Raw genomic sequence first — 57,671 nt, forward strand, 5'->3', positions numbered from 1 at the left:
TTTTTGTATGTACCTCAACCAAGACCGCAAAACACCAAGACCTCAACCATGAACCAAGCTATACCAACACATACCGATCACCATAAAGCGCAAGAGACAGTAAACAATATATGCTGCAACCAAATACATATAAGCCCGGTATAGTGAGTTTATGTACTCCTGATTAGTCTTTATTAATTATCTGCACACTTATATGCGCATGAGGGAAACAGATATTGTAAACACCCAAGGTTTTAAGTTCTCCATTGCACTAATGGCAACAGAGTACTCAAGAGAATGGATGTATTTTTCTGCAGATATGGTTTTTTATGGCCGATACCGCTGATCAGGACCTTGTATACTTAGTTGTAAATAAGAGATTGAAATTTGATGCCATCTGTTTATATCAGAAAGCCTACCGATGTTACTGCCTTTTGTGATTTGCAGGCGCATAAACCGATCAGTTTTCGTATTGATGATGTATAGGATAATGGATATAATCAGAAAGTGCAGGGAAAGGATCAATACTATAAATGCTTGTTTAATGCTACCTCAAAGCTGCATCCTTGCGATGGCTATCTGTTATTAAGTGTGTTTTCCGTGTATGGTTAGAAGAACGGCATAAATGGGCAATATTCTTGCGATGCCTAAGTACAATAGCAGAGTGTTGCTTTTGTGGTTAATTCTACTTCAGATCTTTCTGCAGAATAGATTTCTTCTTTATATCAGCTCATCTTGCTTGCAGTCCTCTTTTTTTATCCGGATTGAGGCAATCTGTAGGTGCTTAGCTATTTCGAACAAAATTGTGGTGTACAATAATTGCGTTGATGAAACAACATGCAAGACCATTATCCTTTTATCCTGTAAGAAAAGGATAATGGCAATATAGATTATATAAACAGCTTAATCTTCGATCCACTCTGCATAAGAGGTTCTGGTCTCGTATAAGCGCATGGACTTGATCACGATACCTTCCGGTAGAATAATTTGCAAGCGCTTACGCGTATAGATCAAAATATTTTCGGCGCTGGGCTCATGGTCCCAGACAATCAGGTTTTCATGTGCTGATATCTCCGGATGTGCCGCCAGGTAGCCTTTAGACAGGACCAGCTTATGATCAAAATAATCTACGATCTCTGCCTTCACAATCCTTTTAATGTCTTTGAAATCAATCAGAAAGCCTGGAGGTGCGATATAGTCCTCTGTTTTTTCCGTAGCCGCTACCGTTACATGCAATTCATAAGAATGCCCGTGAATATTACGGCAAGGGCCTTCATAGCCAAATACGGCATGTGCGGTTTCGAAAGGGAATATTTTGGTTAATTGTAACATATACTTAGATATAAAGCCGCAAATTTCCGATATTTTTTTTATTAAGCAGAATATTTTAGATTTGAATATTGCTAAACAGAATATTATGGAACCGATAAACGAAGACATTGCCTTATTTATCTCTGGTCAGACCTGTGCTACCATTTGTTGTATCGACGAGCAGAACAGGCCTTATTGTTTTACTTGTTTCTATGTATATGATAAAAGCAAACAATGCCTGTACTTCAAATCCTCCGCCAATACACATCATATCTCCCTGCTGCTGGCCAATGGTATTTGTGCAGGAACCATTCTGGAAGACAACTTAGATAAAATCCTCGTAAAGGGCATTCAATTGGAAGGGCACGCGGTCAAGAATACGCTATTTGATCTGGCCCCCGCGATGCAATACCATGCGACTTTTCCTATGGCCGTAGCGGTACCCGGAGATATGTGGACACTAAGCATCAATACCATTAAGTTTACCGATAATTCTAAAGGATTTGGTTCCAAATTTCATTGGGACAGGACAAGTTCATAAGAAGCAATTCATTTTGCTGCTGACCCTACAGTAGGACGTCCTTGTGTAATATGCAAACTTTGGCATTCGTAAAAATCTCATGAAAATACGCATTACCCTATAACATCTGATATAGACTTTTACTATAAGGCCTAAAGTATTTTAGATAGCATATCGGTATTATTCCTAAAAGAGAATCATTATCTTTACGAGGCTTTAGTAAATTTATGAGACAACTTATTTCAGAGAAATTAAAAGAAAAAGGGTTAAAAATTACCCCGCAGCGAATCGCCATTTTTGAGGCGGTGCTACAGCTGAAAAATCATCCCACAGCAGAGTATATCATTACATACATCAAAGAAAATTATCCTAATATCTCCGTTGCAACGGTTTATAAAGTGTTGGATACACTTACCGAACATCAGTTGCTGAAAAAAGTAAAAACGGAAAAGGATATCATGCGTTATGATGCAATCGTGGATAACCACCATCATTTGTATTGCACGGATACAGACAAGATCGAAGATTATCATGATGAAGCCATTACCCGGCTTTTGGAAGATTATTTTAAAAATCATCCGATCAAACGATTTGCCATACAAGATATTAAACTGCAGATTACAGGACAGTTCAAAAAATAAACATCATCCTTAAACGTATAAAAAAAAGAATGTAAACGATGGAAAACAACTCCAGTAACACCGGTAAATGTCCCTTTTCGGGAGCCATGCAAACGAATAATGTTGGCGGTGGCGGCACAAGCAACCAGGATTGGTGGCCTAAGCAGCTAAAAGTAAATATACTGCGCCAGCACTCCTCCTTATCCAATCCGATGGATGAAGACTTTGATTATGCAGAAGCATTTAAAAGCCTTGATCTGGAAGCGGTAAAACAAGACCTCCATGCGCTGATGACCGATTCGCAGGACTGGTGGCCGGCCGATTTCGGGCACTACGGCCCTTTGTTCATCCGTATGGCATGGCACAGTGCTGGTACCTATCGCGTAGGTGATGGTCGTGGTGGTGCGGGCGCAGGACAACAACGTTTTGCACCGCTAAACAGCTGGCCCGATAATGTGAGCCTGGATAAGGCACGCAGGTTGTTGTGGCCCATCAAACAAAAATATGGTAACAAGATATCCTGGGCCGACCTGCTCATCCTTACGGGTAATATTGCTTTGGAATCTATGGGCTTTAAAACATTTGGCTTTGCAGGCGGGCGTGCTGATGTATGGGAACCGGATACTGATGTCTATTGGGGTTCTGAAACGACCTGGCTGGGTGGAGACCTGCGTTATGCGCACGGATCTGAAGGTGTTGTAGAGCGGCATGGGGTTGTTTCTTCAGATGATAATGCTGATGGCGATATACACTCCCGCAACCTGGAGAAACCACTTGCGGCGGTACAGATGGGGCTTATTTATGTAAATCCGGAAGGTCCCGATGGGAATCCCGATCCTATGGCCGCAGCGAAAGATATCCGGGATACCTTCGGACGTATGGCCATGGATGATGAAGAAACAGTAGCCCTTATTGCAGGTGGACATAGCTTCGGTAAAACCCATGGTGCAGCACCGGCTACACATGTAGGTAAAGAACCGGAAGCCGCAGGTATGGAGCAGCAAGGCCTTGGCTGGAGCAGTGATTTTGCGAGCGGAAAGGGTGCAGATGCTATTACCAGCGGTCTGGAAGTAACCTGGACCAAAACACCGACACAATGGAGCAATAATTTCTTTGAAAACCTGTTTGGTTTTGAATGGGAACTAACGAAAAGCCCTGCAGGTGCCCATCAATGGGTGGCCAAAGATGCGGGAGATATTATTCCCCACGCATTTGATGCAACAAAAGGCCAAAAGCCTACTATGCTTACGACCGATCTTTCTTTAAGAATTGATCCGGCGTATGAGAAAATATCAAGAAAATTTTTGAACGATCCTGAGGCTTTTGCAGATGCTTTTGCCCGTGCATGGTTTAAACTGACCCATCGTGATATGGGCCCGCGCGCCCGTTATCTGGGGCCGGATGTCCCTGCAGAGGAATTGATCTGGCAAGATCCTATTCCGGAAGTAGATCATGAACTGATCGGGCAAGTCGAAATTGCTGCACTAAAAGAAACGATATTAAATTCCGGTTTATCCGTATCTCAGTTGGTGTCTACGGCCTGGGCTTCGGCTTCTACTTTCCGCGGTTCTGATAAACGTGGTGGTGCTAATGGTGCACGCATACGCCTGGCACCGCAAAAGTACTGGCAGGTGAATAACCCTGCGCAATTACAAAAAGTATTGGATACTTTGGAAGGGATTCAAAAAGATTTCAATGCTGGTGGTAAAAGGGTATCCCTGGCCGATCTGATCGTGCTGGCCGGATGTGCAGCTGTGGAGAAAGCAGCGAAGGCGGCGGGACAGGATATCTCCGTTCCCTTTACACCGGGTCGCATGGATGCATCACAGGAGCAAACAGATGTCGATTCTGTCGCTTACCTGGAGCCAAGGGCTGATGGATTCCGTAATTATCGCAAATCCAGATCCGGTGCGGCTACAGAAGCATTACTGATCGATAAAGCACAATTATTAACACTTACGGCTCCGGAAATGACCGTACTGTTGGGCGGTATGCGTGTTCTGAATACCAACTTTGACCAATCTGCTCATGGTGTATTCACCAAACGTCCGGAAGTATTAACCTCCGATTTCTTTGTCAACCTGCTGGATATGAACACTGCCTGGAAAGCGGTATCGGATGGTCAGGAGTTGTACGAAGGAAGAGACCGGGCCAGCGGCGACCTAAAATGGACGGCTACCCGCGCAGACATCGTATTCGGATCTAATGCGGAACTAAGAGCCATTGCCGAAATATATGGTAGCGCAGATGCTGATCATAAATTTGTAAAAGACTTTGTGGCAGCTTGGAACAGGGTCATGAACCTGGATCGTTTTGATCTGGTTAAAGGATAATTAATATATTGATCCCATACATAAAGATGGCCGCNNGCGGCCATCTTTATGTATGGGAAATTGCTTGTTTATAATTTTGTATTTATATCCTTACGTTGAACTTAATCTGCAGCACCTACCTGTTGTCTCCACATGGCATAATACAGCCCTTTTAACGCCAGCAGGTCATTATGGTTGCCCTGCTCAATGATCTTGCCTTTTTCCAGTACAAAAATACGGTCAGCATGCATTACCGTAGATAAACGGTGCGCGATGAGGATAGTAATCTGATTGCGTTCCTGGCTGATCTCCTCCATGGTTTCGGAAATCTCTTTTTCAGTAATCGAATCCAAAGCACTGGTGGCCTCATCAAAGATCAGCAATCTTGGCTGACGCAATAAGGCACGTGCAATTGATAAACGTTGTCTTTCCCCACCCGAAAGTTTTAATCCGCCTTCGCCGATCACCGTATCTAAGCCATTATCACTTCTGGCCAGGATACTTTTACCCGAAGCCTGGTGAATAGCAGCCATAACGGCTTCATCATCTGCATCCGGTTTTACGAACTTCAGGTTCTCGCGGATGGTGCCCGAAAAGAGCTGGGTATCTTGCGTTACAATCCCCAATTGTTTGCGGATACTGGTCAGTGATACTTTACTTTCATCCACATCATTGTAGAGAATATCGCCGGCACTGGGTTTATAAAGGCCCAATAACAGTTTTACTAAAGTTGTTTTACCACTACCGGATGGCCCTACAAAGGCAATTGTTTCGCCTTTAATGGAACTGAATGATACCTGATCTAAAGCGGGGCGGGTACTGCTTTTGTGCTTGAAGCTCACCTTGTCAAATGCAAGGGTTCTGATGTCGTCAATCATTACAGCATCTGAAGGCTCCTGCTCTACTTCTTTATTCAGCAAGGTCTGTAAATTTTGCAAAGAGGCATCGGCTTCGCGGTAGCTCAAAATAATATTACCCAATTCCTGTAAAGGCCCAAAGATGAAGAAGGAATAAAACTGCATCATCATCAGGTCACCAATCTCTAATTTATCATAAAACAGGTAATAGAACAGGGTAAACATGATACACTGTTGCAGAAAGTTCACAAAAGTACCCTGTATAAAACTGATCGAACGAATGCTCTTTACCTTCTTTAACTCCAGGTTGAGAATCTTGTTTGTATTATTATTCAAACGGTTGATCTCCTGATCGGTTAAGCCAAGGCTTTTCACCAATTCGATATTGCGTAAGGATTCTGTAGTACTACCTGCTAAGGAGGTTGTTTCCTTAACGATGTTTTTCTGAATCACTTTGATGCGCTTACTCAAGAAACTGGTGAGTAAAGACAACACAATTGCCCCTACCAGATAGATAAGTGGCAGGGTGGGGCTCAGGCGGTAAGCAATCACCGTCACGAAAATAATCCCCACAAGCGTCGCAAATAAGATGTTGATAAAGTTCGTGATGAACTTCTCACAATCGGCCCGCGCTTTAATAAGTACTGATAACGTTTCCCCGCTTCTTTGGTCTTCAAACTCCTGGAAAGGCAGTTGCAGGGAGTGCTTCAGTCCATCGGTATAAAGGCTGGCCCCGAACTTCTGGATAATCACATTCACCACATAATCCTGGAAAGCTTTAGCGATACGGGAGATCATGGCCGAGCCGATAATTAATCCCAAACCCAGCATGATGCCATTGAAGAAACCTTTGGCATTATCCGGACGGAAATTAGCAACTTTGGCTGCATAAGGGTTGATCAGGTAGTTGCCCAGGAAATAAGGGCTCAATAAAGAAAATACCTGATTGATGGCCGCGAGAATCAATGCGAAAAAAATCAGCATTTTATAGCGGCTTAAATAATTGTATAATAGTTTCATGCGTTTGTGTTGCGTTTAATATTTAATCATGGCATTCCATCATCAGTAAATCCCCATCTGTATAGGTTATTTTTACAAAGCCATCTTCTTTTACCCGGTTGGAGCTGCCTGTCCGGTAGCCCACCGTAAGTGTTTCATTATCTAAAGGATACAGCAGGTTTTGCGTGCTGATGCCATGGACGGTACCTATCGGAATCAGCGAAATGATGGTTTGTGCGGCATACCACTTCTCAAAAGTATAAGGAATGGTGTAAATCTTTGAATAATCGTCAAAGAGTACAATCTTCAGACGATCCCGAAAGCGAACAATATTACTGATATTGGTAAACGCATGGTCGGCACGTTTCCCGGTAGCCCAAACGACATTGACCGCCGTAAAATTGCGGGATAACAAGTAATGAAACGCTTTTTCTAAATCGGTCGATTCCTGATCGGCCTGATGAATGATCTCGATGGGATACTGTTTTTCCCGGTAGTAATGGGCATCAAAATCCCGGTCAAAGTCGCCGATGAGTACATCTACTTTTATACCCAGCTCCATAACCCGCTCCATGGCACTATCCAGTACTACAACCAAAGGTGACCATTCGAGGAGTTCATTCAGTAAATCCATACTGCATGCTTCCCCATTAGCAATAATGAGCGCAGGTTCCTGATTTTCACGAATAATATGATGAGAAGACATGGGTATAATTAAGGTTGCAAAAGTAGCCTTTTTGTGACTAATGATAGGTTAAATTGATATGATTGTTGTATAAACAGTATTTATAGTAGGGACGCTGCTGGAAATATACCGAAAAGCATGGCTAAGTGTGCGATTTCCGTTTCTATTATCAGCTATAAAATTCTACCTTTGCACCCATGAGTCAGCAATACAACAGAATCCTGGTTACAGCCGCCTTACCTTATGCCAACGGACCCGTTCATATCGGGCATTTGGCCGGTTGTTACCTGCCTTCCGATATATACGTGCGTTTCCAGCGTGCGAAAAAAAATGACGTTAAATTTATCTGTGGTACCGATGAGCATGGCGTGCCGATTGCCATCCGTGCGATGAAAGAAGGTGTAAGCCCACAGGAAGTAGTAGATAAATATCATAAAATAATCGGCGATAGTTTTGCGGGAATGGGCATTTCTTTTGACATATTCTCGAGAACCACAACCGATATACATCGCCAGACTTCTCAGGCCTTTTTTAGAAAACTATATGATGAGGGCTTGTTTGAAGAAAGAGAAAGCGAGCAATATTTTGATGAAGAGAAGCAAACCTTTTTGGCAGACCGGTATATTGTAGGTACCTGCCCGATCTGTAGCAATGAAAATGCCTATGGTGATCAGTGTGAGAAATGCGGTAGTACTTTGTCGCCCGAGCAACTGATCAATCCGAGAAGTGCTTTGAGTAACGCAACTCCTGTAAAGAAGGCAACCAAGCATTGGTATTTTCCGCTGAATCAATATGAGGAATTCCTGACCCAATGGATTGTAGAAGGCAAAAAAGACGAATGGAAATCGAACGTATATGGTCAGTGTAAAAGCTGGCTGGATAGTGGTTTGCAGCCGCGTGCGATGACGCGCGACAGTAATTGGGGTGTGCCGGTACCCGTAGAGGGTGCCGATGGTAAGGTCTTATATGTATGGTTTGATGCTCCGATCGGCTATATCTCTGCCACCAAAGAATTGCTGCCCCAGAGTTGGGATGACTATTGGAAAAAAGAAGATACCAAACTGGTTCATTTTATCGGAAAAGATAATATCGTGTTTCACTGTATTATCTTCCCGGCGATGCTGAAAGCACATGGTGGGTATATTTTGCCCGAAAATGTACCGGCCAATGAATTTTTAAATATTGAAGGCGATAAAGTATCCACCTCCCGTAACTGGGCGGTTTGGATTGATGAATACCTGAAGGATTTTCCGGATATGCAGGATACTTTACGCTACGTCTTGTGTGCCAATGCGCCCGAAACAAAGGATAATGACTTTACCTGGAAAGATTTTCAGACCCGCCACAACAGCGAATTGGTCGATATCTTTGGTAACTTCATCAACCGTGCCATGGTGCTGATGCACAAACTGTGCGATGGTAAAGTACCGGCGTATCACGAAGCGGAAAAAACGGACCTTGATCTGGCAATTATCCACGATATCCAGGCCGCAAAACAAAAAATAGAACATTCTATAGAGCATTATAAATTTAGAGATGCTTTGTATGAAGTGATTGATATTGCCCGTAAGGGAAATAAATATTTACAGGAGGTAGCACCCTGGACATTGTCGAAGACTCCGGAACTGAAAATGGCCAACCAGGCTAAAATAGACAACTGCCTGCACATTGCGTTACAGTTGACGGCAAACTTGGCCATTTTTGCGAATCCTTTTATACCCTTTACCGCCAAAAAAATCTGTTCTATGCTGACCGTAGTAGATAAAATACTGGATTGGGAAAATGCGGGTAAAATGGATTTATTGCGTAAGGGCTATCCTTTACGTGCACCGGAATTATTGTTCCGGAAAATAGAAGATACCGAGATCGAAGCGCAAAAAGAAAAATTACAGGCCAATGCGAAACAATCGGTGATTTTAGCGCCGGAAGCGGCGCCTGCAGCACCTGCTGCGCCGGAATTAAAACCCGTTATTGAGTTTGGTGATTTTGATAAAGTGGAACTGCGCGTGGGTACGATCCTGAGCGCAGAAAAAGTAAAAAAAGCAGATAAATTATTACAATTGGAAGTCGATCTTGGTTTCGAGACAAGAACCATTGTTTCGGGTATTGCTTTGCATTACCAACCTGAGGAGGTGATCGGACAACAAGTTGTGGTTGTGGTGAACCTTGCCCCTCGTAAAATGCGGGGTATTGAAAGTGCAGGTATGATCCTGATGGGAGAAGATGCGGAAGGGAAATTGGTGTTCATCTCACCAAAATCAATGGTGAATAGCGGAGGAACCGTAAAATAGACATCGTAGAAGACAGGAACATGATTGCAACATTCATATCGGATTTTGGGAATAAAGATAATGCCGTGGCTATAGCCAAGGGTTTGATATTAAAGTCAAACCCTGAGCTGCGCCTGATAGATATTTCCCATGAGATTGCGCCTTATGATCTGCTGCAATGCAGTTATCTGTTGAACAGTGCTTTTCGCAATTTCCCGGAAGAGACCGTGCATATCTCTATGTTTGATATCATGCACCGGCATCCTGCTCAAATCTTGTTTGCCCGTATAGAAGGGCAGATCATTATCAGCGCAGATAATGGCATGTTTACCTTTACCTTCCCGGGTGCAGATATTGCAATTTGGAAATATGAAGCCCCAGCTTCTGCCAATTATATTGAATGGTTACGTAAAGTAGCAAATCTGATTCAAGAGATGCATGCGGCACAATTTGACTTTGAACAGCTGAAAGCAGTGGTATTTGAACCGGAGGTGCAAACCACGCCTTTAAGGGCTATGGTGAAGGATATGCAGATTGATTGCCATGTGATCCATATCGATCGTTTTGGTAATGTGGTCCTGAATATTACGCAGGAAGAATTTGAGGCCTATCGAAGGAACCGGCAATTCAGCATCCGCATCCCGCGCAATGTTCCCGTCACACAACTGAGCCAGAATTATAATGATGTGATCCAGGGAGAGCGTCTGTGTTTATTTAACAGTGCCGGTTATCTCGAAATCGCCATCAGAGAAGGCTCCGCGGCGCAACTTTTAGGTTTGGAACTGTTTAAAAAAGACCAGCTTATTTATAATATTATTCCTATAGAATTTTCATGATTATCCGTATTGTAAAAATGACCTTCCTTCCCGAAGGTATTCCTGATTTTCTGTCCTTATTTGAAGCGCGTAAAAGCCAGATAAGGTCACAGGAGGGCTGTACACACCTCGAATTATTAAAAGACCTTGCACAGGACAATATTTATTTTACCTACAGTTATTGGGAAGATCCCAAGTACCTGGAGCAATACCGCAACAGCGCTTTTTTTGCTGATACCTGGGCGAAGACAAAGGCTTTATTTCAGGATAAGGCGCAGGCCTGGTCGGTGGTGCGGGAAGTGGTGCTGGCCTAACTTTTCTGCAGAAAATATTTATACGTAAAAAGGATATGACAGGTCATATCCTTTTTTTATGATGTTAAAGATGGGATCTATTTTATTCCGTTTAATGTAGCATTTATCTATTTTGAATTTAATTTCATCCTTAAGGTATCCATTAAAGTCATCAGTCCATTATATGTTCCGGTAAAATAGGCACCATTTTTAAATTGTGGCAGGAAATATTTGTCCGTTATTGCTTTTGTTTCCTCGTCAGATAATATTGCTGCTATTCCATAACCATTGCAGATCCGCATCATTCTGTATCCTTTAGAAATACAGATCAGTATTCCATTGTCTTTGCCTTTTAGACCAATCCCCCATGTATTTGCGATATGTAATGCTAAAGCGTTAAATTGTTCTTGTGACGTATATAGGGTATCCAGTGTCACTATGCAAATTTGGGTTGTCGTTTCTGTTCTAAAGGCCGCAATAATACTGTCTAATTTTTCTTGTTCCTTAGGGCTGAATAAATCTTCGTAATCATTCGTATAATTTGTCGGCGCGGGCAAACTATCCCAAAATTTTTGTCGATACGTATGCAGGTCGGCGTCCGAGGAGGTTTCGATACGTAATGGCGACGGCTTCGTCTGGCTACGACAAGAAGTGACGTAACAAATGAACAAAAGGAGTAATGATATGAATTTAGAGTGGCTCATGCAAGGTAGTATTTAGGCTTATTTATACTTTGAATCCGGGCAAACTGTGTTTATACTATCTAATGCTTACAAATCAAAATACTGCAAAATATAGGCCTTTAAAAGGGTCTCTTGTCCGTCCAGCGTATTTTCCGGTACCGGTATCAATTCTTTAAAATGCGGCCATCCTTCTTCGTCTATGCCTGTTGGCAAGTAGTAGCCGCCTTTGCTTAGCAAAGTGCAAACAGCCACATGCATCAGGTCTTGTTTTTGTTCTTTGGAAAAGCCGGCTTCCGGTGTCTGGCCGGTATATTCATTGATGCCAATCAGGTAAAGAAGTGCCTGCATGTCGGGCAACTTTCCAAAACGTTCTGTCATCATGGTTTCCAGCGCGGACCAGCGTTGGCTAAGGTTGTGTATATCGGTCATGTATGATGAATCTTTTGCGGACGAAGATACATCAGATTTAAGGGATTTGTCTTTTTATAGGACATTGTTCCGGGATCTTATAATTGGTTACAGCTCTTTAAGGACTACCTCAATACGGGTTCCTTTGCCCGTGCGGGAATGAATGGTTAGTAGTCCGTTGATATTTTTAGCGCGGTCGTGCATACTGGTAATTCCTAAACCCGGTTTAAAGTCTGCTTGTTCTACATCAAAGCCAATACCATTATCGCTGAGCGACATTGCAAAGTCATGGGTGCCATAGCGTAAGAAGATGCTGATCTCATTGGCCCGGGCATATTTAATACTGTTTTGGATCGCCTCTTGGGCAATACGAAAGAGCATGATCTCGACATCATCCTCGAGTATATCTGTAATGCCTTCTACATGAAGGGTGCAAGCAATCTTTTTAGAATTATTGACCCATTCTATCTCTTCTTTCAGGGCATTCACCAAACCATTTTTGCCGATATATTTTGAATTCAGTCCATGACCCAGGTGATGGGTATCCATAATAACGGTATCAATAATATCTCCAATTTTACCCAGCATTTTCATATCCACCGCTTCATCCTCATCTTCCATCGTATTGATGTTAATCCGGGCAAGGTGTAACAGGTTACTGATATTATCATACAGTTCTATAGAAATCAGTTGCATGGTGCGCTCCCTTTCATTAATGATGGCCCTTAAGGCTTCCTTGCTTTTTCTGTTTTGCCGGTTTTTAAACGTGATTAAAAATACGACCATAAAGAAAATAAAAAGGACCGTCGATAAGGTAGCCGCGATAACAAAGGGGATGGTGTCCAGGTTAAGTGTAAACATCTATTCTTCTCATTTTAGGATAAAGTAAGAGCAAGATTCCATAACTTAAGTAAGTAGTAGTACTTACCAATAAAATGATCGTGCTGAAAACTTGTGATCTGTCCTTATCTGTACTGCCCAACAGGGGATATATGCCCCAGCTCCAAATGGCGGAAAACTGGTAGAAAATGATGGTAAAGGCTAGCCAGAAATGGGTCCTATGCTGCAGTTTCAGGTCATCATCATCTACAATGATGATTCTTAAAATAGCATAGAGTGCCGTTGCCAAAATGACGAGACATTCGATCAATAAAAAATTTGAGTTATGCGTATGTAAAAAAGGCTGCAGGTAGATATTGTTTAAAATACCTAATAAAATACCTCCTGCAGCAATATATAATCCCGAATTGTTCTTTTGCAACACATCTACAGAACGTTTGAAGTACAGGCAGAATAAAACATACTCCAGGTAGAAATAAGTATTGTAGAACACATAATTATTTCCGTAATAGACAGAAAATAAATCTGAAGCAATTTCATTGAACAGCCCCAACCATATGATCCAACAGATGACTTTGGTCGCGGAGTCCAGCGATTTATAGCGGAACACTGCGATTAAGGCAATGGTAATGACAATTACCCAGTACACATTGCTCAGTAAATTTCCGTCCATCGACCCTTCTTATGGTAAGAGATTATCTTTAGCACTCCCTTCCGTGGGACAGGAAACGGGACATGGCTTCGCACGATCAGGTACCCTGTCTCCCGGCGCGTAAATATAATTACCATCCTTATCGAATCCGGCAATGACAACTGTTAAGGCGCCGCTTTTTAATCCGCAAGGTAATCCTTCTTTCCCGCTGTTGATATAATCCATGGTATGGGCAAACATAATTTTTACACCCTTTATATCCGGATTGTTCAGGTAGGTTCTTAATTTTTCCGCATCCATAATCAGGCTGTATAAGTTGGGAGTGTCTGCAGTGGTTGTGTTATTGGCACCTACACTCACCAGATAGCTTTGTATCATACGGTTGGCCGTTTCTTTAGAAATCAGGCCATCGTCGGCTACCGGAGCGGCACTACTTTGGCTATACACAGGGTTAGCATCCAGAAAAAGGAGACAAGATAATGCCAGAAGCACTAGAAGTTTTAATCGTTTCATTATTATTATTTTAAGTAGTTAAAAAATTAGAGTGGAGTTTCCTGAGATTCGATACCTACATAACCAAATTTAATAGCAAAAAAGGCCAGACCGGCGCGCGTTTTGACGCCAATTTTATTATACAACCTCAGCCGGTGTGCCTCTATGCTTTTTGCTGAATAGCCCAGCAGGCCGGAGATTTCATCGAAGGTTTTATCAGCAATACTGTAACGCAACAATTGCATATCCAGAGCAGTGAGCTCCGGTAAGACAAATTTCTTACGTTTAACACTCTGCACAAATTCTTTGGAAAAGAGTTCTGTATTATAGAGGCCTACATCATAAATTTCTTCTATTGCCCTGCGCATTTCGCTGGCTTTGGCGCGTTTGGTCAGGTAGCCATCTGCCCCACATAAAACCATACGTACCCTATAGCCTTCTGACTCATAAGCAGAGATCACAAGTATCTTTATTTCAGGCCATTTATGTTTTAGTGCGGTGATGGTCTCAAATCCATCCATTTTGGGCATAGAGATATCTAAGAGGCATACATTCGGCTCTTCCGGACATTCTTCCATCTTCTTAATCAGGTCTGCTCCGTTGCCTGCTTCGACAATTACCTTGATCCGGCCATCTTTTTCGAGATTCGTGATAATGGCTTCTCTGATCAGGTCATGATCTTCAGCATAGGCTATCTTTATGGGAATAATATCATTTTTCAGGTCCTTCACAAACTATACAATTGAGGGGGGTTACCCGTTATTAACGAGTTATTAAAGTTAATTTTTTTGTTCAATTGATAAAAGTAGGATTTCCCTTTCTTCTTTTGTCTGCTTTTTGTTATTTTTTGTAGATTTTTGGCCTTTTTTGATAAGATTTGAGGGATTTCCCCTTTGCAAAGAGGCTCTAACTTTTCACCTTTACCTTATAAAGCAAGGAAGCTGAACATCTTATCATGAAAAAATGAACGTAAGCATTGTTTTTCATGAGTAAAACCATTTCCCTTATTCGTGGTTACATTCATTATCTAATGAAAAAATAATTTTTAATCTTCCTAAAGTTTTTTCCATTTTTTGAGATTATAAAAATGGCTCAAATACATGAATTTACGTAAACTCTTTTGTACCGGTATCCTTGCCGGAAGTTTTTTGGTGCAAGCCGCACAGGCGCAATACACCCTTAATTTAAAACCAGGCCCTAAAGAAGGTTTGGATGCTGAATTGACCTATATGGAAGATGCTTGTCATAATTCCGGTCAGCCCTTACCGCCTCATTTGATCAATAGTGGTTCTAAAGCATATATGACGATTTCTGACTGGACATGGAATGAGGTTGGATGCCCCGGTAGTACGACAAGATCATTAATTAAATTTAGCGGCTTAAGTACGCTTCCTCCGGGTGCCCGTATTACCAGTGCCACCATGAGCTTATACCATCCTGCACCGATAAGTGGTATGTGGGGTAATAACTATTTTCCGGGTACGCCTTTGTCTAATACAAATGAAGGAAGCGTGTATTTGGTCGACCGCTCAGATGTCGGTACATGGAATGAAGACAGGGTTGACTGGACTGATAAACCTGGTTATGAAACAGGTATCTCTGCTGCAATTCCCGTAACCAATACCCAATGGAATGGCGTTTCTACCACAGACGTAACCAAACTTGTGCAGGAGATTGTAAATGGGGGCGGAATAAATAATGGATTTTACCTGAAATTAAATACAGAAGTACATTATCGGGCTCAGGTTTATGCGACCAGCGATCATCCGGATGCGGCACTTTGGCCTGAACTCCGTGTTCGCTATACTTTGCCCTATACGGCACAATTGTCGATCAGCCCTAATCCTGCAAAAGATAAGATAACGGTACAGGCAAATGAAGAAATTGCCAGCCTGAAAATTGTATCGGTATCGGGTAGTACCATACAAAATGCTACTTCTGTAAAAGAGCATAATGCTTTTGTATCCGTTTCGGATCTTAGTCCGGGACTTTACTTTATTGAAGCAATCACCGTTACAGGGAAACTGGTACGGGGGAAATTTGTAAAAGAATAATTGAAACCACAGCCCGGCAATAGAGCAATGAATTTCCTTTTATAATAACGCTCAATACTATTTAAGGATTTTACGTTCTTCAGCCTTTTGAAAAAAAACGAAAAGCCTGTCGAAACCCTGTATTCATCTGTTACAGGGATTTGACGGGCTTTTTTATGTCTGCTTCGTTTTGTGCATCCAAAATGGGTGCATCTATTTTGGAAAGCGGTACGCCTGTTACGGTAAAATAATAAGGTTTCAGGGGGGAGCTTATTTCACCATAGGTTTATACTTCTTCCGGTTGTCAAATATGATCCAAAGATTAATGACCATGAGTATCGCTGCAATAGCCATTCCAGAACGATCCAGAACCAGGTGATGTAGCAAAATGCCTACCATAACCGGAAAAAGGATGATGGCGCCTAAAGCACGGTATTTATTGCTGAGTACAAGTACGCCGCCTATAATTTCGGCAACAGCGACTAAAGGAATCAACCAGGTAAGTTGCATCAAAGCGGCGAACAAACTTTTTTGTGCTTCTGTCGGTTCCGGCATAGGCATATAATGGAAAAATTTATTAAGCCCGGAATTAATAAACATTAATGCGAACAGAATGTAGATAACTAGTTTTACGATTTTCATATGATCTTTATTTATATCAAATATAATTATTTCTGATACAAATAGTTTATTTAAGAACGTCTTTTTTAAAAGACAAGTGTACCGCGATAATAAAATCGCAGCTTTTAGGATTAAAATTGTATTTTAGGTTAGCGCCTGGTCATCGACAATAGGGGTTGCTGTAGTGCCGGAAATCAATATAAGATGGAAAATGAAATGGGAAGTTCAATGTTCTATAAAGAGATGGATACGCCTGTAGGCCGATTAAAGCTTATCGCCAGTAATCTTGGGCTGGTAGCGGTTCTTTGGGAAGGGGAAACCTTTTCACGCATTAAGCTCGAAACACCACCACAGGCAGCAAATGATCATCCGATACTTTTGGCAGCAGAGCAGCAACTGGCAGAATATTTTGCACAAAAAAGAAAAGTATTTGACCTTCCCCTGGCTATTACCGGTACTGAATTTCAGAAAAAAGTATGGGCGCTATTGGCCACCATTCCCTATGGGAAAACCAAGACTTATGGTGCCTTGGCACAATTAATGGGCGATTCCAAAACGGTACGGGCCGTAGGAGGTGCATTGAATAAAAATCCTGTTTCAATTATCATTCCCTGCCATAGGGTAATCGGTGCCGCCGGGCAATTAGTAGGATTTGCCGGAGGGCTGTATCATAAAAGCTACTTGCTGGATATAGAAAACCCTAAGATACAATATTCCTTATGGTAAATAATAAAACCTGATTATCCTTCTCTTAATTATCCTTTGATGTTTAATACCTTTTCTGCACACAATTTTAAGGACCTATGTGATACTTTATCTGCTAGAGATGAGGGGCTGGCAATGATCATTAAAACCTATGGATATCCACCCATGTGGACGCGCCCCAATACTTATGAGACATTGGTCCATATTATTTTAGAACAGCAGGTTTCTTTGGCCTCGGCATTAGCCGCTTTGCATCAATTAAGACAAGAAACAAGGGGCATTACACCCGCTGCTATACTCGCTTTAAGTGACGAGACCATGAGGGCTTGTTATGTGAGCCGTCAGAAAATGAGCTATATCAGAATACTGGCGAGGGCGATAGCGGAAGGCGATTTGGATCTGGACGCATTGACTGTTTGTGCCGACGAAGATATCCGTGCACAATTGATCAGGCTAAAGGGTATTGGACACTGGACGATAGATGTATACCTGATGTTCGTACTGCAGCGTGCCGATATCTTTCCTTTTGGAGATCTTGCAGCCGTTAACGCATTAAAAAGGCTAAAACAATTGCCGAAAGAAACCCCGCGTGCCGCTTTGCCTGATATGATACAGCATTGGCGACCCTATCGTACTGTAGCGACTATGATCCTATGGCATCATTATTTATCATCACCGATAAGCGCAAAAATGCAATCCCTATAATTTCCTTATCCCTCACCCAATAATCACTGCTATGGGACATAGGCCATCACAAATAAATCTTAAATAGTTTGAGGGCTAACGATATTCTTTACTTTTACCCTCTGGGTGGTCCTTTAACCGATCACTACATACACTAGATGGAACATACTAAAATAGTCATAGACACGATGTATACCCTGAGTATCAGCGTGCGTAAATACTTCCACAAAAAGCTGGCCTTATTGAATCTCGACATTACTTATGAAATGATAAGGTTACTGGCCATTCTTTCCAGGAATAATTATATGAACCAGCAGGAGATTGCCGATATTTCTACAAAAAATAAAGCGAGCCTTACTTCCTTGCTGGATAATATGCAGAAGCGGGAGCTGATCGTACGGACAGAAGATGATTTAGATCGGAGAAATAAAATCATTAGCCTTACGGCCAAGGGGAAAGCGTATATGAAGGAAGTGAGCCCGGTCGTCAATACTTTTTTTCAGTTGGTAGAAGATCACATCGGTAAACAAGAGATGGAGAGAATGAATAAAACTATTATGAAAATCAATCAGCTGCTCAACGTATAAGCACCTTATTAAGGCAATGTTCTTTTGAACTTTTCAGAAGTGAGCTTGTGCGCACAATAGGGACTATATAAGAATCGAAATGATAAAAAAAGGAAGATACTGCTATCTTCCTTTTTTTGCGTCCGACATAATATTTCAAGCCGCTTTACATAAAACACCTTTCTACTGCTCCTCGTATAGCAGAAAGTGTTAAGGTTAATTTTTTATAGAAGCCATGTCAATAACAAAACGGTATTTGACATCGCCTTTTAGCAAGCGTTCATAGGCATCATTAATTTGATCTACCCTGATAAGTTCAATATCTGCAGTGATCTGGTGCTGGGCACAGAAGTCCAGCATTTCCTGTGTTTCTGCAATCCCACCAATATTAGATCCCGCAAAGCTTCGTCTGCCCAGTATTAAACTGAAGGAAGTCACCGGTAGCGGTTCCATAGGTGCACCAACCAAAGCGAGCGAGCCATCTACTTTTAATAAATTCAGATAAGCATCAATGTTATGCTGAGCAGATACACAGTCCAGGATGAAATGAAGACTTTTGGCATGTTGTGCCATTTGAGCGGCATCGGTAGACAGTACAACCTCATCGGCACCTAAGCGTTTTGCATCTTCTGTTTTGGATAAAGATGTCGTAAACACAACCACATGTGCGCCCATAGCCTTAGCAATTTTGATACCCATGTGTCCGAGGCCACCAATGCCAACGATACCTACTTTCTGACCAGGACCCACTTTCCAGTGCCTTAAGGGAGAATAAGTAGTGATACCGGCACATAACAATGGCGCTGTTCCGGCGAGGTCCAGGTTTTCCGGTACCCGCAATACATAATTTTCATCTACTACTACACTTTCAGAATAGCCTCCATAAGTTCGGCCGCCGATGTGTGTATCGGGAGAATTGAAGGTAAGGGTATTGCCCGGTTCACAAAACTGTTCCAAACCGTCTTTACAATAATCGCATTCACGACAGGAGTCTACCATACAACCTACTGCGGCAAGATCGCCTACTTTAAATTTCGTGACATGATTGCCTACACTCGTTACCCTGCCTACGATTTCATGTCCCGGCACGATCGGGTATACTGTATTGTGCCATTCGTTTTTGGCACTGTGCAGATCAGAGTGGCAAATCCCACTAAAGAGGATTTCAATTTCTACATCATGAGGCGTTACTGTTCTGCGTTGGATATCCATTGCCTGCAAAGGGGCATCAGCCGCCTCTGTACCATAGGCTTTCGTACTTTTTGTTGCTGTGTGATTCATTTTTTTATTTGTTTTTAAGAAGGTCTGTGATTCTTTGCATGGTTTGTACTATAAGCGATTTGTCTTACGATTTGCCAACCATTTTTTGTAAATGCTCCGGGTAGCGGTCGCCCTGTATCGTAATTTTTGAAGCGGCTTCTTCGATTTCTTTTAGATCTTCTGCCGTCAGTATGATATTTACGGAGTCTATATTTTCTTCCAGCCGGTGTAATTTTGTGGTGCCCGGTATGGGTACAATCCAGGGCTTTTGTGCCGATAGCCAGGCCAGTGCAATCTGTGCAGGACTGGCATCTTTGTTTCTCGCAATCGTTCCTAATAGGTCTATTAAAGCCTGATTTGCTTGACGGGCTTCCTGAGAAAAACGGGGTAAGGTATTACGGAAATCCGTAGGGTCAAAATGAGTGTTCGTATCAATCTTTCCGGTCAAAAAGCCTCTGCCTAAGGGACTGAAAGGCACAAAACCAATGCCCAGTTCTTCAAGGGTAGGGATGATCTCTGTTTCGGGTGCCCGCCACCAGAGGGAATATTCACTTTGCAAGGCGGCCACTGTTTGCACTGCATGCGCTTTACGGATTGTTTGTGCATCTGCCTCTGAAAGCCCGAAGTATTTTACTTTACCTTCCTGTATCAAATCGCTAACGGTACCGGCAACCTCCTCGATCGGTACATTGGGATCTACACGGTGCTGATAGAACAGATCAATCGCCTCCACTTTTAGTCTTTTTAAAGAAGCTTCTGCTACGGCTCTGATGTGCTCAGGACGGCTGTCGAGCCCATTCCATCGGCCGCTGCCATCGCCGGTATCTTTAAAGCCGAATTTGGTGGCAATAACCACCTCGTCGCGGAAAGGTGCCAAGGCTTCGCCCAGCAATGTTTCATTGGTGAAGGGGCCGTATACTTCGGCCGTATCGAAAAAGGTAATACCCTTTTCTACGGCTGCGCGTATCAACGCAATCATTTCTTGTTTATCGGCAGCAGGACCATAGCCAAAGCTCATGCCCATACAGCCGAGGCCTAAGGTAGAAACGGCTAAACCGCTGTTGCCTAATTTTCTTTTTTGCATGTTTGTCTTTGTTGTTTTTATGATACAAAATTAGAATGGAGTAAGGGTACAGACTAACGAAAAAGAAACAATAGCTTACGAAAATCAAACATGGCGAAATTTTAACGGACTGACCGACATGTGCTTTTTGAAAAAATTATTGAAATGGGTTACCTCTGTATAACCCAAGGCATAAGCAATTTCCGAAACCGTCCAGGACGTTTGCTTTAATAGGATCTTGGCTTCTTGTAAGAGGCGTTCCGCAATAATCTGTGAGGTTGTTTTTTCTGTTGCTTCTTTAAGCGCCCGGTTTAAATGATTCACATGAATATTTAGTTTTTCCGCATAATCAGACGCAGAGCGCAACCCCAAAGCCTGATGTACATCATCTATCGGAAATTGCCGTTCCATGAGCTCTAAAAACAAAGTGGCAATACGTTGTGCGGCATTGAGCGGATGTTTGTTTAAGTGATCAGATGCCTGCATCCTTAAGGTAAAATGAACCATTTCATATACGATCGTCCGAAGCAAATCATACTTGTGTATGTAATCTGAATTAATCTCCGTTAGCATCCGTTCGAAATTACCGGCCAGAATAGCCGCCTGTTCATCACTCAGCTCAAATACATGGTCTCCTTCCGGTTGAAAAACAGAATATTGATTAAGGTTGCCATAATGATGGAAGAAAGACTGGTCGAAAATGCAAAAATAGCCTTGGTGTATCTGGTCTGTATGCTCCCAGCGGTAGGGGATCTGCGGATTAGAAAAGATCAAAGCTTGTTTTTGTATCTGAATAGCTTTATCGGCATAGGCAATCGTACTTTCTCCTATGAGTAAAGTAATTTTGAAGTAATCGCGTTTTTTATAGGGTACCGGCTTGGAATGATTACCACTGAAGGGTTCCAGTTTAAATACATTAAAATGACAGATCTCTTTGCATAGCTTATCGGGCATAAAGTCGTATTGCCTTTTGTAAAAGGCCGCCAGCGTTTCCATTTCATTCATGAAATAAAATTACGAATTTCAAACGCTACCGCAACAGGTGACCTTAAAATTAACATTGCATGTCGGCAACTTGTATCAATTATCGAATTCTTCAGGCATTGGCCCCGGTTTTATTACCTTTATAAAAACAAAACGGGTGCCGGCGTGCTTATCCGTTTATTTTGTAAATCGTTCAAATAAGTTTATATGAGAAATATATTATGTCTTGCTGTAGCCATATTAGCCGGTTTTACAACGATCGCTCAGCAATTAAAGCCGGTACGCTATAGCGATGGTGCGCAACAGCTCGCCGGAATGGTCACAAATAATGCCGGTAAAAAATTGCCGGGCGTGCTCATTCTTCCTGCATGGAAAGGGCCGGATGAGGAAGCCAAGGCAGCTGCGCTGGCTTTAGCCAAACAGGGGTATATCGCCTTTGTTGCCGATATCTATGGTGTAGGAAATATCCCTTCCGATAATGCTGCCGCTTCGAAAATAGCAGGGCAGTATAAACAAGATTATAAAGCTTATCAGCACCGGATACTTTTGGCTTTGGAACAATTAAAAAAAGAAGGTGCTTTGCCGGATAAAATTGCTGTGATCGGCTATTGTTTTGGCGGAAGTGGCGCTCTGGAAGCTGCCCGTGCCGGTTTTCCTGTAGTCGGTATTGTATCTATCCACGGAGGGTTGGCCAAATCGGCCGATCGCGAGAATGCCGCGCTGAGCACAAAAATACTTATTGAAAATCCTGCGGATGACCAAAGTGTGCAACCGGAAGACCTGCATAAGCTGGTGACGGAGATGAATGATGGAAAGGCAGACTGGCAAATAATTACCTACGCCCATAGCAAACATACGTTTACCGATCCGAAATCGCCGGACTATAATGCGGTAATGGCTAAAAGGGCCTGGCAGCATACCTTAATGTTTTTGAAAGAACTCTTTCAATGATCAGTAAGCGATCCTAAATTGGGTGCGCAATAGTAAAGCGCCCATCATATGAGGGGCGCTTTACTATGTTTAAAATACGGTTCCCGTGCACACACTTTTGAATCATATCTTTTCTGTTTTAGCAGAAGGGAAAAGACATACGCATATTTTAGATAGAACTATCCAAACTGTATTAAATCATGGATGAATTCATTTACCTTATGTTCATCCGTTGCCCAGGAGGTAATCAGGCGTATGGCAGATTGGTTTTCGTCCATTTCTTTCCATACGTAAAATAGGTATCGCTCGCTTAGCCCTGCAATAAGGGTTTTGGGTAATATGGGGAAAATTTGATTGGTTTTTGGTTCGGTGAGGAAGGTGTATCCTTTTTCTTTAATGGCTCCGGCTATTTTCATGGCCATGCTATTGGCGTGTTTCGCCAGGCTGAAATAGAGGTCATCTTTAAACAGTTCCAAAAACTGAATTGCGAGTACCCGTCCTTTAGCCAGCATGGCTCCTTTTTGTTTTAGAACATAGTCGAAATCATTTGCCAGTGCCGGTTTGTTAAACACCAGCGCCTCTCCGAGCAGTGCGCCGTTTTTAGTCGCACCTATATAAAAGAGATCCGTAAGCCGCGCGATATCCGATAAAGTAAGGTCATTGTTTTCGGCCATTAAAGCATGGCCTAATCTGGCGCCATCCAGGAAGAGCAATAAATCATGTGTACTACAGTATGCGGATAATTGCTCCAGTTCTGCCTTAGTATAAATGCTCCCGATTTCCGTGGCGTTCGAAATGTAGACCATTCTCGGCTTGACCACATGTGGTTTTAAGGAATAGTCCTGTAGTGCTTTTTGCAGGTCGGCCGGGCTTAGTTTTCCATCCTTTGTTTCCATGGTGATTACCTTATGTCCGGTTGCTTCAATCGCCCCGGTTTCATTGGCAGAGATATGCCCTGTTTGCGCACTGATCACGGCCTCATGTACCCTTAGCAAAGAGGAAATGGCAATAAGATTGGTTTGGGTGCCTCCTGATAAAAAATAAATCTGTGCTTCAGGGCGATTTAGTTTTTGTTTTAAAATATCCTTTGCCTGTACTGCATATTCGTCTTCCCCATAGCCCAATTGCTGTACAAGGTTTGTCTCTATCAGTTTGTGGAGAATATTAGGATGTGCTCCCTCGGAATAATCATTTTTGAAATTATACATAATTATTGTCTTTAGCGGCCTAGTACCGTTTTTTCGTTTCGTTTAAGCCCTGTCATTTGCTTACGTAAAGATATGATGGTTTCGCTTGGATTTTCGACCCTCCATGATCAAAATATACGGCTTGATCAAATAAACAAATACCCGCAGAAAATGGGGAAGACGCTTTCCTGATTTGGTTTGCTACCTATATAAGCAATCTTTCTTTTAGACAACTGACATAGGGTTGTCATCCGGTGGTTGTACTATTGCAGTACAGATATAAAAATGACGTGCAATGAACCCATTATTTACCCGGCCAACACAACAGTGTTCTGCTGCTGATTTCCTAAACACATTTGGTTGTAATTTAGCATATGGTTAATCAGGAAAAACCTTTTGTATCAATTTGCCCGGAAAGCCGGGAAGCCTGGCGATTGTGGTTGCAGGAAAATCATCTTTCAGCACAATCTGTCTGGTTGGTGTATTATAAAAAGGACGCGGGTATGCCAACGCTTTCATGGAGCGAAGCGGTTGATGAGGCCCTTTGTTTTGGCTGGATTGACAGTACTAAAAAGACAATTGATAAAAAATCATTTATGCAGTTCTTCTCCAGGCGGAAACCCAATAGTGTCTGGTCCAGGATCAATAAGGAGAAGGTTGCGCGATTAATGGAAGCTGATCTTATTGCTCCGGCAGGCTACGTAAGTATTGAAAAGGCAAAGCAAAATGGGTGCTGGAATATTATAGATGAAGTAGAGCTGCTCAGCATACCTGAAGATCTGGAAGCTGCATTAAAATCCCATCCCGAAGCCATGGCATTTTTTTTAAGTTTAAGCAAGTCGGTGCGTAAAGGAATGCTACAATGGGTGGTGCTTGCCAAACGAGCCGAAACCCGGCAAAAACGCATTCAGGAGCTGGTTGTACTCGCTGCTCAACAGCAGAAACCCAAGCAATTTAGGTAAAATAATCAGGCTCGACCTTATATCAAGCCTGATCTTTCCATTATGGGTTTATCTGTATCATCTTTCTTTTTAGGACCAAACCATTTTGAAGCCCGATATGTATAAAGTATACGCCTGCAGGTGCATTGAGGTTAAGAATGCTCGTTCTCTGATCGATGTGCTGAGACAGGATCAGCCTGCCTAAAAGGTCATACACGCCAACCTGGCACTGCGTATAGCCCTCCGGTAATATTAAGTGATAAGTTCCTGTGCCCGGATTGGGATAGAGCTGTATCTGTTCCGAAAGTTTCCGCGCTTCTATACTATTAGGATCGATTCTTATGGCGGTGCAATTGGAGGTGTCTTTACAACCATTAATACTGCTGAGTACTACGGCATAGCTGCCGGTCTGAACAGGTGTGAAACTGGCGTTGGTAGCACCGGTAATGGCTTGTCCCGTATTACAATCAATCCATTGATAGCTGACGCCAGTAGCCTGTGCGGTTATGGTTTGGTTTTGTACCGTAACACCGGGATCTAAATAGCATTGAAATAGTTTGAGCAGATAAATGTCATCGGCACCGTTAGCGGTAGCATTATAAGCACCTATTCCGGGATCAAAGTCGGCCGATTGGTTAAATTGACCACTCATGTATATATTTCCTGTGGGGTCGAGTGCAAGTGTTTTTGCTCTGGATACCGCACTGGATTGTATTCCTCTTGCCCAAAGGAAATGCCCGCCGGAATCGTATTTGGCGATATACGACTGTACATTACCGGTCATGGGTAGCGTATGTACCGTCGCGCCCGGATCAAAATCTACATTAGGCATATAGTAATACCCACAGATATAATAGTTCTTGTAAGGGTCGATATGGCCTCTATACGCTTCGCTGGTCTCAAAAGAAAAGGACCAGCGGTAAGCGCCTGCTGTATCCAGTTTGACCACATAACTACTTAAGGTGGAAGTAGAGGTCATGAAGCCGCCATCGCCGCCATCATTGAAATCCATCGTTCCTGAAAAACCGCCGCATACATAAAGATTACCCTCATTATCGTAGTCGATATCGTTGCAGTAAGAGCTGCCTCCGGTGCCGACAAAACAGCGCACCCATTTAAAATTCCCGTTTTTATCCCATTTAAGCACATATAGTTTTTCCTGCGAGTTGGGATAGGGCATTTGGGTGGCCGGTCCGGGATCAAAGTCACAGTTAGTGGAAAACTGCCCTGCGAGATAAATATTACCCTGGTAATCCGTATCCATAACACAAGATTCTTCCGGTCCGTCACCACCATAGCTTTTGGCCCAGATGAGCGTACCTTCCACGGTATATTTGGCCACGAAGATATGACGCACGGGTGCGCTTAAGAGATACATGCCGGCACTTGGATCAAAATCTATATTACCATTCCCAAAGGTCCCGGATACATAGATGCCATTTTCTTTAGAAACAATGATGTCAAAACCCTGGTTAACATTTTGGGCGGTGCCCTCCAATACTTTTACCCATTCCAGGCTGCCATTGGCTCGCAATTTCATGAAAAAGATGGAGCTGATCGCTGCGGTACTGGTGTGGATTTGCTGTCCGGGACCGGGATCAAAGTCTATGGAGCCTCTAAAATAACCGGTAATATAAATGTTATTGGCAGCATCTATCGTTAAGGCTTCGGTATAGATATATCCGGTACCTCCAATGGTTTCGATCCAGATGATATTGCCATCCGTATCCATTTTTTGGACAAAAGTTTTTGGACTATTATTGCTGCCCTGTACCATAAATACATTAGGTCCGGGGTCCAGGTCTACGATGCCATGCGCATTACCCACACTAACGAGTTGCTGGTTCCCGTCAAATGCTTTATCTGTAATATATTCATCGGCTGTGCCGCCGATTTGTTTCATCCAGACAAAATCCTGCGCCTTAACCTTTAAGGAAACGCAAATCAAAATGAGTAAAAAGGTATATAAAGATTTCATAGCAATATATTGGGCTTAAGCTATAAAGCTAAAAAAAATATATATATAATGCAAGTGTTCAATCCTTGAAATGAAAATATGATTATTGAGGAAGCAGGTAAAAAGGCCAGGCCATGTAGCAAAGTTGGCCTTAATAAGATGTGCCGGTCAGACAGGACGTTATCCTTTGGATATTGAAAATCGTCGTCCCATTTTCGTATAGGGAATAAACAAAGAGAGACCATCATTAAAGACAGTCTCTCTTTGTTTACTTTATTTTAATAGCGAACTAAAATACAGAAATGCTACAGTTATAATCCACACCCAACAGGCTTCCGGATTTATTACATTCTGCTTTTGCCTCTTTATATGTTTTGTCTTTGATGACTGAGGTACTTTTGTTGCCATTTACGGTACACTCACAATTCCAGTCTTTCGGTTTATTACAAGCTGTTGTAAAAGCGAAAGTGGTTCCGAAAATAGCCAATGCTGCGCTTACTGATGCTATTCTTTTCATAATTTGCCTCCTTTATTTTTTTGTAAAAGAAATGTTTGCCTTTTGTTATTCGACAAAACGATGCCATAAATATGTCCTAAAAAGGACCGATGTTTTAAAACTACTTTTAACTTTTTAAAAGAAGCCGGTAGTGTTTGTATGATAAAACACTTGTAGCAACCAATTAATCAAACTTCATGCGATCAATAAAATCGTTTATTTTATCTTTCGTTTCTCCTGTTTTCTTTTGAAGCTTACCTATTAGTTCATCTTCCTTTCCTTCTTCATAAAGCAGGTCATCATCTGTCAGATCAGCCCATTGTTGTTTGAGGTTGCCTTTGATAACATTCCAGTTACCTTTTAGTTTATCTTGTAGTGTGCTCATATGTAACAATTTTAATGGTTATGAAATATTTATTGATAAAAACGGTACATAGAAGAAATAAGCATGCCCGTTAATCTACTGGTTTTCTTCCTGAAATAATATTGTAAAGAATCACAATAATGGCTATTGCAAGCAGGATATGTATAAGGTTACCTAGTCCCATTCCGCCACCAATACCGACCATTCCTAATACCCAAATGATAATACAGATTACGGCTACTAACCACAGAATACTTCTCATAAAATTCGTTTTGGTTATCCTAAAGTTAAGCACTATAGCTACTTATGAAAAGTTAAAGTGCGCAATTTAACGCGCTTTTAAGAACGGAAACAGTGTAAAATGCGGCCATATCACAGGGCTTTCCGGCTCTGAATAAAGCGTGTTTTTGCTCAGGAATTATGGCAGTAAAGTTGCATCTGAAATTGCTTAAATACCTGCAGGTATAAGCGCAGTGATTTCATGATTTACCTTACCTGGCGCAGGGATACATTGATAACAGGTATCGTATGGGGGAAGTGTAGATTTTCCGTATATGGCATAGGGATTGCCCCGCTACCAGGCAGATCTGCTCCTGTAAAGAATGCCGGTTTTAAAAGTCAGAGAGTAGCTTTGCCAAAAACTGATTGATAAATGAAAAGACCTCGTGGTATTCGTTCACTATATTTGGGTTTAAGGGGTCCTGGATCAATACTTGGTTTATTTGCTTTGCGATAAGGATAATGATCTTTATTTTTTCTTTTTGTGTACTGACACTGCTGCTCAATGCTCTCGAGATAACGTTTCTGGTTGTTCGTTCAAATGCTAAGCGTTCAAATAATATAGTGTTATGTCGACGGGGTATCAATTGTATTCTTAAATAATCATAAATAGTATTTATTTCAATTGCCCCTTCCGGGATGCCCGCGACATATAGGCTAAGTTGTTTATTATAGCTCTTTCCGGTCTGATCGTGTTTCAGTACCGTACTTTCAAAATACAACCATAAGTTTTTCAACCTTCTGACAATATCATAATGGTTTTGTGCTTCTATAGGAGCCTTGTTTTCTTTTTTGATCCTTATCTCCTGATCAAAATAATGTTCCATTGGTACTGCTTTTAACATTAAGTGGGTATTGTTTTTTTCGTAGGGTTTGGTCGCTATCTCTCATATATATTCCCGATAAACTTAGTCAGTGGAAATATTACGATCTATATTTTCCTTATAATTTACATTAATGTGAATTAAATGCAAATATATAATACTTCAAGACATTATTAAATTAATAATTGTAAATATCTGGACATAATTAGCCCGGACAGCGGTAGCAAGTCTGTTTATAGATGCTTATGAACGGGTGCTACATTATCGGAAATCAGGTAGAAGATGTGCTCCGGAGAAACGTGGAACGGTCTGGGAGGGTGATCGGAAATATAGCACTTGCCATCGCATTTCAACGGCTAATAAGTGTAAAATTCCATTGTGCTATAAAAAGGAGTTCCCGAGGAAGGAATGCTGCAGCAATTTTGCAAACGTACCTTACAGCTTATGGCAGCTTCAATAGCAGATAAAAATGGTTGACCTATTCCGGCATTTTTAGCAGTAATAGTATCTAATTCTTTATGGGTTCCTGTAATTGGATTAAGGTTATCTATCTGTAACAGATCGCGACAATCCCTTTTATTACCTTGTGGCGATTTGTCTTGCTCTAATGGCTTGCCGGTTTACATAAAATTGAGTCCATGGTGCTGGATTTGGCCGGCCTTGTAGCATAAATTGTACGGCAATTGAAAGGTCTAGGTTCGTTACATGATGCCACCAATATTGCGGAATATAAAGGAGCTCTCCGGCTTTCAGTTCTACTTCCAGAGAAGGAACCTCGAAAAAATCGGGATTTTGTAAATGATCGGGTCGCAGAAAATCGACCTGGCTCCAATTAGGTTTGGGTTCTGTATCCGGTATCGGATACAGGCTGTCATGAAAAGCCGGATCATATAAGGTTACGGATTTTCGCCCTTTAACAAGGCCCAGTAAGACCGGTAGACTATCCCAGTGCAGATGGGTCACCGTGCCTTCTGCTGCCAACCATAATGCCGTTGCCTGTAAGGTCTCTTTCGGGAAAAAACCGGGTGTGGCAATATCGTTAGCGGCTTTTTCAAGATCGTTGACAAATAATCCCTGACTTAAAAAATAGTCTTTCTGCAATGCGCCATCCTGAGAAAGGTTTTCAATTAATTGAGTAAGATACATATTGACTGGCTTTGAACGGTCAAACCGATGTTCTCCACCCTTGTGATGACATGCCGTAACCATTGTATTGCCCCACTGTTCCTCCAAATACTTAAGATTCCATTTCTGTATTGCCGGCCAATCGGTTAATATGTTCTCGAATATTGCCGGCTGATCGATAGTGGCGCGATAATGTTCAAAGGCATCGGTGGTCATACCTTTAAATTTGCGAAGCTTAATCTTTTTCATGTCTTTGCGTATTTTATCCAAAAGGATGTGGGGTCATATTCAGGTTTGTTTCTTTTACACTTTCTGCATGGTCATTGACGCCATTCAGAAATGGGGCGAGTTGGGGGAAAAAGGAATCAGATTCTTTAGCGGGTGCATTGGGTATAATGATGCGGTATACGTGCCAGCCCATATTACGGGTTACTTCGTCCGTTACATTTATGGCAATAACCTCACTTTGAAAACACTCGTTTGCTGCGCAGACAAGTTCGTGTAAGGTTTTTGGTGTTGCGGTTGAGACAATACCAGAGGCTTGCCGTGCATGCTTTAGATACCAGTCCCTGATAAGCGGGCCGTTTTGATACCCGCGTATGACGTGCTCCAAAGAACTACGGGGTTGTGCTATAAGAGCTGATTTATTGGCCCTCATCAGCCGTACGGTATATTGCAACATCAGGGCCTCTTCAACTGCTTTTTCCAGCGATCTGGTATCAGAAAGGCCACATGCGGAACCGATGGTTAATTCAGTGCCATCTTTTTTGCTCACCAGGGCGAGCATCGTATCCGGCAGCCCATCTGTTTTGATCGCGAATAGATCGGCCATAAAATTCATTTCTTTAAGCAGTGCCCAATAGGGTGTATCCTGTTCTGAAAGAGAAATCTTATGTATTTCCGTATTCGGGTCCCGCCATGATCGAATGCAGGCGCTTCGCTCAATAACTTCCAGGAATGCCCTCATCATAGCGTCTTCCTGGCTTTGGCCGGCAGCCAGGCCGGTGGCTCCTGGCCTCATGAATATACTTTCATGCTCAGACGGTGTCCAGCATAAATATGCGGCGAGCGCGGGTACATAGATATTCTTTTGGTTTACTAAATCGGTTCCGGTACACCAGGAAAGCAGATTTATATCTGCATTCTGAAAAGCCGGGGGAATTTGCTGGCTTGGATGGAATTGTTGCAGCCTTGAGGGCGCAATTGCGGGTACCCCGTCTTGTTGCAAGGCTGAAAAGCTTGTACAGACCAGGTTCATTGGATTTAAGCCTGCCTGAAAGGCGCTGACTCTTTCGATCAATTCACCCATCGCTCTGAGGCGTACGGCTGATTCATTTTGACCACAGGCAGCACCTGTAATCATTTGTCTTTTGCCTGAGTTCGCATTGGCGGGAAAATGATTTGCCGCCGCCGCCGTTCTGCCCAGCAAAATTTCATTCATGCCATCGAATAGGGGTCGAACATCCACCATTTCTCCGGAAAAGAAACAACCTTTAGGGTCTGGTATATTTTGCTTGTCAGTCATGTTGTGCTGCTTTAGTGCCACAAACACGGCAACGGGTATCCCTTAGGAAAGGTTTCTTTACAATCGAGGGTACAGAAGAAAAATCAATAGTCAGTACAGCGTTCTGCACATTGCTCTCCATGCCTGCCAGGAAATGAATACTTTCTTGAGCGAGCAAAGCGCCGCTAACCTGTAAGATAGGACTTAAGGATCCTGAATACGGCCGACCCATCTTTTCTTTCAATGCAATCATTTGTGCCGCGTTGGGGAATTGATCCAGAACCCGCGGCCAGTCACAGGCCGGACAAGCCGTCTCATTGGGGATAGTGAGCGGGCCTATACCGCGTCGATTACCGCGGATCATTGGGATTTGCAATTCATTACACACCTGCGATACCCAAACCGAAATCTGCCAGGTAGGCGTATCAGCAGTGAGTATGACTAAATCAACAGCAGCGATAGAAGTAAACAGTGTTCTAAGCGTATCTTCATTATCGATTAATAACGGGATACCGTCAAATTGGGTCACCTCTTTATGCTTACTGATAAATGCGGCAGCAACCTCCGTTTTTGTCTTGCCTATATCTGATGTGGTAAACATTGTAGCCCGGGCAAGATTGTGTGTCTCTACAACATCCATATCAACTCCGGTGATTTTTCCAATACCGGCGGCAGTAAGATGCGGGATAACGGATGTGCCCAGACTACCGAGTCCAAGCATCAGTACATGAGCTTGCCTGATGTCTTGCAACAGCTGATATTTAGAACGCTCTGCGGGTGCATGTTTATCGAAATAAGCCAATTGCTTTTCAAAACGGCTGTACATCCAATCGCTCATGTCCGCACGATTGTCTTCCTCAACCTTCAACAGGCCAAGTTCTTCCAAGGTATTAATGAGTTTTAGGACTATTTCTTTCCAGTTTGGGTGCTGCGCTTCGGGTACCGCCATTAAGGCATGTACACTGGTTCCTTTTGTGAGGTATCTTACAGCTGGTAATAACAAGGTTCCGAAGTCCTTCAGCAGATAACCTTTATTGCCCGTTTTGAACAACCATATTTCTGAATCCGTCACGGGAAAGGGATGAAAAGACGGATCGATGCTCAGTTTGCCTAGATTAACCCTGTCCGTCGCGGCAATCATGCTACTATGTTGTTGGCGGTAAGTTCTTCCATGAATATATGACCGGAGGTGGTTAGCTGAGCATGATTTTGTACCACGTCAAATCCGACGGTCAAGTTTTGTTGAATCTTATCCAGTTTTGAGTCGATTGTAATATTATTCTTTAAAGAAAGATCATATCCATTCCGGGGAAGGGTATGTACATTCGTAAAGAATTTCTTGAGCCTTAGTAATACAAACATTTGGTGGAATACACCAAACATTGGACGACGATCGGGGCGAAGGGGAGACGTAAATAATTCCGAGTCCGGGTTGCTGAAAAGTGGGTTTAAGGCATGCATGGCGTTCAGGCGCATATGGCTGCATTCATGAATCAATTCTTCCGCAAATTGTAATGGCGTCCGAATCGCACTTTCCCGTAGCCAAATAGAGCCATGAGATCCGAAATCGACAAATCCGATCACTTTTTCGCTTTTGAAAATAAAGAGTTGCTTTAGGGTTACCTTTATTTCCGCGAGCATTTCCGGCCAGAAATTTTGTATAATTTTAATGCCTTCTCTGATAATAAACTGCAAATCTTCTTCCAGATCTGTCAAGACCTCGATTTCACAATCCGTACCATTGGCTTTTTTGGCCATTAAGATAGCTTTTTTAATGGTGGGCATCATGGCATCCTGAGCAGGAGCAATGTCTATGACCACATCATATTGACTTTGCAGCTCCTTTGCTCTTGATTGGCTTGCACTTGCTGCTTCCAGCGCGTGCTCCCATCTCTCTATGAAAACGGGCCAATCAATCTCCTGGTTATTTGCTGCTTTTACACCATTGTACCACTGGAAGATAGCGGGGTGGCAATTACTTGTTCTTGTGCGTTCTAAAAGTGCATGTACCTTGCTGGTAAATGCGATATCTATATTGCTGATCCGTTTTGAAACGGCATCGCAAATCCATTGCTGCAGTGCAAGGTTTTCCTGCTCCGATTGAAGGGGAGCAGGTAGCCAAGCATGGAGTGTTGTTGAGCGTATATTACGATGCATATATCTCTTTTAAATTAGTCTGCGTATTCCATTTGAAGTAAAACACCGAAGTCAGGTAGTTGGTCTGCCTGCACCTGCTTAACATTGTTTTTAGAGAATACCTGGTCAGCTTGTTCGTTGCTAAGAACGTATTGTGCTGCTTGATCTGATGGGATTTGGTAAAGCTTACCATTTTCTCCGCGTAATGTGAGTACGTCTGCCATTTTTGTTTGGTTTAATGATGAATAAAAATGTTTATTACTTGTTCTTAATATTTGTTGATGTTTATTTTTTGTCTGAATCTGCCTGGTTCATCAAAACGGGTACCGTACAAATAATTCTTTTATTTATGAATTATAAGCAATATTCAATTTTTTTTGTAATAAAAAATCAGGTAAAAAAACCTGTTTTTTTATTATTTGAACAAGAGGGGATGTTCCGTATTGAGAGAGAAATGTTTCCATACGATCGGAATAATACCGATATATTTTACAAAAGGCGATACCCCGTAGAGATATCGCCTTTTATAAAATGGATGGTGAATCAATACTATGGTATTGATCTTTTCTGTAAAAATAATTATGGTTCCTTTACAATAGTCAATTTAGCAATTTGCGATCCGTTTGTGTCTGCCACCGTGCAGATGTATATGCCTGCCGGTAGTTGTTTTAGATTAAGGAGCATACTTCCTTCATGACCTTTTGCGGAATAGACTAGTTGCCCCTTGGTGTTATAGATCGATATGGACGCTGCACCTTTCAATCCTTTTATGGTTACCGATTCCCGCGTATGATTTGGAAATAAAGATAATGCTCCAACCTGGCTGAATGTTACCAGTCGTACCGGGCTATAAGTAAATTTTCCATCATAATCCTTTTGTTTGATCCGGTAGAAATTATCTCCTTCAAGTGGTTCCAGGTCGGCATACTTGTATAGACTTTGGAAATGAGTAGTGCCGGTGGAAGATAAGCTTCTGACCGCCCCGATAAGCGTCCAGTCTTTACTGTCGGCACTTCTTTCTATTTCAAATCCCCAGTTGTTTTCCTCCGATGCCGTAATCCATTGCAGATCCACTTTGTTATTTTGTTTGTCGGCGCTAAAGCTGATTAAGCTGACAGGTAGCGGGCAAGTCACCTGGAAAGACACGGTATCTGAACTGATACAACCGCCTAATGGACTGGTGATTTTCCATGCAAAGCGGTATTGCCCAACTGAATCGAGACTATACGCAGAGGTAGAGAAGCTGGTGGCCGATGCAATAACAGGGTTGGCTCCGGCCGGTGCCTGTATCAGTGTCCAGGCTCCGGTACCGGTACCCGGATTATTGCCGAGCAGCGAAACAGAATGGCTACATACCCCGGCTTGGTCAGACCCCGCGTTTGCATTGATCGGGTTTTCTACATGTATGGTAAACGTCGCGCTAAGAGCAGTGCCGGAACAGCTATATTCCTGGTCCAGGAATGGTCCGATACCGCTGGGAGTAGGGGCGGCCGTTATCCGGAATACATAGTCTCCGGCCCGGTTCAGGTTGTCGATCGTAGTAGTGCTACTGGTCAGGGAACGCAGGTTGGGGGCAGTATATATCGGTACCGCAGAACCGGCTGGCCTTGATAGTACCGTAAAACCATAACTTCCGCTGAAATCCTGAAAATAGCTGCTGTTGACCACCCCCTGGTAAATGGCGGGGAGCGCTATGGTAGCCGAGATTGTGCCTGTGCCCGGATAGCAGATGCTTTGGTCTGCAACCGCAACGTTTGGCCGGTTATTATCAGAGACATGAATGTAGTAAGGTTGCGTCCTGCTGCAGGAGCCATTAGAGGTCTGTACGTTTAACTTATAGGTTCCTGCCTGCCATCCGCCGGAAGGTGGGGTTACGGTAGCTATTCGGTTATAGGTGCCGGCGCCACTGACGCTGATTGTCGGCGCACCTCCCGGAGGGTAGAACCCTGCCGCGGTGACTGTCGTGACCACAGAGGCCGGATCGAGGGGGTCAATGTCGAAATAAAAAGTTTCTGCTGTGGTCGTGCCCACCTTACTGGCACAGTGTATCTCTCCTGCGCTGTTAGTGCTTGCATAGGCAGCGTATTGCTCCGGATGTGTATTCAGATTGAAAATGACCGGGTAGGGCGAGGTGCCGGAATAAGTGTAAGCAATAGGTGCAGTAGTGTAGGTGCCACAAGCATTTGTTACCGTAAGGGTAAATACATAGGTTCCGTCTACAGACATCCCATTCAGGTATAGCCTCCTCGTTTCTATTTCATCAAAAGTTAGATTCGCCCCTGCCGGCTGGCTGGTTACAGTTGCCGAAACGGTGGTGCCGGAGGCTACTGTACCAGCAGATCCGGTATGACCGGAGGCAAATGCCGGAGAGGTGGATTGCAGGTCGAGATAATCACGAACTAGCGGTTGTGTCCTACACTTGGAAACCGTGGTGGGCGCTACGATCTGTGGATTAGGTATGAAACGAACAATGGTAGAATCTTCATAACTACAGATACCATCCAGAGAAGTAATCCTCAGGATCGCATAATAAGCAGGATCAATTTCATGATTCGATTTGTTGATCAGATAGAAGGTTGGTATGGCCGATGTTGTACTGCTGAATTGAGCGTTCGTCGACACAAAGGTTCCAAACCTGCTAAAGCTGAAAATATTTACCGCTCTCCAGCTGCCCGTATAACCGGCAGGGATTACACCCGATAGGTTGGTGGTACCTGTTGTGGCACAAATAGTCGTAATGTCAGGCCCGGCAGTAAAAGAGGCCGGCCTCGGATGTGCCGTAATGGTTACCGTGGAGCTGGCCAATCCTGAACCGCAGGGATGGCTGAGCCGAAAGATATAATCGCCGTTTACCGTCATACCGGTGACAGATGTATTGAAACTGTTGGGAGTGGCAATGGTGGGTACAGTAGGTCCTGAAATGAACGTCCAGCTTGGCCCTCCCGCTCCGGCAGTGCCGGATAAGCCACCGGTGAGTGTTGTAGATGCGCCGCAAACGATTGCATTGCCACCGGCATTAACGGTACAGTTGACGCCTTGTGCGTAGCTAATTCCGGGGCCACCGGAAAAGAACAGGATACTTCCGAAGAGCATTAAGGTTGTAAAGATTGACTTCATTATATTGGGATTTGGAGATAAATAAGGCTATTGAAATAAGGTTTAAAAAGGGCCAGAAGGCGGACGTGAAATCGTTATACTTGTGTACCGAACAGATGGATATATGAGCGATTTATGCGGTATAAATCGTATGCAAAGTAGAAACGTTTATCAAACGCCTATCGAACTCTAGTAATAGTTCAATGAATTGTAGTAGTTCTTGAAGTGGAAGACTCGATTGGGAAATTAAGGTTAAGCCATACCGTTCTATGCTGCTTTTTAGAACTACGTTCTATAGCCTGAAAGGCAGAAAAAAACCGGTCCTTTTGGGACCGGCGAAAATAGTAAACTTTGTTTTGTGTGTGGTAAACGGGTATCCCGTTTTTTATAAATCATCCAACTGAACGATCCCGTTTTTTAAGGCAAATTTGATAATGCCGGCCAGGTTCTTTGCCCCGATTTTTTTGGAAATGTTATTCCGGTATTGCTCCACCGTGCGTTCCGAAAGGAAAAGGTGTTTACCGATTTCCTTGGCAGTCTGCTGGCGGCAGAGCAGCCGGATCAGCTCCAGTTCTTTACCGGAAAACTTTGTATTGGCAATAAGATGCTTCATGGCAAGATCATCATTGGCATCAGAAAAACGATTGATGATATGGTTGCGGGCTTCTCTGCAAAAATATTCCTTGCCTTCCATAATCAGTGCCACACTGCGTATAAATTCTTCGTCATCTTCTTTTTTGATCACATAACCATTTACTCCGGCCTGAAGCATACGAAGTATGGCCTCCGGAGCATAAGAAAAAGAGTAGGCCAGAATCCGTGTGTTTGGTAATTTAAATTTTAATTCCCGCACCAGCAGGTCACCTGTGGTATCCGGGAGGGTATAGTCTATAATAACAAGATCCGGGAAGTGCTGTAATGCAAGACTCATACCGGTAGCGCCTTCATGAGCCATGTCGAATTGCGTAAACATTTTTCCGACCACCAGTTTAATCCCGTTGGCAACCATTTTATGATCATCGATCACCAGTACCCGGTTGTATTGTACCGTATATTGTTCCTTGTGCATATGCTTAAATCGTCCTTAAATAAATAATAGCGTTCTGATACATCCTTAATGTAATTTCATCTGGAAGTCAATATGGTAACCATCAGGATAGTGGTTGTTGATGTCCAGGTCAGCATTGAGCTTGTGCATGCGTTGGGTAATATTCTCCATGCCTATCCCTATGCCGGCTTCTGTTGTGATCCATCCTCTTCCGTTATCGCTGTATCGGATGCTTAAAATGTCTTTGTGATTACTGAAACGGATATTTATATGGTCAAAAGAAGCATGCTTTATGGTATTGAGGATACATTCCTGCAAGATCGCCTTCAATTGGCTAAACTGGTAATGGCTCAGAAACCTTTTTACATTCACTTCTTCGGTAATGATGAACTGAAATCCACTGACAGAAGCGATCTTCTGCAAAGGCTGTTTCACTGCAGTAATAAGGTCGGCAATAGAAAATTGCTTTTCGGATTTCAAGTCTTGCGCCAGGCTTCTGATCAGCTCCATAGTATGTTCTATATGCTCTTCCAGTTCACTTTTAACGGTGGCGCTGGTCTCTTCAAGCCGGTTCGTTTTGGCCAGCGCTTTCGCATACAATAAAGCAGGGTTTGCTTCATCATGCAGGTTGCGGGCAAGGTTAAGCTTGAATTCAAGAAATTTCGCTTTTTGTTTTTTCCGGATGTTATGAAAGATAAACATACCGCCAAAAAGTAAAAGCAGAAAACCGGCTATGAGTAACAGTAATTGCTGGTCGGTCTTCTTCTGTTGCGCCGCGGCTTCTGCCATTAAAATTTGTTGCTCCTCTACCTTAGCCATAGTATACATCATGTCGCCCGACTCCGCTACGGTAGCGGTCATCGCTACATCCATAAATTCGATAGCCCTGCGCAGGGTATCGATACTTTCCTTATACCGGCCCTCATTATACAGCAGGCGTGCATCATACTTCTTAATCATGTAGGCATTATAAGGATCGCGCATATTACTGTAGAGTTGCTCAATAATCTTAAGATAGCGCCGGGCGCTGTCGTTGGGGCCATGATCCAGAAAATAGCCTATCTTATTATCGGTTACGCCAAACTCGATATGGTTTTTCAGGTAATCCGGGGTATTGTGATCTGCCCGTAATTGATCCAGCCCTTCAATTGAAGCCCGGACCAAATCCGGAAGATGTAAGGCCGTGCCTTTTTTATACAGGTTTAATAATTGTATGTATTTTAATCGCGCCGGCGCATCATGGTTATCTTTATATTTTGTCTCCAGGATGTTCTGAATCTCCGTTATGACGCCCCTGATCTCGTTGCCGCTAAATGTGTCGAGCTCATTAAAAGCGGCATCTCCAAGGTAGCCCGTCAGATTGATGGCCCTTACAACTTCTCTGATATCCGTTGGCTCGTGCCTGAGCTGTATGGGAATATTCCGTACAAACTGTCTGTTCTGCTTATATAGCGACAAAGAATGCGCGTATGCATTTTTAATATTATAATAGTCGGCCATAAACATCAAAGAGGTTATAGAAGGACCGCTTCCGCTTTTTTCTTCCGCCGCCCTTAATTTTTCCCCATAGTAGAGCATCTCGCCAAACCTGCTGGCCATTTTGGCCTGATTGCTCAATATCGTATAGTACTCTTGTTTATATTTTTCGTTCTGCTTTCCGGACCAGACTACATTCCGGTAAAAGGACAACAATTGTAACAGCTCTTTATTAGTATAATCGATATCCTCAGACAAGATCAGGCGCAGGGTACTATTTACGGAATCTAAATACGCTTTCTCCTTTAGTGTTCCCTTTTTATATAAGACCGAAAGATTTGTCACTACCTGTGTGGCCGAGTCTTTGGCAGATTTTCCAAAAGAGGAAAAAGAAGCTCCTAAAAGAAGTATACTTATGATCCACAAGCGCTTCCTAAAAGAAGTCCTGTATATGTTTGGATAAAGAATCTTTTTTATAAAGCATAAGAGCATTCTTTTTGCTGATGCTTGTTCGATTACTGGTATAAAGCCAAACATATTCTGTTCTTGTAGTTTTCAGAGGTAAAGATAATGTTTTGATTATTAGTTAATTGCATAAGTACAATCTTCTGTATTGCAGAATTGAACAAGTACGGTATTATAATTGAAAATACTGCAATTTTTACCTAAAAAATAGAATAGACAGATGGTCTAAGTCTCGTGGAAAGATGAGCTGCAGTATGATCGACCGCTTGATTACGGCTATTGGCTTGGCTTTTGCCGGTTAGCGCAATAAACTTTGGAGCGTGTATCTTCCCTGGGCGCCGCCTGGCACTTGATAATCCTGAATTGATCTTGTTCAGTAATCGTATTGGACTTGTACTCCAGTTTTAAATATCGTGTTTAACTCACACTAAATTTGACAAATCGCAGCTTAGGGAATAGTGAGCAGCATTTGTTTTTTATCACAACTTTTCCTTGGTTACGACTTGTAGTTTTCAATATGCCTACCTGAGCTGTTACCGTATCGTTTTTTCTTGTACTAACCATTTATTAATCATTCAATCCTTTTTATGAAGCAAAATCTACTTTTAAGGGTACTGACAATTAATTTATTGCTTGGGGGCTCTTTGTTTGCACAAAATCCCGGAGGTGTGCCGGTTGCGGCCTGGTACCGGGCCGATGTGCCAGCTAATCTGTGCTCCGATGCTGGATTTACCACTACAGAAATGAACAACTTTGAGGTAACCATTACTCCGGAAGGTGCCATGATTACACAGAAGATTGTGAAGGAATAATCATTTGGAACGCTTTTTAGCGCTTCAATAAGACATATAATTATATTAAGATTTTCATTTTTAGTGCTTGAACAAAGCCGGGAGCGGGTATCTACCCGCTCCTTTTCTATTATACCCGATCGATCATTTGAAAACTTTTTCATCTGCAAGACCAGAAGCGATTAAGCTTCCGATTAGTATATTTTACCAGAATTATTTAAGTCTGCACTGCTGAAATTAGGGCGATGTGTTTTTATTATTTACGCGAAGGGAGTCGCCTTCTATTGCAATAATATATCATATCCTTCAGCCTTAATAACAGGCATTTAAAATAATAAAATGTGTTTAGGCATCTAAGATATATGTTGTTACATACGTCTTCCTAATCTGGGAATTATCCCGATTGCGACATTCTTTTCCAAGAACAATAAAAAAGACATTATTTATGAAAACGATGAAACCCTTTATACTCGTGCTTTCAATCTTTAGTTTACTATTGATGAACAAGTACACGTACGGCCAAATAACCCCATTACCTTATTATGAGAATTTTGACAACTCCGCAAATTTGCGCTGGACAACCTACTCATTCGGTACCGTTGATGCGGATGACTTTCCCTGGTATATAACAATACACAACCCCTATAGCCCGGCTTTCTCCATGATGCACACTTGCAATTCGAGTACGACACAAGCAAATAACTGGGCTGTTTGCCAAAAGCAGTTTTCCTTCACCGCTGGGGGTAGAATAGATTCTATCCGAACTTGGATTTCGAGCGTCCATCCACCGGCTATTGGTGATACGATTGGTATTTACCTGCTCTCCGGTAATCCTGACCCATCTTTGGCGACTTCTAAAATATTGCTGCAAGATTTCAGAGGTCCTAACTTTCAGACAGACATTTGGGCAAAAACAACGAATATCCCCATTCCGCCAAGCCCCGGTAAGAGTTATATTGCCTTTAGGTATAAAACAGCCAATAATTGTATCAATATTTTTTTGGACAACATGCATCTATCCGGAAGTGGCCCTACTGGAATAACTGAGCGATTCAAGGCCGGTAAGGATTTTAAAGCCGTACCCAATCCTGTTGTGAATACCCTGACCATTCAAAGTAAGCAACAATTTGAAACAGTCCATATTTATGATGTTGTAGGACAAAAAGTACATACGCAAACTTTCGCACGCCAGATCGATATCTCCTTTTTATCACCGGGAATTTATTTCTTAGAATTAATTGACCACAATAAGAATAGAGGTATTGAGAAAATTGTGAAGCAGTAGTTTGATAATTTTGGTACGGACAGTACTATTAAAGTTGCGCGAAAGTTGCCGGTGATTGGTGTTGTTCGCGATCCTGATTCAAATGCCAAAACCAATATTAGGTGCTTAGTTTATCATTGGCATTCTGATCGGCTTGGCTTGTACAAGATTATCCTGTGGGATAAACCAAGTCGAATCCGTTTGTTATCTTTACCGGAGATTTATATTGTGATCATGTTTAATCTCCTGATAGTTGAAGACGACGAGCGCATAGCCGCACTGGTCAAGCGTGGCTTGGAAGAACACGGCTACACGGTTACGGTGGCTTATGACGGAATTTCCGGCAGGAAACTAGCCCTTAACAATGCATTTGACCTTATTATCACAGATATTGTCCTGCCTAAAATGGATGGATTGGATCTGTGCAGGGAGATCCGCAGTGAAAAACCCGGTATACCAATCATTATGCTGACGGCCCTCGGAACTACAGATGATAAAGTAGAAGGCTTTGACGCCGGAGCGGATGATTACCTGGTAAAACCCTTCGAGTTCCGTGAGTTGCATGTACGGATAAGAGCATTATTAAAACGACAAAACAGTAACAAAAATACCCAGGGATTTTTACTAAAATATGCTGATCTTGAAATGAACCTGCATACCAAGATCGTAAAACGCAACAACAAAGAAATCTCCCTTACCCCCAAAGAACTGAACTTACTGCAATACATGATGCAAAATCCGGAAAGAGTTTTGTCCAGAGTGGAAATAGCGGAGGATGTATGGGCAACCACTTTTGACACGGGTACGAACTTCATTGACGTGTATATCAATTATCTCCGTAAAAAGATTGACCGCGATTTCGATACCAAGCTCATACATACCCGACCCGGTTTAGGTTTTATATTTAAAAAGGGTTGACCATGCAGATCAAAACAAGGCTTACTTTGCTCTTTACCGCTTTGGTAGCTACGCTACTCCTGGCCTTCGCCCTGACGGTCTATTTTTCTTCGTCCGAAACACGCGAAGAGGAATACTTCAAAAGGCTACGGCAACAGGCTGCAACTAAAGCCAATCTTCTGTTTGATACCAAGATCACCCCAAATGTATTACAGCTTATTTACAAAAATGCGCCCAATGCCTTATTTCAGGAAGAAGTCGCTATTTACGATACTGCGTTTCATCTTTTATACCACGATGCGGTCGAAATAGATAAGGTAAAAGAAACAATGGGTATGATCGATAGCATTATTGCCCGGAAAGAAATACAGTTTTATATCGGTGAGATACAGGTCGTAGGATTTCTGTACGAACATGACGGCGGCCACTATGTGATTACTGCCGCCTCAAAAGATGAATACGGGCTGACGAAGCTGGCCGACCTGCGTTATACAATCATCATTGCATTACTCGTGGCCGTAATCATCATTTTTCTTGCCGGCCAATTCCTTGCTAAGAAATCCTTGCAACCGGTTTCTACCCTGGTGGGGAAAGTTCAGAAGATTACCGCGACCAACCTCGATCTGCGTGTGGATGAGGGAGACCGAAAAGATGAGATTGCAGCATTGGCCATAACGTTCAATGAAATGCTCAACAGATTGGAACATTCCTTCGATGCGCAAAAGCGTTTTGTATCCAATATCTCGCATGAATTAAGAACCCCTTTAACGGCTATGCTTGCTGAACTGCAACTGACCGCAGAGAAAAAGAGAGATACAGAAGAATACCAAGCAGTAATAGCCCATACGATTACAGATACCCAAAAGCTGATCCGGCTTTCCAACAGTCTGCTGGACCTGGCTAAAGCTAATTACGATGAAACGGAAATCTCTTTTAAAAATATCCGACTCGACGAGCTTTTGTTAGACGCCCGTATGGATGTGCTGCATAATCAACCACATTACAAAGTGAATATTACTTTTGAACAGGAAATTGATCATGATAAGGATATCTCCGTACATGGCAATGAGTACCTGTTAAAAGTAGCTTTCATCAATCTTATGGAAAACGGATGCAAATTTTCCGAAGATCTTCAAAGCACCGTTTTCATTTCTTACGACAGGGAAAATATACTGCTGCGCTTTGCAGACAAAGGGGTAGGGATAAGCGCTGAAGAACTACCTTATATTTTTACCCCATTCTACCGGGGCGCCAATAAAAAATTTGCCGATGGGAATGGCATCGGATTATCCCTGACGCAGAAAATTGTTGAACTACACAAGGGGCACATTTCAGTGGTCTCAAAGGAAAAAGAAGGCACTACTTTTACGATTACTTTACCGCATAACTGATTTTGCCTGCTCTAATAAAATTCTAATAACATTCTATAGCTCCTCTAACGGCTCCTGTACAGGAGCCGTTCTACTTTTGCACCCGTACCTAAGTGGCCGTGCCACTTGCCATTTTTATTAGATCATAATTTCCTTTAGATGATGAACAATACTTTTCACGCCGCATTACTTGCAGGATTATTTATAGCGCTCTCTTCCTGCCAGCATGATCAGAAAGAAAACAAAGCAGACGACTTTGTGCTGCGCGGCGATACGATATGCATTTTGCCTAATACCAATTTAAGTAAGAAACTAAAAATAGGTTCTGTTCAAAACGAACCCTATCGGCTTCAAATGCTCACTGCGGGTACGGTAAAAGCCATTCCTACACAATATGCAGAAATTGCGCCGCCTTTTCCCGGAAGAGTTACCAGATCGTATCTACGGCTGGGCATGAAAACCACGCCCGAAACGCCTCTGTTTGAGATCAGTGCTCCCGATTTTATTACCGCACAAAAGATCTTTTTCCAGGAAAAATCACAACTGGAACAGGCCAAAAAGAATTGGCAACGCCAGCAAGATCTTGTCGCACACGGGGTAGGAACACAAAAAGACCTGGAAGAAGCGCAGACCGCTTATGAGGTGGAAAAGAAAGAATATGAAAATGCCGTCATCGGCATCAAAATCTTTAAAGCCGATCCCAACAGATTATCCTTGGGACAGGCGCTTGTGGTGCGCGCGCCCATATCAGGCGAAGTGGTTGAGAATAAAGTTGTGCTGGGCCAATTTATCAAGGATGATGCGGCCAGTGTAGCCACTGTAGCCGAACTGTCTAAGATCTGGATCGTCGCACAGGTAAAAGAAAAGGATATCCGTTTTATTCATGAATTGGACGAATGTACTATAGAAATTGCCGCATTGCCGGAACAACCTATTAAAGGAAAAGTATACCATGTCAATGAGATTGTAGATGAGGCTACGAGGAGTGTCGAAGTACTGATAGAAGCGGATAATAAAAATCATACCTTAAAACCCGGTATGTATGTAACGGTAAATTTCATCGACGCACCCACTACCGCCATCCTTATCCCCGCAAAAGCGGTGCTGCAAATGGCCGATGCCAGCTTCGTATTCCTTGAAACGGCTTCTGGTAAATATATTAAACGTAAGATCGAAACCGCGGGTACCTCGGGAGATAAAGTTGTTGTCAAATCGGGTCTGAACACCGGAGAACGGATTGTTACAGAAGGTGGGTTTTATTTACTCGATGCCAGATAGTTAAACTCCCTCAAAAAAAGAACAATGAAAAATTTACTATTGACTGCCATCCATAAACGATGGCTGCTTGCAGCGCTATTTGTACTACTGGCCGTTTTCGGGTATTACTCCTGGACGCAGCTGTCTATAGAAGCCTATCCCGACATCGCCGATGTTACTTCTCAGGTCGTTACACAAGTACCGGGACTAGCCGCCGAAGAAGTAGAGCAACAGATTACGATCCCCATTGAGCGCGCACTGAACGGTATGCCGGGTATGCATGTCATGCGCAGCAAAAGTACCTTTGGCCTGTCTATCATTACTATTGTCTTCGACGATGGTATTGAAGACTATTGGGCCAGGCAGCGCATTACCGAGCGGCTGAACGATGTGGCACTTCCTTATGGCGCGCAGCCGGGTTTAGACCCGCTGACTTCACCTATCGGCGAAATCTATCGCTATATCATAGAGAGCAAAAATCATGATCTGCGCGAAATAACGGATCTGCAAAACTGGACCATCATTCCGCGAATTAAGCAAGTGTCGGGCGTAGCCGATGTGACTAATTTTGGAGGAATCACGACACAGTACCAGGTGGCACTTGATCCCCGTAAGCTGGAGCAGTACAACCTTTCGCTGGCGGAGGCTCAGGCGGCAATCAATAATAACAATGCCAATACCGGGGGCAGTGTGCTTCCGAGAGGAGATCTCGGTTATGTTGTGCGCGGTATCGGCCTGGTAAAGACATTAGATGGGCTGGGCAATATCGTCGTAAAAACGATTGATGGTGTTCCTGTTTTCCTCAAAGATGTAGGTACGCTGAAATACGGTAATCTGGAGCGTAAAGGGATATTGGGCTATACCGACAGAAAGGTAAACTACAGCGAGGGAGATGAGGGTATTGTCTTAATGCTAAAGGGGCAAAACCCTTCCAAAGTGCTGGATGGCATTCATGAAGCGGTGGATGACCTGAACAATAATATTCTTCCGGAAGGTGTAACCATACGACCTTATCTTGATCGTACCAATCTTGTTCATACCACATTAAATACCGTTTCCCATACACTGCTGGAAGGTATGGCGCTGGTGATCATTGTCCTCATCGTCTTTCTGGGAAACTGGCGGGGTGCTTTAATTGTAGCGCTTACCATTCCTCTGGCACTGCTGATCGCCTTTGTGCTGATGCATCTTACCAATATACCCGCCAATTTGCTGTCCTTAGGCGCTATAGATTTTGGGATCATCGTCGATGGTGCTATCGTCATGATGGAAACGATTTTAAAGAAACGCGAAGATAATCCCGGAGCAACATTACAGGAAACCTCCGTTGGGCAGCGAGCCGTAGCCGTGGCCAAACCTATTTTGTTCTCCACCATTATCATTATTACCGCCTATCTGCCATTGTTTTCTTTTGAGCGGGTAGAGAAAAAGCTATTCACCCCTATGGCATTTACCGTAGGCTATGCACTATTGGGTGCTTTGGCGGTGGCCCTATTGCTTATTCCCGGCCTGGCATTTGCCGTATATCGTAAGCCCCGTAAGCTTTATCATAACAAATGGCTGGAGCAGTTGACCACATCGTACTACAGCCGTATCCGCAAGATCATGCGTAAACCTAAGCAGGTTTTCATCCCTCTTGCTATCGTGCTGTGCGGCGCCATCGTGCTGTCTGCAACGGTTGGTAAGGATTTTTTGCCACCGCTGGATGAAGGCTCCATATGGGTACAGGTACAATTACCACCGGGTCTGTCTTTAGAGAAATCAAGGGAAATGAGCGATAGCCTTAGGGCGCATACCATGAAATATGAAGAGGTCACTTATATGATGGTACAGGCCGGGCGTAATGATGATGGCACCGATCCCTGGACTGCTTCTCATTTTGAATGCAGTATTGGCTTAAAACCTTACGGACAGTGGCGACAAGGAAGAACGAAAGCCGACCTGATCAGCGACCTGTCGCGGGAATATGCCGCTATGCCGGGCTATACCGTAGGCTTTAGCCAACCCATGATCGATGGTGTAATGGATAAAATCGCAGGGGCACATAGTGAATTGGTCGTAAAGATATACGGAGACGATTTTAAAGAGACCCGCCGTATTGCAGAAGCTGTATTAAGTACGCTCAAAAAAATAAAAGGAGCGGCAGACTTGGCCATCGACCAGGAGCCCCCGTTACCACAGCTGCAGATCTCCGTCGACAGGGATGCGGTAGCCCGGTATGGGCTTAATGTGAACGACGTAAGTGAACTGATTGAAGTCGCTATCGGCGGCAAAGCGGTTTCCCAGGTATTCGTGGGCAACAAAGTGTATGATGTGATCTGCCGGTATGATGAAGACAGTCGCAATACACCGGAAAAGATCGCTAACCTGATGTTGACTTCCCAAACCGGCGCTAAAATACCCTTGTCGCAAATCGCGGTGGTAAAGACGGCTACCGGAGAAAGCACCATTACCCGGGAAATGAATAAACGCCACCTGACCGTAAAACTGAACCTGCGGGGCAATGACCTGAATTCTTTCTTAAAGGAAGCGCAGTCCAAAATCGAAAGTAATATCAAATATGACCACAGCACCTATGCCATCAAATGGGGAGGGCAATTTGAAAACCAGAACAGGGCATATGCCAAGCTGATGGTCATTGTACCGCTGGCATTGGCGATTATGTTCCTCTTGTTGTACAGTGCCTTTGGGAAATTCCGGCAGGCTGGGCTGGTGCTTTCTATTGTACCGCTTGCCATATTCGGAGGCATGTTGGCCCTGAATATCCGGGGCATGACGCTTAATGTCTCTTCCGCAGTGGGTTTCATTGCACTGTTCGGAGTAGCGATCCAAAACGGGGTGATCCTTGTTTCGCATATTAATGACCTGAGAAAAAAAGGATACGAACTGTCGATAGCGGTAATGGAAGGGGCTAAACACCGGTTTCGTCCGGTACTCATGACCGCAACGGTTGCCGCTCTGGGCTTATTACCTGCCTCGCTGGCCACCGGCATTGGTTCCGATGTGCAGCGTCCCCTGGCTACGGTGATCGTTTACGGATTATTTGTGGCTACAGCAATTACACTCTTCGTATTGCCTGCATTGTACTACCTGATAGAACGCAAATGGGGCAAACAAGATTATACCGTACAGACCTTGGACGGTGATAAAGATGATATTTAACCCTCAAAAATGAAATAATGATTAATACACGTCGATATATATACTTTGTTTGCCTGTCATTGTTACTGCTGAATACTTGGTGCAGTCAGGCACAGACGGATACTTCTTTTGCAAGAAAAGCGATAACCCTTGACCAGTACCTGAGCCTGGTTGGAAAACAAAACCTGAACTATGTGGCAGCGCAGTACAATGTGCGCATTGCAGCCGCCGGTATGGAAAGTGCTAAAGTTTTTCCTGATCCCGAACTAAGTATCGGTAGCTACGATAACCAGCAATCTACCATGCATTTGGGGAGAGGATACAGTGCGGGTATTAGCACAACCGTAGAACTGGGCGGCAAACGCAGGGCAAGAATAGACCTTGCCGGCAGCCAAGTGTCCTTAAGTAATGCCTTGCTGCAGGATTTTTTTCGCAACCTCCGTGCCGATGCCGCCATGGATTATTTCAATGCCATACAGCAATACAACCTGTTCCGTGTATTGGAAAACTCCTACGCCACGATGAAACAACTGGCAGATGCTGATTCCATTCGATTCAAATTGGGCGTGATCACTGACATAGATGCCCGCCAATCCCGGTTAGAAGCCGGCAACCTGCTTAATCGTTTATTCCAAAGCGAAGCAGAGTGGAAGGTCACGCTGGTACAGCTAAGGCTTAATACAGGTAGTCGTCAGGCAGACACGTTCTTGTTCCCATCAGGAAACCTTAAACCCTTGCACCGTGATTTTTCACTAGCTGCGCTGATTAATGAAGCCCAGGTAATCCGGGCCGATGCCATAGTTGCACAAAATGCAAAAACGGTCGCGGAGAAGAGCCTGCTGTTAACGAAGGCCAACCGGCGCCTTGATCTGGGTATTTCTGCAGGTATACAGTATGCAGGCGAAGCAACCAACGAAACCGCTCCTACGCCTGCCTATCGTTCCCTTAATGCCGGAATATCCATTCCTCTGAAATTTTCTAATCTATACAAGGGAGCAATCAAAGCCGATAATTATGCTATCCAACAATCGGAAGTGCAGTATGAGCAGATTTTATTGCAGATCCAAACAGAGGTAACACAAGCTTACCTGAACTATAAGGCCGCAGAAAAACAGGTGGCCCAGTATGAAAAGGGTCTGTTGCTGGAATCCGACAAGGTGCTTGCCGGCAAGATGTATAGTTATAAAAGAGGAGAAACTGCTCTGTTGGAGGTTTTGAATGCCCAGCGTACTTATAACGAAGTACAACAGAATTACTACCAGTCTCTTTACGGCTATGCCGCTGCATTAATCGCATTGGAGCGCAGTGCCGGTATTTGGGATTTATAGAAATGATTTTGGCCCGGGCTTGTTGTTAGAGTTGATGCCGCATAGGTTTCATACTTGCTTTGTCCGGCGGCAATTTATTCTATATTAAAAACAATAAATCGGGTAATGGAAATTTGGCAATCATTTGCTTTTCTAAAATGGGTTTATGTGGCTGATATAGGGTGATTATGGTTTGATAAATGGGCAGGAACAATAACTTGTGTCTAAGAATAAGGCATAAAAAATTAGGTTACCTCTTTTACTTTGATACATAAAAGAAGTAACCTAATTGTGATGAGGAAGCGGGCTTCAGATTGAAACGGTGCTAATCATTGCTTGTTATATTATGCAATTGAATTTACAACAGCGTGACTTTACCTTTAAAGATTTTTCCACCTGCTTCCAATTGGTAGTAGTAAATACCCGGAGCCAATCGGGAAACATCTACAAGGGCTTCATTGTGGCCTTCCTGCTGTGTCAGCACCTGTTGTAATACGGTTTTACCCAAAGTATTGCTTAGCTGTATCCGGGCATTGCTTTCAGGATGTTCGGCAGCATACCAGCTAAGATTTATCTTGCCTTTGGCCGGATTGGGGAAAACCTGCGCACTTTCGGATTCCTGGCCACCTGGCAATAAACCTGGTTGAACCTTGCTCCAGAAATTTCCACCCGGGCCACCATCAATAATCCGGAAGTAGGAGTACCGTTTTATAAGGCCACAGGGAGTGGTGTTTGCACCTAAGGTCACTTTGAAATAGGCATTGTTTTTTATCGTATTGTAATTAGTATAAAACCAGCCTGGAATGAGCGAATTAAAATTGTAGTTATTAAAAGGCGTTGCCTGTGTGAGCGATCCAAGCGCCGGGCCAATAGAGTCGCCATTATTATCAACCTGGTGTACGGATAAGAAATAACTTTGGATAGTTAGTCCCGCCGTTGGTGTAAAGGTAGATTGCTGTATACCAGCAGAGAACGCTCCTAGCCAACCATCTTTACAAAAAACACTTGTTGCCGGCTGGGTATAAGGACTCGAATTGGCTAGCTGACTGATATTCGTCACCTGGTTTTGTACAGGACATCCTGAAGGGCCAAACAATTTAAAATCGACAGCCAGACCGATCCGTTTAAGGTTGACAATTTGTGTAAACGATTGGGTGCCGCAATTGTTGCGAACCGTATACGTAATCTTAAGCCCCCCTGAATAACCGGACAGAAAAGAAGCATATCCCCCATTCAAGACAATAGTGTCCCGCATTTTTGCTCCCGGAATGGCGTTCGCATTATAGGTTCCAAGTCCGGGCGTGAAGTTTGGTCCCACGATGTTTCCTTTCTCAATAGATATGTCATAACTGGAAAAATAGCCGGTTTCATAGGTAAAGAGTCTGAGGGAATCATTTTCGCACAATGTTATTTCAGTAATATTTTGAGCATTCGGGCTTTGGCCATTAACCGTAAAAGTAGGGATAGACAAAGTATAGTTTCTGTAGTCCTCTCCGTCTATTTGTTTCTGAATAATAAAGCCTGAGTTATTTAAATCGATGGAGCTGACCGTTGTGGCCGGCGATACCGGTACAAAAAAGCTTGGAACGTTAGGGTAGGTGGAATATAGCGTGCCTACATTGCCGTTTACCAACCAATGGGAACCCCAACCGGGATGATAGGCAAAATAGAGATATCCGTTCTTGCCCAGCTCAATGTCTGTAAATCCAAACCCGCTCTTTGACAAAGTGCTCGGGATATAGGCCAGTGCATCATTGAGTACAGTGGGTGCACTTAAGTTGACATAGCCAAGGCCTTCAACGCTAAAGTACAATGCACTCGGACTTTGATGGTAGCTGAAATAAACACGGTCGCCGCTATTGGTACCGGGCACATATTCTATACCGGAAAATTTGGTAGTGGAGGGGAAAGTGCCTCCAAGTGGAACTGATTCTGTGTTGGTCACTAAATCAAAAACGGTTATATAGCTGGAGTGATTTAGGACTATTTTTTTTTTGTTAGGTGCTACTTCCATATCCCAGATGCCGCCTGGAATTGTTGCTAATGCAACCGCAGCACCTACCGTGCCGTCTGGAGCTACATTTATAGAAATCAGCTGATTTAGGTCGTTGGTTACATAGACCTTACGGTTGCCATTGGTTTCCAAGGGAGCGATGGCAATAGGCGTGCTGGTACTATTAGAGTAGCCTGAAATAACGTTGGTTTCTGTAATGGCAGCAAGGTTTGTGCCATCCTGCTGACGGAAGAAGAGCTCTTGGTGTCTAAAGCCGCCTACACCTACCGGGCTCCATCTTAGGGAGTAATACTGGTTACACAAGCCTGGTATCGCAAAGGAATACGGAGAGGAGCTACTGCTGCCGATATTGGCCCCGGTATTAGGATTATAAGCGCCACAGGCATTCACAAAAGCAATACCATTTCCATTCGCATCGGAAACGACTCCTGCATATTGGTCCCATTGATAGCTTGGACCTGAACCACAAAAATTAATGCCTGAGCTGGCCGGTAAAGTAGACACGAAATTACAGCAATCGGAAAAATGCATGTGTGTACTTGGAGGAATGATCCAGTCATTTGCCTGCCCTTGTGCAAGGTAGCTGCTTCCGGAGCAGAGCAAACTGGTTAATAAAAAAAGCTTATTTATCTTTTTCATTTTAAGGATGATTTTGTGCTGTAGCCACTATTTATCTCAAGTGGAACAACCTGTTAGTGAAGATTTTTCATTGGTAATATGGGTTTAGGGGTAAATTTTCGTGGCGGTTTCTATAGGCATTTATTTTAAGGAGTGAATAAAGAATAGTTGATAAGGTTTTATGGACCGAATATATGTGTCTCTATATGTGTGTCAATGGCGTATTGTTAATTAGCATTAGGGCAATGATATTTTAATTCAAATCTTAGTATTGTGCTGTTCACAAGGAATAATACTAGAATTTTACCTTTAATTGTGATTTATTATGAAACGAATGTATGCCTTAAGGTAAATCGGGCATAGCTACAATGTACCATCACGTACTTTCTATGTATAGATAGGGCATGTCAATGTATACATCCCGAAGCGCCAAATGTTTCATCAGCTATTTTCTATAATACATAAGATCATTTTGTGCCGGTTGCATTTTACGATCTGCCGGATAAATTATTAACTATAAGAGTTGTCTCATAAATTTTGAGATAGTTTTGATATTATTAGGATTGAATTTAAAGCCGCCGCTATTGTTATATGTTATTATATCTTAGATTTTTTCTTGTATTATTTTTCCTTATTCATTGGCCAAAAGACTTGTCCGCGCAGGAATATAATATTACAAACTACCGTTGGGAACAAGGTTTCGCTGCAACAACCGGCTACATCCTTTTTCAGGACAGCAAGGGATACATTTGGATCGGATCGGAAAATGGGCTGATGCGTTACAACGGCTATGACTTCAAAATGTATACTACCCGTGACGGATTACCGGATAATGAAATATTGGGTATTGAGGAAGACGATCAGGGCAGAATCTGGTTTCTACCCTTTGCAAACGCTATTTGCTATATGAAAGATGGTCAGATATTCAACCCGGAGAATGACTCATTATTACATAAGTTGGCGATAACCGAGAGGCCACATCATATATATGCTGATCGCCAGGGTACGGTCTGGATTGTTGGTCGCGGAATGTTTATCGCTATTTCCAAAGAAAATAAAATTTCAAGAATCCATGAAATTGGGGGATACAATATAGGTAATAGTGATGTTTATATCTGGCTGAACAGCGATAAAGAATTAATGGCTTCTGTTCCTGAGATCGGGAATGAATTTTATCACTGGAATGGCAAGCAATTTGATCGGGAAGGCTATATGCCTTTTAAACCGGAAGGAATGCTGGATTTTACTACTACATTTCTATATAATACGGCTACAGGCAATTTTAGCAACTACTTTAATAATGGGCTGCCTGTATTTTCAGTCATCCGTAAATTTCCCAGAATACAGTTTTCTTTTGATCGCAAACTGCTGTTTAAGGATAAATTATTTGTTTCCTCCGATCGCGGTATGTACAAGATTAATATAAGCACCGGAAAAGTCGAAGACCAATTTCTTCAAGGCACTAAAATAGGTAGTTTTATATTGGCTAAAGATGGATCACTGTGGTTTGGATCTATAGGCCAGGGTATTTACCGGTTTTTAAAAACACCGATAAAATCTATAGATACTAAGTTAGAACACCCTTCTGTGATTTTCATTAAGGGGACGGATAATGGGATGTATTGTACTACCGATAAGGTTGTTCATATAAAGGCCGATTTTACCGATGGTAAGGAGGGCTATAAAATTGAAAAGGCAATTATAGATAAAGACGCTCCGTACTCACGCTATTTATTCCTGGAACAAAACGAAAGCCATGAATGGTTGGGCTGTTCCGGATATATTTCCTTAAGAAAAAATCTTGGCGGAAAAATGCAAAAAACGCATAACATATATACAAAAGCGGTGCTGGAAGAAGATGCTACACATCTATTGATTGGGGCTTATGGTGGTATTTTTCGCTTGAACAAGAAAAGTTTTCAAGTGGAAGACACATTTTTGTACGATCAAAGAATAGTAACCCTTGCAAAAATTAATAATCTTATTTATGCCGGAACGCTGAAGGGACTTTTGGTTTGCCATCCTGACAAGCAGTCCTATCCTGTACTGCCAGATAATCCACATTTTAAAAAACACATCATGGCGCTTTGTGCTACTATAGATGAACAGCTATGGGTGGCTAATAGCGATGCAGAATTAATAGCCTTGAAAAATGATACGATCACAAAAATAATCGGATTGAAAAATGGCTTGCAATGTAACCGGATTTCATGCCTTAAAGCTTCCGATACGCTTCTTTGGGTGGGCACAGATAATGGTCTGTTTGCGATTTCTTTGTTTCCACCCCATAATATTGTAAAATACATTTCCTACGAGACCGGGTTAAAGAGCAACCAAGTTAATTGCATTGATATCTATAAGGGTAGGGTTTGGGTAGGTACTATTGAAGGGATTAATTACTTTGATGAAAGTGATGTTTTGAAAAAACGGGACACGGCAGCGATTATTTTTAATAAAATTCAGAATGGGGATGATGTTTTGCTACCTTCCAATAATATCATCCGGCTTAAAGATAAACCCCTTTCTATTGACTTTGATATAGTCGAATTTTCGGGTGGGCTAAAACCGGTGTTTCAATACCGGCTCGATAAACATCAGGAGTGGACAACAATAGAGGGAAATCAACTTTATTTTCCAACCTTGCCATACGGTAAATTTGAAATAACGATCAGGGGGCTTTCGCCCAATTGGGGAGATGGTATTTATTGCACTCAGTTCTTCTATAACCCGGCTCCTTTTTATCGAACCTGGTGGTTTTTCTTTCTGTTATTGTTTGCAGGAATCTCTCTAATGGTTATCATTACGTTTATTGTAATAAAGCGGATAAGAAGTCGAGATAAATCTGAACTTGCCATCAGGAAAAATTTATTGCGCCTCGAGCAGATGGCCTTGCAGGGGCAGTTAAATCCACATTTTATTTTTAACAGTATAGCGGCGATTAAGCAGTATTACAGCTCTGGTAATCTGGAAAAAGGAGATTTACTGGTTGATTCCTTTTCAAATCTGGTGCGCCTGACTTTTGAAATGGGAACAGAAACGTTTGTCTCCCTGGATAAAGAACTCAGCTATCTGTCAGAATACTTGAATGTAGAGCTTATCCGGTTTCATGATTCTTTTAGTTACCACATTGAAAAAGAAACCTCGATTCCTGAATCGAGGATATTAATTCCTGCAATGCTTCTGCAGCCCATAGTGGAAAATGCCATCAGGCACGGGATCAGGCACTTGCCTGATGGGAAAGGAAAAATTCATATTTTTGTGAAACAAGTGAAAGAAACGGTAGCAATATGGATTAAAGACAATGGTATCGGAAGATTGAAAAGCCGCGAGTTGCAAGCCAATCTTTTTACCCGTGCTTTAACGAGTAGTAATGTTATTGAAAAAAGAGTGGCTATTTTAAATCGCCTTTTTGATGGGAAAATTATGATGCACACTTCAGATGTTCTAAATGAAATGGATCAAGTGGCAGGAACAACAATTTTCATATCATATCCCCTTAATCTAAATGAATTATTGAAAGATGAAAGTAGTTATAATTGAAGATGAAATATCCTGTCAGCAATATTTGAAGCAAATTTTACTGGACAATATTGCCGGTATAGAAATCATGGCGATAATTGATAATGTCCCGGATTCCATCACGCGTTTAAAAGAGCTCAAACCTGACCTGGTGTTTTTAGATGTAGAAATAAAACTCGGAAGTGGATTTGACATACTGCGCAGCATAGATGACAGGTCATTTGAAGTGATATTCACTACAGCATTTAATACTTTCGCCGTGGATGCTTTTAGATGCAGTGCCGTCGATTATTTATTAAAGCCGCTGCAAATAAATCAGGTTATAGAAGCGGTGAATAAGGTTAAAAGAACAAACAATAGAACCAACTCCCCCGATTTAATTGACAAAATATTATTACGGCTTCAAAGCCATTCCATGCAAAAAAATAAATTGATCATATATACTACTGAAGGCATGGAATTTGTGGAAACCTCCGATATAATGTTTAGTGAAGCAAAGGGGAATTATACCGATGTCTGGCTTAGCAATGGAACGAAAATTACGGCCTCAAAAAAGCTGAAAGAAATTGAAGAGAGCCTGCCGGTTCAATCTTTTTTCAGGGTGCATAATTCTTATATCGTGAACCTGGATTTCATAAAGAAATATCATAAAGGGCGAAATGGCTATTTATCCCTTTTAAATGGAAAGGGTATACCTGTTGCAGAAAGCAGAAAGGAGGACTTTATGGAATGGATTAAATAAGGATTTTAGATTATGATCCATCTGCCTGCAGCTAACTTTTATAATCCTGTATCACTTTTTCGGGACTGGTCATACTTTAGAATATATCCATTAGCTGCGGTATCCATTATTCATATATATCGAGCTCGGGCTTCAGAATAAAGACCTTACCATCCGCACGCTTTATGATCATCTGCTTATCATTTTTCAATAATTCCATTTGATAATTACGTAATTGCATGTAATCTTTAAACGCAGCCGATTTTTTGCCATTTATATTTACAATTTCATCCATCAGTTTCAGTTGTGGATTGCGTTTAATATTTGGATTGGTTGAAATTGAATTTACAATGATTTTTCCCTGTTGAAGCGTCAGGGTGGCACCAAAATTTTTCTCAGGAATTGTATTGATTGGGGTTTTCCTTTTGCTAAGGATAATTAGTTTCGTAGTATTGTTAATAATACAGTTATAATGCCTGAAAAAGCGGTTTCCCAATTTAAGACCACCCTCAGAATTAGAAAAGTTTAATTTGAACTGATGTGACAAATAGGTGGCAGTATCGCCAATACGGTATGCAAAATCTTTAATAGTGTAACTGGTATCAATTATAGCTTTTCCAGTTACTGATGAGGTTAAGCTCCCTACAGTAACCACTTTGGGTATATTGGCAAAAAATGGAAGTGCATTTAGGGTTATGCTGACATCAGCATTATTGGATCCAAAATCGATCTGTGCATAGCCCATTTGCCCATTGATCCCAAAAACTATTCCAGAGGAGTTGTAAATATCTAATTCAAAAGGCAAATGCACACCTGCATTTTCAAAAGGTTTTTGCGAAATAGTTACCAGATTTTTATCAAAATCAAATTTCCAGTTTAGTTTGCAGATAATAGAACTTCCGATAATACCGACAGGCTTTGCATTTGGGCCAATCATTTTTTCAAAATCAATAATCGTAAATGCAGAACCTTTCACATTCAATTTACCAATAAAGACATTATCGGCCAGCTTCAGATCTAGGTTTACATTATTATTATTTCCATCAACGCCACCTGCATCAATTTTTTCCGCAGCGGGTCTTAAGTTAACTTTTGAAGCGATTTTTTGGTCAATTGCAGATGATGCGAATCCATTGTCCCACACAAAAAAAACTTCGACGCCATTAACCGAAGCTTTAATCAAAATCATATCTCCCCATACCTCAATTGGTATGGTAACGGGTTGTTTTATGTCGGTGATTTCACCCATATGCAGCAATTTAATAACGGCACTATCCGAATTATTTTGGGCT

At 42.6% G+C, this 57,671-nt stretch carries 50 protein-coding genes (1 of these 50 running past the window's edge); 21 read left to right on the top strand and 29 right to left on the bottom strand.

The window, feature by feature from the left end:
* Positions 1–882 precede the first annotated feature (882 nt).
* Positions 883–1,311, bottom strand: a complete 429-nt coding sequence (locus DBR32_RS15205; RefSeq protein WP_158606022.1) for a 6-carboxytetrahydropterin synthase — start codon at positions 1,309–1,311, stop codon at positions 883–885.
* Positions 1,312–1,396: 85 nt separating this feature from the next.
* Between DBR32_RS15205 and DBR32_RS15210 the strand changes: the two genes are divergently transcribed.
* The 3 genes from DBR32_RS15210 (at position 1,397) to katG (ending at position 4,763) form a co-directional block, all read left to right on the top strand.
* Positions 1,397–1,831, top strand: a complete 435-nt coding sequence (locus tag DBR32_RS15210) for a pyridoxamine 5'-phosphate oxidase family protein (RefSeq protein ID WP_124637317.1) — start codon at positions 1,397–1,399, stop codon at positions 1,829–1,831.
* A 206-nt stretch (positions 1,832–2,037) separates the two neighbouring features.
* Entirely contained in the window at positions 2,038–2,451 is a 414-nt protein-coding gene (locus DBR32_RS15215) for a Fur family transcriptional regulator (RefSeq protein WP_124637319.1), read from the top strand.
* 38 nt (positions 2,452–2,489) lie between these two features.
* Complete coding sequence (gene katG, locus DBR32_RS15220; RefSeq protein WP_124637321.1) at positions 2,490–4,763, top strand: catalase/peroxidase HPI; 2,274 nt, start codon at positions 2,490–2,492, stop codon at positions 4,761–4,763.
* A gap of 101 nt (positions 4,764–4,864) precedes the next feature.
* Here the strand turns inward: katG and DBR32_RS15225 are convergent, their stop codons facing one another.
* Positions 4,865–6,619 (bottom strand): ABC transporter ATP-binding protein, encoded by a 1,755-nt coding sequence (locus DBR32_RS15225; protein WP_124637323.1) that lies wholly within the window; start codon positions 6,617–6,619, stop codon positions 4,865–4,867.
* Positions 6,620–6,641: 22 nt separating this feature from the next.
* A complete protein-coding gene (locus tag DBR32_RS15230) occupies positions 6,642–7,304 on the bottom strand; it encodes a thiamine diphosphokinase (protein ID WP_124637325.1) in 663 nt (220 codons plus the stop codon).
* 176 nt (positions 7,305–7,480) lie between these two features.
* Between DBR32_RS15230 and metG the strand changes: the two genes are divergently transcribed.
* From metG to DBR32_RS15245, 3 genes are read left to right on the top strand one after another with little or no spacing between them, the layout of a single operon-like run.
* The gene (metG, locus tag DBR32_RS15235) at positions 7,481–9,574 is read left to right on the top strand and encodes a methionine--tRNA ligase (RefSeq protein WP_124637327.1); all 2,094 of its coding nucleotides are present in this window, start codon (positions 7,481–7,483) and stop codon (positions 9,572–9,574) included.
* A 20-nt stretch (positions 9,575–9,594) separates the two neighbouring features.
* Positions 9,595–10,389, top strand: coding sequence for an S-adenosyl-l-methionine hydroxide adenosyltransferase family protein (locus tag DBR32_RS15240; RefSeq protein WP_124637329.1), 795 nt, complete (start codon positions 9,595–9,597; stop codon positions 10,387–10,389).
* Positions 10,386–10,682 (top strand): putative quinol monooxygenase, encoded by a 297-nt coding sequence (locus tag DBR32_RS15245; RefSeq protein ID WP_124637331.1) that lies wholly within the window; start codon positions 10,386–10,388, stop codon positions 10,680–10,682. The genes DBR32_RS15240 and DBR32_RS15245 overlap by 4 nt, the downstream gene beginning before the upstream one ends.
* Positions 10,683–10,789: 107 nt before the next feature.
* Here DBR32_RS15245 and DBR32_RS15250 read toward each other — a convergent pair whose 3' ends face one another.
* From DBR32_RS15250 to DBR32_RS15275, 6 genes are all read right to left on the bottom strand, one after another.
* Positions 10,790–11,365 carry a YgcG family protein gene (locus tag DBR32_RS15250; RefSeq protein WP_124637334.1) on the bottom strand — a complete coding sequence of 192 codons (576 nt, stop codon included), beginning with the start codon at positions 11,363–11,365 and terminating at the stop codon, positions 10,790–10,792.
* 66 nt (positions 11,366–11,431) lie between these two features.
* Positions 11,432–11,773, bottom strand: coding sequence for a hypothetical protein (locus DBR32_RS15255; RefSeq protein ID WP_124637336.1), 342 nt, complete (start codon positions 11,771–11,773; stop codon positions 11,432–11,434).
* A gap of 87 nt (positions 11,774–11,860) precedes the next feature.
* Positions 11,861–12,613, bottom strand: coding sequence for a sensor histidine kinase (locus DBR32_RS15260; protein ID WP_124637338.1), 753 nt, complete (start codon positions 12,611–12,613; stop codon positions 11,861–11,863).
* Positions 12,600–13,265 (bottom strand): hypothetical protein, encoded by a 666-nt coding sequence (locus tag DBR32_RS15265; protein ID WP_124637340.1) that lies wholly within the window; start codon positions 13,263–13,265, stop codon positions 12,600–12,602. The genes DBR32_RS15260 and DBR32_RS15265 overlap by 14 nt, the downstream gene beginning before the upstream one ends.
* Positions 13,266–13,274: 9 nt before the next feature.
* Positions 13,275–13,757, bottom strand: coding sequence for a hypothetical protein (locus DBR32_RS15270; RefSeq protein ID WP_124637341.1), 483 nt, complete (start codon positions 13,755–13,757; stop codon positions 13,275–13,277).
* Between the two features lie 26 nt (positions 13,758–13,783).
* The gene (locus DBR32_RS15275; protein ID WP_124637343.1) at positions 13,784–14,467 is read right to left on the bottom strand and encodes a response regulator transcription factor; all 684 of its coding nucleotides are present in this window, start codon (positions 14,465–14,467) and stop codon (positions 13,784–13,786) included.
* A gap of 369 nt (positions 14,468–14,836) precedes the next feature.
* Between DBR32_RS15275 and DBR32_RS15280 the strand changes: the two genes are divergently transcribed.
* Positions 14,837–15,790, top strand: coding sequence for a DNRLRE domain-containing protein (locus DBR32_RS15280; RefSeq protein ID WP_124637344.1), 954 nt, complete (start codon positions 14,837–14,839; stop codon positions 15,788–15,790).
* A gap of 249 nt (positions 15,791–16,039) precedes the next feature.
* On the opposite strand, the gene DBR32_RS15285 is transcribed toward DBR32_RS15280, so the two are convergent.
* The gene (locus tag DBR32_RS15285; RefSeq protein ID WP_124637345.1) at positions 16,040–16,411 is read right to left on the bottom strand and encodes a DoxX family protein; all 372 of its coding nucleotides are present in this window, start codon (positions 16,409–16,411) and stop codon (positions 16,040–16,042) included.
* 183 nt (positions 16,412–16,594) lie between these two features.
* Here DBR32_RS15285 and DBR32_RS15290 point away from each other — a divergent pair, with 183 nt between their 5' ends.
* The 3 genes from DBR32_RS15290 to DBR32_RS15300 all read left to right on the top strand — a co-directional run bounded on the left by DBR32_RS15290 (position 16,595) and on the right by DBR32_RS15300 (position 18,366).
* A complete protein-coding gene (locus tag DBR32_RS15290) occupies positions 16,595–17,116 on the top strand; it encodes a methylated-DNA--[protein]-cysteine S-methyltransferase (RefSeq protein WP_124637347.1) in 522 nt (173 codons plus the stop codon).
* Between the two features lie 39 nt (positions 17,117–17,155).
* Positions 17,156–17,800 (top strand): DNA-3-methyladenine glycosylase, encoded by a 645-nt coding sequence (locus DBR32_RS15295; RefSeq protein ID WP_124637350.1) that lies wholly within the window; start codon positions 17,156–17,158, stop codon positions 17,798–17,800.
* 137 nt (positions 17,801–17,937) lie between these two features.
* Positions 17,938–18,366 carry a MarR family winged helix-turn-helix transcriptional regulator gene (locus DBR32_RS15300; protein WP_124637352.1) on the top strand — a complete coding sequence of 143 codons (429 nt, stop codon included), beginning with the start codon at positions 17,938–17,940 and terminating at the stop codon, positions 18,364–18,366.
* A gap of 195 nt (positions 18,367–18,561) precedes the next feature.
* Here DBR32_RS15300 and DBR32_RS15305 read toward each other — a convergent pair whose 3' ends face one another.
* The 3 genes from DBR32_RS15305 to DBR32_RS15315 form a co-directional block, all read right to left on the bottom strand.
* The gene (locus DBR32_RS15305; protein ID WP_124637353.1) at positions 18,562–19,626 is read right to left on the bottom strand and encodes an NAD(P)-dependent alcohol dehydrogenase; all 1,065 of its coding nucleotides are present in this window, start codon (positions 19,624–19,626) and stop codon (positions 18,562–18,564) included.
* A 64-nt stretch (positions 19,627–19,690) separates the two neighbouring features.
* Positions 19,691–20,689 carry an aldo/keto reductase gene (locus tag DBR32_RS15310; protein WP_124637355.1) on the bottom strand — a complete coding sequence of 333 codons (999 nt, stop codon included), beginning with the start codon at positions 20,687–20,689 and terminating at the stop codon, positions 19,691–19,693.
* 84 nt (positions 20,690–20,773) lie between these two features.
* Entirely contained in the window at positions 20,774–21,673 is a 900-nt protein-coding gene (locus DBR32_RS15315) for an AraC family transcriptional regulator (RefSeq protein ID WP_124637356.1), read from the bottom strand.
* Positions 21,674–21,859: 186 nt separating this feature from the next.
* Between DBR32_RS15315 and DBR32_RS15320 the strand changes: the two genes are divergently transcribed.
* Positions 21,860–22,603: a dienelactone hydrolase family protein gene (locus tag DBR32_RS15320; protein ID WP_124637359.1), complete on the top strand. Its 744-nt coding sequence runs from the start codon at positions 21,860–21,862 to the stop codon at positions 22,601–22,603.
* 158 nt (positions 22,604–22,761) lie between these two features.
* Here DBR32_RS15320 and DBR32_RS15325 read toward each other — a convergent pair whose 3' ends face one another.
* A complete protein-coding gene (locus DBR32_RS15325; RefSeq protein ID WP_124637360.1) occupies positions 22,762–23,790 on the bottom strand; it encodes a low specificity L-threonine aldolase in 1,029 nt (342 codons plus the stop codon).
* Between the two features lie 353 nt (positions 23,791–24,143).
* Between DBR32_RS15325 and DBR32_RS15330 the strand changes: the two genes are divergently transcribed.
* Positions 24,144–24,731 carry a YdeI family protein gene (locus tag DBR32_RS15330; protein WP_124637362.1) on the top strand — a complete coding sequence of 196 codons (588 nt, stop codon included), beginning with the start codon at positions 24,144–24,146 and terminating at the stop codon, positions 24,729–24,731.
* A gap of 40 nt (positions 24,732–24,771) precedes the next feature.
* Here DBR32_RS15330 and DBR32_RS15335 read toward each other — a convergent pair whose 3' ends face one another.
* From DBR32_RS15335 to DBR32_RS15395, 13 genes are all read right to left on the bottom strand, one after another.
* A complete protein-coding gene (locus DBR32_RS15335) occupies positions 24,772–26,688 on the bottom strand; it encodes a T9SS type A sorting domain-containing protein (RefSeq protein WP_124637364.1) in 1,917 nt (638 codons plus the stop codon).
* A gap of 268 nt (positions 26,689–26,956) precedes the next feature.
* Positions 26,957–27,184, bottom strand: a complete 228-nt coding sequence (locus DBR32_RS15340) for a hypothetical protein (protein WP_124637366.1) — start codon at positions 27,182–27,184, stop codon at positions 26,957–26,959.
* A 163-nt stretch (positions 27,185–27,347) separates the two neighbouring features.
* A complete protein-coding gene (locus tag DBR32_RS15345; protein ID WP_124637368.1) occupies positions 27,348–27,548 on the bottom strand; it encodes a CsbD family protein in 201 nt (66 codons plus the stop codon).
* Between the two features lie 70 nt (positions 27,549–27,618).
* Positions 27,619–27,789: a lmo0937 family membrane protein gene (locus DBR32_RS15350; RefSeq protein ID WP_124637369.1), complete on the bottom strand. Its 171-nt coding sequence runs from the start codon at positions 27,787–27,789 to the stop codon at positions 27,619–27,621.
* 349 nt (positions 27,790–28,138) lie between these two features.
* A complete protein-coding gene (locus DBR32_RS15355) occupies positions 28,139–28,633 on the bottom strand; it encodes a hypothetical protein (RefSeq protein ID WP_148089219.1) in 495 nt (164 codons plus the stop codon).
* Between the two features lie 576 nt (positions 28,634–29,209).
* A complete protein-coding gene (locus tag DBR32_RS15360; RefSeq protein WP_124637372.1) occupies positions 29,210–30,004 on the bottom strand; it encodes a cupin-like domain-containing protein in 795 nt (264 codons plus the stop codon).
* A 13-nt stretch (positions 30,005–30,017) separates the two neighbouring features.
* Positions 30,018–31,280, bottom strand: coding sequence for a YcaO-like family protein (locus DBR32_RS15365; RefSeq protein WP_124637373.1), 1,263 nt, complete (start codon positions 31,278–31,280; stop codon positions 30,018–30,020).
* Positions 31,273–32,400: a TOMM precursor leader peptide-binding protein gene (locus tag DBR32_RS15370; RefSeq protein WP_124637374.1), complete on the bottom strand. Its 1,128-nt coding sequence runs from the start codon at positions 32,398–32,400 to the stop codon at positions 31,273–31,275. The genes DBR32_RS15365 and DBR32_RS15370 overlap by 8 nt, the downstream gene beginning before the upstream one ends.
* Positions 32,397–33,416 (bottom strand): HEXXH motif-containing putative peptide modification protein, encoded by a 1,020-nt coding sequence (locus DBR32_RS15375; RefSeq protein ID WP_124637376.1) that lies wholly within the window; start codon positions 33,414–33,416, stop codon positions 32,397–32,399. Before DBR32_RS15375 ends, DBR32_RS15370 begins: the two co-directional genes overlap by 4 nt.
* Positions 33,417–33,430: 14 nt before the next feature.
* Positions 33,431–33,619, bottom strand: coding sequence for a hypothetical protein (locus tag DBR32_RS15380; protein ID WP_124637378.1), 189 nt, complete (start codon positions 33,617–33,619; stop codon positions 33,431–33,433).
* Between the two features lie 355 nt (positions 33,620–33,974).
* Positions 33,975–36,512, bottom strand: a complete 2,538-nt coding sequence (locus DBR32_RS15385; protein ID WP_124637379.1) for a T9SS type A sorting domain-containing protein — start codon at positions 36,510–36,512, stop codon at positions 33,975–33,977.
* A 364-nt stretch (positions 36,513–36,876) separates the two neighbouring features.
* Positions 36,877–37,560: a response regulator transcription factor gene (locus DBR32_RS15390; protein ID WP_124637380.1), complete on the bottom strand. Its 684-nt coding sequence runs from the start codon at positions 37,558–37,560 to the stop codon at positions 36,877–36,879.
* A 45-nt stretch (positions 37,561–37,605) separates the two neighbouring features.
* Positions 37,606–39,441 carry a sensor histidine kinase gene (locus DBR32_RS15395; RefSeq protein WP_124637382.1) on the bottom strand — a complete coding sequence of 612 codons (1,836 nt, stop codon included), beginning with the start codon at positions 39,439–39,441 and terminating at the stop codon, positions 37,606–37,608.
* 626 nt (positions 39,442–40,067) lie between these two features.
* Here DBR32_RS15395 and DBR32_RS15400 point away from each other — a divergent pair.
* The 7 genes from DBR32_RS15400 (at position 40,068) to DBR32_RS15430 (ending at position 49,528) form a co-directional block, all read left to right on the top strand.
* Positions 40,068–40,292, top strand: coding sequence for a hypothetical protein (locus DBR32_RS15400; RefSeq protein ID WP_124637383.1), 225 nt, complete (start codon positions 40,068–40,070; stop codon positions 40,290–40,292).
* A gap of 424 nt (positions 40,293–40,716) precedes the next feature.
* Positions 40,717–41,556, top strand: coding sequence for a T9SS type A sorting domain-containing protein (locus tag DBR32_RS15405; protein ID WP_124637385.1), 840 nt, complete (start codon positions 40,717–40,719; stop codon positions 41,554–41,556).
* 213 nt (positions 41,557–41,769) lie between these two features.
* Entirely contained in the window at positions 41,770–42,453 is a 684-nt protein-coding gene (locus DBR32_RS15410; RefSeq protein WP_124637386.1) for a response regulator transcription factor, read from the top strand.
* A 2-nt stretch (positions 42,454–42,455) separates the two neighbouring features.
* Complete coding sequence (locus DBR32_RS15415) at positions 42,456–43,823, top strand: cell wall metabolism sensor histidine kinase WalK (RefSeq protein ID WP_124637387.1); 1,368 nt, start codon at positions 42,456–42,458, stop codon at positions 43,821–43,823.
* Between the two features lie 138 nt (positions 43,824–43,961).
* Entirely contained in the window at positions 43,962–45,080 is a 1,119-nt protein-coding gene (locus DBR32_RS15420; RefSeq protein WP_199724528.1) for an efflux RND transporter periplasmic adaptor subunit, read from the top strand.
* Between the two features lie 24 nt (positions 45,081–45,104).
* Positions 45,105–48,221, top strand: a complete 3,117-nt coding sequence (locus DBR32_RS15425) for an efflux RND transporter permease subunit (RefSeq protein WP_124637389.1) — start codon at positions 45,105–45,107, stop codon at positions 48,219–48,221.
* Positions 48,222–48,238: 17 nt separating this feature from the next.
* Positions 48,239–49,528 carry a TolC family protein gene (locus DBR32_RS15430; protein WP_124637391.1) on the top strand — a complete coding sequence of 430 codons (1,290 nt, stop codon included), beginning with the start codon at positions 48,239–48,241 and terminating at the stop codon, positions 49,526–49,528.
* Between the two features lie 337 nt (positions 49,529–49,865).
* Here DBR32_RS15430 and DBR32_RS15435 read toward each other — a convergent pair whose 3' ends face one another.
* The gene (locus DBR32_RS15435) at positions 49,866–52,160 is read right to left on the bottom strand and encodes a T9SS type A sorting domain-containing protein (RefSeq protein WP_124637392.1); all 2,295 of its coding nucleotides are present in this window, start codon (positions 52,158–52,160) and stop codon (positions 49,866–49,868) included.
* Positions 52,161–52,790: 630 nt separating this feature from the next.
* Between DBR32_RS15435 and DBR32_RS15440 the strand changes: the two genes are divergently transcribed.
* Both DBR32_RS15440 and DBR32_RS15445 read left to right on the top strand, forming a co-directional pair.
* Positions 52,791–55,679 (top strand): two-component regulator propeller domain-containing protein, encoded by a 2,889-nt coding sequence (locus DBR32_RS15440; protein WP_158606023.1) that lies wholly within the window; start codon positions 52,791–52,793, stop codon positions 55,677–55,679.
* Positions 55,660–56,400 (top strand): LytTR family DNA-binding domain-containing protein, encoded by a 741-nt coding sequence (locus DBR32_RS15445; protein WP_124637395.1) that lies wholly within the window; start codon positions 55,660–55,662, stop codon positions 56,398–56,400. The genes DBR32_RS15440 and DBR32_RS15445 overlap by 20 nt, the downstream gene beginning before the upstream one ends.
* A 106-nt stretch (positions 56,401–56,506) precedes the next feature.
* Here DBR32_RS15445 and DBR32_RS15450 read toward each other — a convergent pair whose 3' ends face one another.
* Positions 56,507–57,671: the 3' portion of an aspartyl protease family protein gene (locus tag DBR32_RS15450; protein WP_124637396.1), read on the bottom strand. The gene runs 50 nt beyond the window's last position; the window shows 1,165 of its 1,215 coding nt (coding positions 51–1,215); its start codon lies off the right edge, out of view; its stop codon occupies positions 56,507–56,509.

Source organism: Taibaiella sp. KBW10 (genome assembly GCF_003852495.1).
GTDB lineage: Bacteria > Bacteroidota > Bacteroidia > Chitinophagales > Chitinophagaceae > Edaphocola.

Coding starts and splice junctions, on each gene's coding strand:
- DBR32_RS15205 (WP_158606022.1), bottom strand. CDS start 1,311: ATGTTACAATTAACCAAAATATTCCCTTTCGAAACCGCACATGCCGTA.
- DBR32_RS15210 (WP_124637317.1), top strand. CDS start 1,397: ATGGAACCGATAAACGAAGACATTGCCTTATTTATCTCTGGTCAGACC.
- DBR32_RS15215 (WP_124637319.1), top strand. CDS start 2,038: ATGAGACAACTTATTTCAGAGAAATTAAAAGAAAAAGGGTTAAAAATT.
- katG (WP_124637321.1), top strand. CDS start 2,490: ATGGAAAACAACTCCAGTAACACCGGTAAATGTCCCTTTTCGGGAGCC.
- DBR32_RS15225 (WP_124637323.1), bottom strand. CDS start 6,619: ATGAAACTATTATACAATTATTTAAGCCGCTATAAAATGCTGATTTTT.
- DBR32_RS15230 (WP_124637325.1), bottom strand. CDS start 7,304: ATGTCTTCTCATCATATTATTCGTGAAAATCAGGAACCTGCGCTCATT.
- metG (WP_124637327.1), top strand. CDS start 7,481: ATGAGTCAGCAATACAACAGAATCCTGGTTACAGCCGCCTTACCTTAT.
- DBR32_RS15240 (WP_124637329.1), top strand. CDS start 9,595: ATGATTGCAACATTCATATCGGATTTTGGGAATAAAGATAATGCCGTG.
- DBR32_RS15245 (WP_124637331.1), top strand. CDS start 10,386: ATGATTATCCGTATTGTAAAAATGACCTTCCTTCCCGAAGGTATTCCT.
- DBR32_RS15250 (WP_124637334.1), bottom strand. CDS start 11,365: ATGAGCCACTCTAAATTCATATCATTACTCCTTTTGTTCATTTGTTAC.
- DBR32_RS15255 (WP_124637336.1), bottom strand. CDS start 11,773: ATGACCGATATACACAACCTTAGCCAACGCTGGTCCGCGCTGGAAACC.
- DBR32_RS15260 (WP_124637338.1), bottom strand. CDS start 12,613: ATGTTTACACTTAACCTGGACACCATCCCCTTTGTTATCGCGGCTACC.
- DBR32_RS15265 (WP_124637340.1), bottom strand. CDS start 13,265: ATGGACGGAAATTTACTGAGCAATGTGTACTGGGTAATTGTCATTACC.
- DBR32_RS15270 (WP_124637341.1), bottom strand. CDS start 13,757: ATGAAACGATTAAAACTTCTAGTGCTTCTGGCATTATCTTGTCTCCTT.
- DBR32_RS15280 (WP_124637344.1), top strand. CDS start 14,837: ATGAATTTACGTAAACTCTTTTGTACCGGTATCCTTGCCGGAAGTTTT.
- DBR32_RS15285 (WP_124637345.1), bottom strand. CDS start 16,411: ATGAAAATCGTAAAACTAGTTATCTACATTCTGTTCGCATTAATGTTT.
- DBR32_RS15290 (WP_124637347.1), top strand. CDS start 16,595: ATGGAAAATGAAATGGGAAGTTCAATGTTCTATAAAGAGATGGATACG.
- DBR32_RS15295 (WP_124637350.1), top strand. CDS start 17,156: ATGTTTAATACCTTTTCTGCACACAATTTTAAGGACCTATGTGATACT.
- DBR32_RS15300 (WP_124637352.1), top strand. CDS start 17,938: ATGGAACATACTAAAATAGTCATAGACACGATGTATACCCTGAGTATC.
- DBR32_RS15305 (WP_124637353.1), bottom strand. CDS start 19,626: ATGAATCACACAGCAACAAAAAGTACGAAAGCCTATGGTACAGAGGCG.
- DBR32_RS15310 (WP_124637355.1), bottom strand. CDS start 20,689: ATGCAAAAAAGAAAATTAGGCAACAGCGGTTTAGCCGTTTCTACCTTA.
- DBR32_RS15315 (WP_124637356.1), bottom strand. CDS start 21,673: ATGAATGAAATGGAAACGCTGGCGGCCTTTTACAAAAGGCAATACGAC.
- DBR32_RS15320 (WP_124637359.1), top strand. CDS start 21,860: ATGAGAAATATATTATGTCTTGCTGTAGCCATATTAGCCGGTTTTACA.
- DBR32_RS15325 (WP_124637360.1), bottom strand. CDS start 23,790: ATGTATAATTTCAAAAATGATTATTCCGAGGGAGCACATCCTAATATT.
- DBR32_RS15330 (WP_124637362.1), top strand. CDS start 24,144: ATGGTTAATCAGGAAAAACCTTTTGTATCAATTTGCCCGGAAAGCCGG.
- DBR32_RS15335 (WP_124637364.1), bottom strand. CDS start 26,688: ATGAAATCTTTATATACCTTTTTACTCATTTTGATTTGCGTTTCCTTA.
- DBR32_RS15340 (WP_124637366.1), bottom strand. CDS start 27,184: ATGAAAAGAATAGCATCAGTAAGCGCAGCATTGGCTATTTTCGGAACC.
- DBR32_RS15345 (WP_124637368.1), bottom strand. CDS start 27,548: ATGAGCACACTACAAGATAAACTAAAAGGTAACTGGAATGTTATCAAA.
- DBR32_RS15350 (WP_124637369.1), bottom strand. CDS start 27,789: ATGAGAAGTATTCTGTGGTTAGTAGCCGTAATCTGTATTATCATTTGG.
- DBR32_RS15355 (WP_148089219.1), bottom strand. CDS start 28,633: ATGGAACATTATTTTGATCAGGAGATAAGGATCAAAAAAGAAAACAAG.
- DBR32_RS15360 (WP_124637372.1), bottom strand. CDS start 30,004: ATGAAAAAGATTAAGCTTCGCAAATTTAAAGGTATGACCACCGATGCC.
- DBR32_RS15365 (WP_124637373.1), bottom strand. CDS start 31,280: ATGACTGACAAGCAAAATATACCAGACCCTAAAGGTTGTTTCTTTTCC.
- DBR32_RS15370 (WP_124637374.1), bottom strand. CDS start 32,400: ATGATTGCCGCGACGGACAGGGTTAATCTAGGCAAACTGAGCATCGAT.
- DBR32_RS15375 (WP_124637376.1), bottom strand. CDS start 33,416: ATGCATCGTAATATACGCTCAACAACACTCCATGCTTGGCTACCTGCT.
- DBR32_RS15380 (WP_124637378.1), bottom strand. CDS start 33,619: ATGGCAGACGTACTCACATTACGCGGAGAAAATGGTAAGCTTTACCAA.
- DBR32_RS15385 (WP_124637379.1), bottom strand. CDS start 36,512: ATGAAGTCAATCTTTACAACCTTAATGCTCTTCGGAAGTATCCTGTTC.
- DBR32_RS15390 (WP_124637380.1), bottom strand. CDS start 37,560: ATGCACAAGGAACAATATACGGTACAATACAACCGGGTACTGGTGATC.
- DBR32_RS15400 (WP_124637383.1), top strand. CDS start 40,068: ATGAAGCAAAATCTACTTTTAAGGGTACTGACAATTAATTTATTGCTT.
- DBR32_RS15405 (WP_124637385.1), top strand. CDS start 40,717: ATGAAAACGATGAAACCCTTTATACTCGTGCTTTCAATCTTTAGTTTA.
- DBR32_RS15410 (WP_124637386.1), top strand. CDS start 41,770: ATGTTTAATCTCCTGATAGTTGAAGACGACGAGCGCATAGCCGCACTG.
- DBR32_RS15415 (WP_124637387.1), top strand. CDS start 42,456: ATGCAGATCAAAACAAGGCTTACTTTGCTCTTTACCGCTTTGGTAGCT.
- DBR32_RS15420 (WP_199724528.1), top strand. CDS start 43,962: ATGATGAACAATACTTTTCACGCCGCATTACTTGCAGGATTATTTATA.
- DBR32_RS15425 (WP_124637389.1), top strand. CDS start 45,105: ATGAAAAATTTACTATTGACTGCCATCCATAAACGATGGCTGCTTGCA.
- DBR32_RS15430 (WP_124637391.1), top strand. CDS start 48,239: ATGATTAATACACGTCGATATATATACTTTGTTTGCCTGTCATTGTTA.
- DBR32_RS15435 (WP_124637392.1), bottom strand. CDS start 52,160: ATGAAAAAGATAAATAAGCTTTTTTTATTAACCAGTTTGCTCTGCTCC.
- DBR32_RS15445 (WP_124637395.1), top strand. CDS start 55,660: ATGAAAGTAGTTATAATTGAAGATGAAATATCCTGTCAGCAATATTTG.